Annotated in this window: 58 protein-coding genes (1 of these 58 running past the window's edge); 36 read left to right on the top strand and 22 right to left on the bottom strand. The window is 65.1% G+C overall.

Going from position 1 to position 54382, the window contains the following annotated elements; translation table 11 throughout:
• The 4 genes from CRO22_RS03685 to CRO22_RS03670 all read left to right on the top strand — a co-directional run.
• Positions 1-408, top strand: partial view of a CPBP family intramembrane glutamic endopeptidase gene (locus CRO22_RS03685; RefSeq protein ID WP_097068718.1) — the 3' end only. 471 nt of this gene lie to the left of the window's left edge; only the last 408 of its 879 coding nucleotides appear in the window; the start codon falls outside the window, past its left edge; its stop codon occupies positions 406-408.
• Positions 409-468: 60 nt separating this feature from the next.
• Positions 469-1419, top strand: a complete 951-nt coding sequence (gene accD / locus CRO22_RS03680) for an acetyl-CoA carboxylase, carboxyltransferase subunit beta (RefSeq protein WP_097068717.1) — start codon at positions 469-471, stop codon at positions 1417-1419.
• A gap of 73 nt (positions 1420-1492) precedes the next feature.
• A complete protein-coding gene (locus CRO22_RS03675; protein WP_097068716.1) occupies positions 1493-2767 on the top strand; it encodes a bifunctional folylpolyglutamate synthase/dihydrofolate synthase in 1275 nt (424 codons plus the stop codon).
• Positions 2768-2867: 100 nt separating this feature from the next.
• The gene (locus tag CRO22_RS03670; protein WP_097068715.1) at positions 2868-3887 is read left to right on the top strand and encodes an LLM class flavin-dependent oxidoreductase; all 1020 of its coding nucleotides are present in this window, start codon (positions 2868-2870) and stop codon (positions 3885-3887) included.
• On the opposite strand, the gene zapE is transcribed toward CRO22_RS03670, so the two are convergent.
• Positions 3884-4966 carry a cell division protein ZapE gene (gene zapE / locus CRO22_RS03665; RefSeq protein ID WP_097068714.1) on the bottom strand — a complete coding sequence of 361 codons (1083 nt, stop codon included), beginning with the start codon at positions 4964-4966 and terminating at the stop codon, positions 3884-3886. The genes CRO22_RS03670 and zapE overlap by 4 nt on opposite strands.
• 162 nt (positions 4967-5128) lie before the next feature.
• Between zapE and CRO22_RS03660 the strand changes: the two genes are divergently transcribed.
• The 3 genes from CRO22_RS03660 (at position 5129) to lpxK (ending at position 7605) form a co-directional block, all read left to right on the top strand.
• Positions 5129-5386, top strand: a complete 258-nt coding sequence (locus CRO22_RS03660; protein ID WP_097068713.1) for a DUF4170 domain-containing protein — start codon at positions 5129-5131, stop codon at positions 5384-5386.
• A 108-nt stretch (positions 5387-5494) separates the two neighbouring features.
• Positions 5495-6616 carry a 3-deoxy-D-manno-octulosonic acid transferase gene (locus CRO22_RS03655; RefSeq protein WP_097068712.1) on the top strand — a complete coding sequence of 374 codons (1122 nt, stop codon included), beginning with the start codon at positions 5495-5497 and terminating at the stop codon, positions 6614-6616.
• Positions 6616-7605: a tetraacyldisaccharide 4'-kinase gene (lpxK, locus tag CRO22_RS03650; RefSeq protein ID WP_097068711.1), complete on the top strand. Its 990-nt coding sequence runs from the start codon at positions 6616-6618 to the stop codon at positions 7603-7605. The genes CRO22_RS03655 and lpxK overlap by 1 nt, the downstream gene beginning before the upstream one ends.
• Positions 7606-7607: 2 nt before the next feature.
• Here the strand turns inward: lpxK and CRO22_RS03645 are convergent, their stop codons facing one another.
• The gene (locus CRO22_RS03645) at positions 7608-8270 is read right to left on the bottom strand and encodes a DsbA family protein (protein WP_097068710.1); all 663 of its coding nucleotides are present in this window, start codon (positions 8268-8270) and stop codon (positions 7608-7610) included.
• A gap of 3 nt (positions 8271-8273) precedes the next feature.
• Positions 8274-8861, bottom strand: a complete 588-nt coding sequence (locus CRO22_RS03640) for a DUF721 domain-containing protein (RefSeq protein ID WP_097068709.1) — start codon at positions 8859-8861, stop codon at positions 8274-8276.
• A 93-nt stretch (positions 8862-8954) separates the two neighbouring features.
• On the opposite strand from CRO22_RS03640, the gene mutY reads away from it, so the two are divergent.
• The 5 genes from mutY (at position 8955) to CRO22_RS03615 (ending at position 12705) form a co-directional block, all read left to right on the top strand.
• The gene (gene mutY / locus CRO22_RS03635) at positions 8955-9995 is read left to right on the top strand and encodes an A/G-specific adenine glycosylase (RefSeq protein WP_097068708.1); all 1041 of its coding nucleotides are present in this window, start codon (positions 8955-8957) and stop codon (positions 9993-9995) included.
• A gap of 58 nt (positions 9996-10053) precedes the next feature.
• Positions 10054-10842, top strand: a complete 789-nt coding sequence (locus CRO22_RS03630; RefSeq protein ID WP_097068707.1) for an exodeoxyribonuclease III — start codon at positions 10054-10056, stop codon at positions 10840-10842.
• A gap of 65 nt (positions 10843-10907) precedes the next feature.
• On the top strand, positions 10908-11819 hold the full coding sequence (locus CRO22_RS03625) for a tetratricopeptide repeat protein (RefSeq protein ID WP_097068706.1): 912 nt from the start codon (positions 10908-10910) through the stop codon (positions 11817-11819).
• Between the two features lie 26 nt (positions 11820-11845).
• Positions 11846-12484, top strand: a complete 639-nt coding sequence (locus CRO22_RS03620; RefSeq protein ID WP_097068884.1) for an LON peptidase substrate-binding domain-containing protein — start codon at positions 11846-11848, stop codon at positions 12482-12484.
• Positions 12481-12705, top strand: coding sequence for a Trm112 family protein (locus tag CRO22_RS03615; protein WP_097068705.1), 225 nt, complete (start codon positions 12481-12483; stop codon positions 12703-12705). The genes CRO22_RS03620 and CRO22_RS03615 overlap by 4 nt, the downstream gene beginning before the upstream one ends.
• A gap of 15 nt (positions 12706-12720) precedes the next feature.
• On the opposite strand, the gene CRO22_RS03610 is transcribed toward CRO22_RS03615, so the two are convergent.
• Positions 12721-13947: a UbiH/UbiF/VisC/COQ6 family ubiquinone biosynthesis hydroxylase gene (locus CRO22_RS03610; RefSeq protein WP_097068704.1), complete on the bottom strand. Its 1227-nt coding sequence runs from the start codon at positions 13945-13947 to the stop codon at positions 12721-12723.
• A 78-nt stretch (positions 13948-14025) separates the two neighbouring features.
• On the opposite strand from CRO22_RS03610, the gene CRO22_RS03605 reads away from it, so the two are divergent.
• From CRO22_RS03605 to CRO22_RS03590, 4 genes are all read left to right on the top strand, one after another.
• Positions 14026-15342: an amidase gene (locus CRO22_RS03605; protein ID WP_097068703.1), complete on the top strand. Its 1317-nt coding sequence runs from the start codon at positions 14026-14028 to the stop codon at positions 15340-15342.
• A 117-nt stretch (positions 15343-15459) separates the two neighbouring features.
• Positions 15460-16638, top strand: coding sequence for an aminotransferase class I/II-fold pyridoxal phosphate-dependent enzyme (locus CRO22_RS03600; protein ID WP_097068702.1), 1179 nt, complete (start codon positions 15460-15462; stop codon positions 16636-16638).
• An 11-nt stretch (positions 16639-16649) separates the two neighbouring features.
• Entirely contained in the window at positions 16650-19826 is a 3177-nt protein-coding gene (locus CRO22_RS03595; protein WP_097068701.1) for a DNA translocase FtsK, read from the top strand.
• An 88-nt stretch (positions 19827-19914) separates the two neighbouring features.
• On the top strand, positions 19915-20514 hold the full coding sequence (locus CRO22_RS03590; RefSeq protein WP_097068700.1) for a LolA family protein: 600 nt from the start codon (positions 19915-19917) through the stop codon (positions 20512-20514).
• Positions 20515-20550: 36 nt separating this feature from the next.
• Here the strand turns inward: CRO22_RS03590 and CRO22_RS03585 are convergent, their stop codons facing one another.
• Complete coding sequence (locus CRO22_RS03585; RefSeq protein ID WP_097068699.1) at positions 20551-21126, bottom strand: transglycosylase SLT domain-containing protein; 576 nt, start codon at positions 21124-21126, stop codon at positions 20551-20553.
• Positions 21127-21371: 245 nt separating this feature from the next.
• On the opposite strand from CRO22_RS03585, the gene hspQ reads away from it, so the two are divergent.
• Positions 21372-21698 (top strand): heat shock protein HspQ, encoded by a 327-nt coding sequence (hspQ, locus tag CRO22_RS03580; protein WP_097068698.1) that lies wholly within the window; start codon positions 21372-21374, stop codon positions 21696-21698.
• A gap of 8 nt (positions 21699-21706) precedes the next feature.
• On the opposite strand, the gene CRO22_RS03575 is transcribed toward hspQ, so the two are convergent.
• On the bottom strand, positions 21707-22204 hold the full coding sequence (locus tag CRO22_RS03575) for an ATP-binding protein (protein ID WP_176518527.1): 498 nt from the start codon (positions 22202-22204) through the stop codon (positions 21707-21709).
• Positions 22194-22541 carry an STAS domain-containing protein gene (locus CRO22_RS03570; RefSeq protein ID WP_097068696.1) on the bottom strand — a complete coding sequence of 116 codons (348 nt, stop codon included), beginning with the start codon at positions 22539-22541 and terminating at the stop codon, positions 22194-22196. Before CRO22_RS03570 ends, CRO22_RS03575 begins: the two co-directional genes overlap by 11 nt.
• Before the next feature lie 86 nt (positions 22542-22627).
• On the opposite strand from CRO22_RS03570, the gene CRO22_RS03565 reads away from it, so the two are divergent.
• The gene (locus CRO22_RS03565) at positions 22628-23083 is read left to right on the top strand and encodes a GAF domain-containing protein (protein WP_097068883.1); all 456 of its coding nucleotides are present in this window, start codon (positions 22628-22630) and stop codon (positions 23081-23083) included.
• 31 nt (positions 23084-23114) lie between these two features.
• Complete coding sequence (locus CRO22_RS03560; RefSeq protein ID WP_097068695.1) at positions 23115-23768, top strand: pseudouridine synthase; 654 nt, start codon at positions 23115-23117, stop codon at positions 23766-23768.
• Between the two features lie 83 nt (positions 23769-23851).
• On the opposite strand, the gene CRO22_RS03555 is transcribed toward CRO22_RS03560, so the two are convergent.
• Entirely contained in the window at positions 23852-24418 is a 567-nt protein-coding gene (locus CRO22_RS03555) for a LabA-like NYN domain-containing protein (RefSeq protein ID WP_097068694.1), read from the bottom strand.
• A 134-nt stretch (positions 24419-24552) separates the two neighbouring features.
• Here CRO22_RS03555 and folK point away from each other — a divergent pair, with 134 nt between their 5' ends.
• The 11 genes from folK to recO all read left to right on the top strand — a co-directional run bounded on the left by folK (position 24553) and on the right by recO (position 33365).
• Complete coding sequence (gene folK / locus CRO22_RS03550) at positions 24553-25170, top strand: 2-amino-4-hydroxy-6-hydroxymethyldihydropteridine diphosphokinase (protein ID WP_097068693.1); 618 nt, start codon at positions 24553-24555, stop codon at positions 25168-25170.
• Between the two features lie 35 nt (positions 25171-25205).
• Positions 25206-25559, top strand: coding sequence for a DNA-directed RNA polymerase subunit omega (gene rpoZ / locus CRO22_RS03545; protein ID WP_097068692.1), 354 nt, complete (start codon positions 25206-25208; stop codon positions 25557-25559).
• Positions 25560-25583: 24 nt separating this feature from the next.
• On the top strand, positions 25584-27701 hold the full coding sequence (locus CRO22_RS03540; RefSeq protein WP_097068691.1) for a RelA/SpoT family protein: 2118 nt from the start codon (positions 25584-25586) through the stop codon (positions 27699-27701).
• Positions 27702-27716: 15 nt separating this feature from the next.
• Entirely contained in the window at positions 27717-28469 is a 753-nt protein-coding gene (locus CRO22_RS03535; protein ID WP_097068690.1) for a DUF2062 domain-containing protein, read from the top strand.
• Between the two features lie 63 nt (positions 28470-28532).
• Positions 28533-29276, top strand: coding sequence for a pyridoxine 5'-phosphate synthase (locus tag CRO22_RS03530; RefSeq protein ID WP_097068689.1), 744 nt, complete (start codon positions 28533-28535; stop codon positions 29274-29276).
• Between the two features lie 10 nt (positions 29277-29286).
• Positions 29287-29688 (top strand): holo-ACP synthase, encoded by a 402-nt coding sequence (gene acpS / locus CRO22_RS03525; protein WP_097068688.1) that lies wholly within the window; start codon positions 29287-29289, stop codon positions 29686-29688.
• Between the two features lie 66 nt (positions 29689-29754).
• On the top strand, positions 29755-30552 hold the full coding sequence (gene lepB, locus CRO22_RS03520) for a signal peptidase I (protein ID WP_097068687.1): 798 nt from the start codon (positions 29755-29757) through the stop codon (positions 30550-30552).
• Positions 30549-31232: a ribonuclease III gene (gene rnc / locus CRO22_RS03515; RefSeq protein ID WP_097068686.1), complete on the top strand. Its 684-nt coding sequence runs from the start codon at positions 30549-30551 to the stop codon at positions 31230-31232. Before lepB ends, rnc begins: the two co-directional genes overlap by 4 nt.
• A 73-nt stretch (positions 31233-31305) precedes the next feature.
• On the top strand, positions 31306-32223 hold the full coding sequence (gene era / locus CRO22_RS03510; protein ID WP_097068685.1) for a GTPase Era: 918 nt from the start codon (positions 31306-31308) through the stop codon (positions 32221-32223).
• Positions 32220-32555 (top strand): DUF1491 family protein, encoded by a 336-nt coding sequence (locus CRO22_RS03505; protein ID WP_097068684.1) that lies wholly within the window; start codon positions 32220-32222, stop codon positions 32553-32555. The genes era and CRO22_RS03505 overlap by 4 nt, the downstream gene beginning before the upstream one ends.
• 87 nt (positions 32556-32642) lie before the next feature.
• Positions 32643-33365, top strand: a complete 723-nt coding sequence (gene recO, locus CRO22_RS03500; protein WP_097068683.1) for a DNA repair protein RecO — start codon at positions 32643-32645, stop codon at positions 33363-33365.
• On the opposite strand, the gene CRO22_RS03495 is transcribed toward recO, so the two are convergent.
• The gene (locus tag CRO22_RS03495) at positions 33356-33859 is read right to left on the bottom strand and encodes a GNAT family N-acetyltransferase (RefSeq protein ID WP_097068682.1); all 504 of its coding nucleotides are present in this window, start codon (positions 33857-33859) and stop codon (positions 33356-33358) included. The two genes, recO and CRO22_RS03495, sit on opposite strands and share 10 nt — an antisense overlap.
• 94 nt (positions 33860-33953) lie before the next feature.
• Complete coding sequence (locus CRO22_RS03490; protein ID WP_097068681.1) at positions 33954-35597, bottom strand: acyl-CoA dehydrogenase family protein; 1644 nt, start codon at positions 35595-35597, stop codon at positions 33954-33956.
• Between the two features lie 210 nt (positions 35598-35807).
• Here CRO22_RS03490 and dapE point away from each other — a divergent pair, with 210 nt between their 5' ends.
• Both dapE and CRO22_RS03480 read left to right on the top strand, forming a co-directional pair.
• Positions 35808-36947, top strand: a complete 1140-nt coding sequence (gene dapE / locus CRO22_RS03485; RefSeq protein ID WP_097068680.1) for a succinyl-diaminopimelate desuccinylase — start codon at positions 35808-35810, stop codon at positions 36945-36947.
• The gene (locus CRO22_RS03480) at positions 36944-37357 is read left to right on the top strand and encodes a GNAT family N-acetyltransferase (RefSeq protein ID WP_097068679.1); all 414 of its coding nucleotides are present in this window, start codon (positions 36944-36946) and stop codon (positions 37355-37357) included. The genes dapE and CRO22_RS03480 overlap by 4 nt, the downstream gene beginning before the upstream one ends.
• Here CRO22_RS03480 and CRO22_RS03475 read toward each other — a convergent pair.
• Genes CRO22_RS03475 through CRO22_RS03445 form a run of 7 tightly spaced genes read right to left on the bottom strand, consistent with a single transcriptional unit; the run spans position 37354 to position 42724 of the window.
• Positions 37354-38214 (bottom strand): lysophospholipid acyltransferase family protein, encoded by an 861-nt coding sequence (locus tag CRO22_RS03475; protein ID WP_097068882.1) that lies wholly within the window; start codon positions 38212-38214, stop codon positions 37354-37356. The two genes, CRO22_RS03480 and CRO22_RS03475, sit on opposite strands and share 4 nt — an antisense overlap.
• A gap of 23 nt (positions 38215-38237) precedes the next feature.
• Complete coding sequence (locus tag CRO22_RS03470) at positions 38238-38510, bottom strand: HPr family phosphocarrier protein (protein WP_176518526.1); 273 nt, start codon at positions 38508-38510, stop codon at positions 38238-38240.
• Positions 38507-38908, bottom strand: coding sequence for a PTS sugar transporter subunit IIA (locus CRO22_RS03465; protein WP_097068677.1), 402 nt, complete (start codon positions 38906-38908; stop codon positions 38507-38509). The genes CRO22_RS03470 and CRO22_RS03465 overlap by 4 nt, the downstream gene beginning before the upstream one ends.
• The gene (gene rapZ / locus CRO22_RS03460; protein ID WP_097068676.1) at positions 38905-39825 is read right to left on the bottom strand and encodes an RNase adapter RapZ; all 921 of its coding nucleotides are present in this window, start codon (positions 39823-39825) and stop codon (positions 38905-38907) included. Before rapZ ends, CRO22_RS03465 begins: the two co-directional genes overlap by 4 nt.
• Positions 39826-39854: 29 nt before the next feature.
• A complete protein-coding gene (locus CRO22_RS03455) occupies positions 39855-40277 on the bottom strand; it encodes an HPr kinase/phosphorylase (protein ID WP_097068675.1) in 423 nt (140 codons plus the stop codon).
• Positions 40278-40280: 3 nt separating this feature from the next.
• Positions 40281-42026 (bottom strand): stimulus-sensing domain-containing protein, encoded by a 1746-nt coding sequence (locus CRO22_RS03450; RefSeq protein ID WP_097068674.1) that lies wholly within the window; start codon positions 42024-42026, stop codon positions 40281-40283.
• Positions 42023-42724, bottom strand: coding sequence for a response regulator transcription factor (locus CRO22_RS03445; protein WP_097068673.1), 702 nt, complete (start codon positions 42722-42724; stop codon positions 42023-42025). Before CRO22_RS03445 ends, CRO22_RS03450 begins: the two co-directional genes overlap by 4 nt.
• Before the next feature lie 337 nt (positions 42725-43061).
• Here CRO22_RS03445 and CRO22_RS03440 point away from each other — a divergent pair, with 337 nt between their 5' ends.
• Positions 43062-44660 carry a phosphoenolpyruvate carboxykinase gene (locus tag CRO22_RS03440; RefSeq protein ID WP_097068672.1) on the top strand — a complete coding sequence of 533 codons (1599 nt, stop codon included), beginning with the start codon at positions 43062-43064 and terminating at the stop codon, positions 44658-44660.
• 59 nt (positions 44661-44719) lie between these two features.
• On the opposite strand, the gene rnr is transcribed toward CRO22_RS03440, so the two are convergent.
• Positions 44720-46969, bottom strand: a complete 2250-nt coding sequence (gene rnr, locus CRO22_RS03435; RefSeq protein ID WP_097068671.1) for a ribonuclease R — start codon at positions 46967-46969, stop codon at positions 44720-44722.
• 41 nt (positions 46970-47010) lie between these two features.
• Positions 47011-47886, bottom strand: a complete 876-nt coding sequence (locus CRO22_RS03430) for a 3-hydroxybutyryl-CoA dehydrogenase (protein WP_097068670.1) — start codon at positions 47884-47886, stop codon at positions 47011-47013.
• Between the two features lie 152 nt (positions 47887-48038).
• On the opposite strand from CRO22_RS03430, the gene CRO22_RS03425 reads away from it, so the two are divergent.
• Entirely contained in the window at positions 48039-48860 is an 822-nt protein-coding gene (locus tag CRO22_RS03425) for a DUF6473 family protein (RefSeq protein ID WP_097068669.1), read from the top strand.
• Positions 48861-48920: 60 nt separating this feature from the next.
• On the opposite strand, the gene CRO22_RS03420 is transcribed toward CRO22_RS03425, so the two are convergent.
• From CRO22_RS03420 to CRO22_RS03410, 3 genes are all read right to left on the bottom strand, one after another.
• Entirely contained in the window at positions 48921-49847 is a 927-nt protein-coding gene (locus tag CRO22_RS03420; RefSeq protein WP_097068668.1) for an electron transfer flavoprotein subunit alpha/FixB family protein, read from the bottom strand.
• The gene (locus CRO22_RS03415) at positions 49847-50605 is read right to left on the bottom strand and encodes an electron transfer flavoprotein subunit beta/FixA family protein (protein ID WP_097068667.1); all 759 of its coding nucleotides are present in this window, start codon (positions 50603-50605) and stop codon (positions 49847-49849) included. The genes CRO22_RS03420 and CRO22_RS03415 overlap by 1 nt, the downstream gene beginning before the upstream one ends.
• A gap of 176 nt (positions 50606-50781) precedes the next feature.
• Complete coding sequence (locus CRO22_RS03410; protein WP_097068666.1) at positions 50782-51621, bottom strand: SDR family NAD(P)-dependent oxidoreductase; 840 nt, start codon at positions 51619-51621, stop codon at positions 50782-50784.
• Between the two features lie 148 nt (positions 51622-51769).
• Here CRO22_RS03410 and parC point away from each other — a divergent pair, with 148 nt between their 5' ends.
• Positions 51770-54028, top strand: a complete 2259-nt coding sequence (parC, locus tag CRO22_RS03405) for a DNA topoisomerase IV subunit A (RefSeq protein WP_097068881.1) — start codon at positions 51770-51772, stop codon at positions 54026-54028.
• A 258-nt stretch (positions 54029-54286) separates the two neighbouring features.
• On the top strand, positions 54287-54382 hold a 96-nt coding region (locus tag CRO22_RS19410), incomplete at its 3' end, for a GTP-binding protein (RefSeq protein WP_141399411.1).

The following is a 54382-nucleotide window of genomic DNA, read 5'->3' as shown; positions in this document are numbered from 1 at the left end:
GAAGAGCTTTTGTTCCGCGGCTACCTGCTGCAACAGATCGCCGCACGCTGGCGCCATCCGCTGCTGTGGATGGGGCTGCCCGCCGCGGTTTTCGGAGCGCTCCATTATGAGCCCGGCGCAAACGGGCCGAATGCGATCTTCCTCGCGCTCTGGGCGACGGGTTTTGGCGTCCTCGCGGCCGATCTGACCGCGCGGGCGGGCAATCTTGGCCCCGCGCTTGCCTTTCATCTCGCCAACAACTTCTCGGCGATGTTCCTTGTCGGGCTTTATGGCCAGCTGGACGGCCTCTCGCTTTACACCCTAGTCGTCGACACCAGAGATCTTTCGCAGATGGTGCCCTATCTCGCGCTCGACAGCGCCTCGATGCTCGTCTTCTGGCTGCTCGCCCGGTTGAGACTTCGCCGCTGATTGCATTTGCGCGCGCGCGGGCTTATCTGGGCGACGTCGCGGAAACCAAGGGGCCCCCCGATGAACTGGATCTCGAACTACGTCCGACCGAAGATCAACTCGCTGTTCGCGCGCCGCGACATGCCCGAGAACCTTTGGACGAAATGCCCCGAATGCGGCACGATGCTGTTTCACCGCGAGGTGGCGGACAATCTCAATGTCTGCACCAGTTGCGACCATCACATGGCGATCACGCCGCGCGCGCGGTTCGAGGCGCTCTTTGACCTCGGCATCTTCACCGAGGTGAAAGTGCCCGAACCGATCGCCGATCCGCTCACCTTCAAGGATCAGAAGAAATACCCCGACCGGATGAAATCGGCGCAGAAATCGACCGGCGAGAAAGAGGCGATGCTCGTCGTCGAGGGCGAGGTGGGGCGCACCAAGATCGTTGCCGCCGGGCAGGACTTTTCCTTCATGGGCGGCTCGATGGGGATGTATGTGGGCAATGCGATCCTCGCCGCGGCCTTGCGCGCGGTCGAGCGCAAATGCCCGCTCGTGCTCTTTTCCGCCGCCGGGGGCGCGCGCATGCAGGAAGGCATCCTGAGCCTGATGCAGATGCCGCGCTCGACCGTGGCGGTGCAGATGCTCAAAGATGCAGGCCTGCCCTATATCGTCGTGTTGACCCACCCGACGACGGGGGGCGTGACGGCCTCTTACGCGATGCTGGGCGATGTGCAGATTGCCGAGCCCAATGCGCTCATCTGCTTTGCCGGACCGCGGGTGATCGAACAGACGATCCGCGAGAAACTGCCCGAGGGCTTCCAGCGCGCCGAATATCTGCTCGATCACGGCATGCTCGACCGGGTGACGCATCGCAAGAAGATGCGCGATGAACTCATTGTGCTGCTGCGGCTCCTGATGAGCCAGCCGCCGGCGATCTGGGGTGAGCTGCCGCCGCCCGGACAGATCACGGTGCCCGAAACCGAGCATCCGGCGGAAATGGCCCCCGAGGCGCCGCAACAGGCCGAGTAGCCTTTTCATCTTGCCCCAAATATCCCGGGGGTCCGGGGGCAGCGCCCCCGGCCTTCACACATGGGAGTTTCCGATGCCGCACCCTTCCGACGAAATCCTCGCGCGGCTGATGGGGCTGCACCCCAAAATCATCGACCTCACGCTGGACCGGGTACACCGGCTTCTGGCGGCGACCGGCCACCCCGAGGCGGTGCTGCCGCCGGTGATCCATATCGCGGGCACCAATGGCAAGGGCTCGACTCAGGCGATGATCCGCGCCGGGCTGGAGGCGGCGGGCCAGCGCGTGCACGCCTATACCTCGCCGCATCTGGCGCGGTTTCATGAGCGGATCCGGCTTGCGGGCGCGCTGATCTCCGAGCCCGCGCTGGCCGCGCTCCTCGATGAATGCGAGGCGGCGAATGGCGGGGCGCCGATCACCTTTTTCGAGATCACCACGGTTGCGGCCTTTCTCGCCTTTGCGCGCACGCCCGCGGATTACACGCTCCTTGAGGTTGGCCTTGGCGGGCGGCTCGATGCGACGAATGTGGTCGCAAAACCCGCACTGACGATCATCACCCCGGTCTCGATCGACCATCAGCAATATCTCGGCGAGACGCTCCCCGAGATTGCCGGCGAGAAGGCGGGGATCCTGAAGCGCGGCGTGCCCTGCGTGGTCGGGCCTCAGGCGCCCGAGGGGATGGAGGTGATCGAGGCAAAGGCCGCGCGGCTCGGCGCGCCGCTCTTTGCGCATGGCCAGCACTGGCACGCGTTCGAGGAACGCGGGCGGCTGATCTATCAAGACGAGACCGGTCTTCTCGATCTGCCGCTGCCGATCCTGCCCGGTCCGCATCAAATCGAAAATGCGGGCGCGGCGCTTGCGGCGCTGCGTTGCCTCGGCTTTGACGAAAGCGCCTGCGAGGCGGCCGTGAGCCGGGCCGAATGGCCCGCGCGGATGCAGCGGTTGCGGCAGGGCCCGCTGGCCGAGAGCGCGCCGGGGATCGAGCTTTGGCTCGATGGCGGGCACAATCCGGCGGGGGGCGCGGCGGTCGCGGCAACTCTGGCCCGCATGCCCGCACGGCCGACGCATCTTGTGTGCGGCATGCTGAACACCAAGGACATCGGCGGCTATCTGCGCCCGCTCGTCGCGCAGGCCCAAAGCCTCAGCGCCGTCTCGATCCCGGGCGAGCCGAACACGCTCCCCGCCATGCAAACCGCCGCCGCAGCGCGCGCGGCCGGCTTCGCATCGGTCTCGGAGGCCGGATCGGTGGCCGAGGCGCTCGCCGTGATCGCCGCCGAAGACCCGCAGGCGCGCGTGCTCATCTGCGGCTCGCTCTACCTCGCCGGGCAGGTGCTGCGCGCAAACGGCTGAGCCCTTCTCTGAGCGCAAACGCACGAAACCTGTGCAAATCCGTGCCTAGGCGCACAAGGCGGGCATGGCTATCTTTTCCGCAACAGGAAAGGAGCTCGCCATGACGCTCGAATTCGGTCTCGATACATTCGGCGATATCACCGCCGATGCCAACGGCCCCCGCTCCGGCGCCGCGGTGATCCGCGACACGCTGGCCGAAGCCATTCTCGCCGATCAGGTCGGCGTTAATTATTTCGGGCTGGGTGAACACCACCGCCCCGATTACGCGATCTCGGCCATGGAACCGCTGCTGGGCGCGATTCTCGCGAAGACGGAAAAGATCCACGCCGGCACTTCGGTCACCGTGCTCTCTTCCGATGATCCGATCCGGATCTTCGAGCGCTTCTCCACGCTCGATGCGCTGGCGCCGGGACGCGCCGAGATCACTATCGGCCGCGGCTCCTTTACCGAGAGCTTCCCGCTTTTCGGCTTCGATCTGCATGATTACGAGATGCTGTTTTCAGAAAAGGCGCAGCTCTTGCACAGCCTCCTGCAGGAGAAGAGGGTGAGCTTTCAGGGCCGCCACCGCAAACCCTTGCAGAATGTAACCGTATACCCCCGCCCCGAACGGGCCCTGCAGGTCTGGCGCGGCGTCGGCGGCAGCCCAGACTCGGTGCTTGAGGCGGCGGCGATGGACATGCCGCTTGTGCTCGCGATCATCGGCGGCAATGCCGCGCGCTTCGCGCCCCTGGCCGATCTCTACCGCGAGGCGCGCAGCCAGATGGGTGCGGCGGATCTGCCGCTTTCGGTCCATTCCCCGGGGCATGTCGGCCCCACGGACGACGAGGCAAAGGAACGATTCTTCCCGGCCTATGCGAAGATGCACGATCTGATCGGCGCCTCGCGCGGCTGGCCGAAATTCACCCGCGCCGCGTTTGAACACGAGATCGCCCATGGCTCGCTTTACGTCGGCAGCCCGGAGACGGTGGCGCAGAAAATCGCGACCACGGTGCGGGCGCTGGGGCTTTCGCGCTTCACGCTGAAATATTCCGCCGGGCCGCAGAACCCCGCGCATCTGCGCGATACCATCGCGCTTTACGGTACCGAGGTCGCGCCGCGGGTGCGGGCGCTGCTGGCTTAAGCGCGGTCGGCGGCCCAGTCGGCCGCCTGCATCTCGCGCAGCCGCGAGGCGGTGCGCTCGAATTCGAAACTGCCGGTGCCCTCGTTATAGAGCCGCTCCGGCACTTCGGCCGCCGAGCAGATCAGCCGCACCTTCGCCTCGTAAAGCGTGTCGATCAGCGTCACGAAGCGCTTCGCCTCGTTGAAGTTCGAGGCGGAAAGCTGCGGGATGTCGTCGAGCATCAGCACTTTCAGCGACGCCGCAATCGCGAGATAATCGCCCGGGCCCAGCATCGCGCCGCACAGATCCCAGAACCGCGCGCGGCCGACCCCGTTGTGATACTGCGGGATGACGACCTTGCGGCCCTTCACCTCCAGCACAAGCGCGCTCGCCGCATCGCGGCCGGTGAGTTCGTCCCAGAGCGCATCCATCGCCGCATGGGCGGCCTTTGAGGCGGGTGAAAAATAGACCTGCGCGCCGGTCAGCCGGTGCTGACGATAATCGGTTTCGGAAGCGATTTCGAGCACATGCATTCTCTCGCGCAGCATCGCGATGAAGGGCAGGAAAAGCTGGCGGTTGAGCCCGTTGAGGTACAGATCTTCGGGCGGGCGGTTTGACGTGGTCACCACCGTCACGCCGCGCTTGAACAGCTCGTCAAAAAGCCGACCCACGATCATCGCGTCCGCGATATCGGTGATCTGCATCTCGTCAAAGCACAAAAGCCGGACCGAGGCGGCGATTTCCTTGGCCGCCGGCATCAGCGCGTCTTCTTCCTTGGCGCGGCGGGCGATGTCGATCTTCGCCTGCACTTCCTGCATGAAGGCATGAAAATGCACGCGCCGCTTCGGCACGGCGACAGTCTCGTGAAAGAGATCCATCAGCATCGACTTGCCACGCCCGACGCCGCCCCAGAGATAAAGCCCCCGTACTGCTTCGGGCGGCTTCGCAAAAAGGCCGAAGAGGCCCGGTTTTTTCTGGGGCGCATCGAGGGCGGCGCGGATGTCTTCGAGCCGGGGCAGGAGCGCGCGCTGCGCCGCATCGGCGCGCAGGCGTCCCGCCGCAACACGGCCGTCGTAGATCTGGACAAGGCTGTTGGTCATGGCGCCTCTTAGACGCTCGCGCAGGCGTTGAAAAGATCGCCCGAGGGCGGTGGGGATCACGCCGCCGTGTCCTTGGCGGACGGCCTTCTACCGGCTGCGATGCGGCTTGAGAGAAAACCGGGCTTCGCTTAGTCTCGCGCCACTCTAGCCACAGGAAGGCCCATGTCGAAAACCAATCCCCAGCGCCTGCATCTCGTCTTCGGCGGCGAGCTCGTCTCGCCCGACCGGACCGAATTCAAGGATGTCTCGAAGATCCATGTCGTCGGCATCTATCCCAATTACGCCACCGCCTATGCTGCCTGGAAGGCCGAGGCGCAGCGCACTGTCGATGATGCCCATGCGCGCTATTTCATCGCCCACCTGCACCGGCTGCGCGACGAGGAAACGCCAGCCTCGCTGACCGAGGAACTGGGCAGCTGAACGGCCGACCGGGCGATGCTTCCCGCGGCGTTAAGGTGGTTGTGGGGGCGCCCCCCGCGACCTGAAGAAGAGGCCGGCACCGGGGCCCCACCGGCGCCGGCAATCTGTATGCGACTTGGGGCCGAAGAGGCCGCCGAGCGGGCCACAGCGACGGCGGTGGTGCTTGATCGGCTGTCCCGGTTGCGCCCCGAATTGCGCCTGCGTGTGGCGCTTCCCGAGACGGTCGAAATCGCGCTCCCCGAGGGCTCGGATCGCATTGCTCTGCCCGATGATGCGGAGGCGCGCGCGATGATGCGTTCCGCCCCGCCTGAGCTTCTGGTGTTGTTCGGCAACGAGCTCCCCAAGGCGCTGATCGAAGCGGCGGGACGGGCGCGGCGGCCGGTGATGATGGTGGATGCGAGTGCAGGTGCGGCGCCCGGCCATCGGCCCCCGTTTCGCCGGTTCGGTCAGCCCGCGCTGTTGCGCCGGCTCGAGCGCGTTTTGGTGCGTGAACAGGCCTCGATCGCGCCGCTTTTGCAGCTCGGGGTCGAACTCGAACGGCTCAAGCTGGGCGGTATGCTCGGGCAGCCGCCCGAACCGCTGCGCTGCTCGGAGGCGGAACGCGTCTCGCTCGCCGCGCTCACCCGCACCCGGCCTGTCTGGTTCGGCGCCTCGGTGCCGCCGGGCGAGATTGAGGCTCTGGTGGCGGCGCAGGAGCGGGCGCAGCGCCACGCCCATCGGATGCTGCTGATCCTCGCGCCCGAAATCCCCGAGACTGCGGCCGAGCTCGCGGCCGAGCTTTCGGAGCGCGGCCACGCCGTGGCCTGCCGCTCGGTCGAGGGCGAGCCGGGCGAAGAGACGGAGATTTTCCTCGCCGACGATCCGGGCGAATACGGGCTCTGGTACCGGATCGCGCCGGTGAGCTACATGGGGGGCACGCTGAACGGCGGAAGCGCCGCGCCGCGCGGGCCGTTCGAACCCGCGGCGCTGGGCTCGGCAATTCTGCACGGGCCGCAGACCGCCCCCCATGGCGCGGATTTTGCCCGGCTTGACGAAGCGCGTGCCGCCCGCGCCATCCATGATGCGATCTCGCTCGGCGAGGCGGTGGCGGATCTGATGTCGCCCGACCGGGCCGCAGTGCTTGCCCACAATGCCTGGGCGGTGATTTCTGATGGCGCTGCGGCGGCAGAGACGGTGGTGGCGGCCATCTTGCGCGAATATGATGCCGCCCGTCGCAGAAAGGACGCATGATGCAGGCCCCCGGCTACTGGTTCACCCCGCCCGAACGCCCCGCCGCCATGGCCCGGCTGCTTGCGCCGCTCGGCAGGCTTTATGGCGCAGCTACGGCGCACAGGCTGGCGCGGCCGGGGCTGCGGCTTCCGGTGCCGGTGATCTCGGTGGGCAACATCAATGCGGGCGGCACCGGAAAGACGCCCACCGTGATCGCGCTCGCGCAGCTTCTGGCCGCGCGCGGCCATACCGCCCATGTGGTGAGCCGCGGCCATGGTGGCCGGCTCGAAGGCCCGGTGCGGGTCGACGAGAGGCGCCATTCGGCGCAGGAGGTGGGAGACGAGCCGCTGTTGCTTTCCGCCTTCAGTCCCACCTGGGTCGCAAAGGACCGCGCGCTGGGAGCGCAAGCGGCGCTCGAGACGGGGGCGGAGGTGATCTTGCTTGACGACGGGCACCAGAACCCGGCGCTGGTCAAGGATCTGTCGCTCGTCGTCGTCGATGCGGTGAAGGGGTTTGGCAACGGGCTTTGCCTGCCCGCGGGGCCCTTGCGCGAGCCTGTCGCGGCGGGTCTGGCACGGGCCGATCTGCTCCTCTCAATCGGCCCGCCCGCGGCGCAGGAGGCGTTTTGCGCGGGTCTCGAAGGGGCAATCGAAGTGCCGCATCTGAAAGGCCATCTCGCCCCCCTGCAGACCGGAATGGACTGGGAGGGCCTGCCGGTTCTGGCCTTTGCCGGGATCGGCCATCCGGAAAAGTTCTTTGCCACGCTGCGCGGCCTTGGTGCGACAGTCCTTCGCGCGGAGGCGCTCGACGATCATCAGCCCTATACTCCGCGCCTGCTCGCACGGCTCGAAACCGAGGCGCGGCTGCGCGGTGCGCAACTTGTCACTACCGAAAAGGACGCCGCGCGCCTTCCCGCGCGCTTCCGTCCCAACGTGCTGGCGCTGCCGGTGCGGCTGATGTTCGAAGACGCCACAGCGCTCGAGACGGCGCTGCAGCGTCTCGGGCTCTAGGCTTAACCGCCGAGCAGCGGATCGAGGATCTTCTTCAGATCTGCATAGCTCATGTTGTCGTATTTCGTGCCATTGATCACCAGCGAGGGGGTGCCGGTGATCCCGTCATCGGTGAAATGCTTCTGATACGTCGCCACCATCGCCTGAGCACGGGCATTGTCGTTCAGGCAGGCCTCGATCTGATCCTTGGTCAAACCGGCGCGCAAGCCGATCTTGCGCAGGTTGGCGCCGATCGTCTCGGGTTGGCCATCGCCGATCCAGGCCTGCTGCTCGGCAAACATCATGTCGGCGATGGCGTAATACTTCAGATCGCCACCGCATTGCGCAATCTGCCCGGCCCAGAGGCCATAGCGGTCGAAATAGGCTTCACGCAGGATGAAGCGCACTTTGCCGGTATCGATGTAGTCGCGTTTGAGCGGCTTGAACACATCCTGCTGGAAATGCGCGCAATGCGGGCAGGTGAAGGAGGCATATTCGATCAGCGTGACCGGGGCTTTGGAGGAGCCCAGCGTCACATCGGGGAGGATCTGCGGCGATCCCCCGGCCTCGGCGGGGCTCGCCACCAGATCTTCGGTCGTGGCGCCCGGGCGCAAAAGCGTCCAGCCCCCGGCCGCCGCAAGCACGGCAGCACCGGAGAGGCCCAGCAAAAGGGAGCGTCGGTTCATGAATCAGCCTTTCTCAACTTGTCCCGCCGGGGTGAGGGGTCTGGGGGCGGGTTTCATCAGGATATTGCGCCCGAGTTCCTCCAGTGCCGCACGCAACGCCGCATCGGCGCAGCCTGCCGCCGCGTTCTGGGCGCGGGCCGCCACTTCGGGTGAGGGGGAGGAGGGGGCCGGTCTGGCGGGCGCGGGGGCGAAGGCGACCTGCCCCTCGGCAAAGCCGGTGGCGGCAGTCTGGGTGATATGGATGCGCGCAATCGCATTATAGCCATAGCAAGCATTGACGCGGGCGCGGATCTGCTCGCGTTTCATGTCGATCATCGGCGCCATCGGCCCTTCGACCAGAAGCGTGAGAGTGGCGCCAAAACCCTCGCGGCCGTAGCCAATCTTCACCGGGTGCGCCGAGGCGGCGATCTCGGGCCCCACCACTTCCGCCCAGTGGGTAACGAGACGCGCCACAGCAAAACCGCGCGATTCGCCTGCGGACCGGATGCGTTCCTTGACGAGCCCCGCTGCAGCCTCGAAACCGCGCAGCCTGCGGACGGCGCGGGGCGCCTCCGGGCGCTCGTCAAGGGTCTCGGGTGTCTTGCGGGTCATGGGGCTCCTGATCTCGCCTTCGCGGGACTTGGTGCTATTCTAGGCGGCTGGGGCAGGTTTGCCACAACAACTCTCGGGAAGGGATCATAAAGATTGCGTGACGGCGAAGAAACCGCGGCCGGGGCGGCGCTCATCGACTGGTATGACCGGTCCGCACGGGTGATGCCATGGCGGGTGGGGCCGGGCGCGGGCGCGCATCCCGCGCCTTATCATGTCTGGCTCTCCGAGGTGATGCTGCAGCAAACGACCGTTGCCGCCGTGCGCGACTACTTCCGCCGGTTCACGGCGCGCTGGCCGCGTGTGGAGGATCTTGCCGCCGCCGAAGACGCGGAGGTGATGGCCGAATGGGCGGGGCTTGGCTATTACGCCCGAGCCCGTAATCTCTTGAAATGCGCGCGTGTCGTGGCGTTCGAGCGGGGTGGGCGCTTCCCTCAGACGGCGGCGGAGCTGCAAAAGCTCCCCGGCATCGGGCCCTATACCGCTGCCGCGATCGCCGCGATTGCTTTTGAAGAGCCCGCGGTTGTTGTCGATGGCAATGTGGAGCGGGTGGTGGCGCGGCTCTGGGCGATCGAGACGCCGCTGCCTGCCGCGAAGCCTGCGCTGGTTGAAAAGGCCGGGCGGCTGACGCCGCAGCTTCGCCCGGGGGATCACGCACAGGCGATGATGGATCTGGGCGCGACAATCTGCACCCCGCGCGGGCCGGTCTGCGCGCTGTGCCCGGTGGCGGCCTTCTGTGCTGCGCGCCCGCTTGGCATTGCCGCAGAGCTGCCGCGCAAGGTGCCAAAGGCGGAAAAGCCGACCCGGTTCGGGTGCATCTATGTGGCGGTGGACGCTGCGGGCGCGGTGCTTTTGGAGCGCCGCCCGGAAAAGGGGCTCCTCGGCGGCATGCTCGGGTTTCCGGGCACGCCTTGGGCGGAAACCACGCCCGCGCCCGCGCCGCCGATTGCGGCGGATTGGGTCGCGCTCTCGCATGAGGTGCGCCACACCTTCACCCATTTTCATCTGCGCTTGCAGGTCTATGTGGCCTGTGCCGAGGGGAAGGGCTTCACGCCGCGTGCAGAGTTTGCGCCCGCCGCGCTGCCCACGGTGATGCGCAAGGTCTGGGATCTGGCCGAGGGTGCGCTTCCCGCATGAGCCCTGCTTGCCCTTTGCCCGCCAAGACGTCATTCTCGCGGCCCTAAAGGAGACGCCCATGACCTTCACCCTCGCCACATGGAACATCAACTCGGTCCGCCTGCGCGAGGCGCTCGTGTGCAAGCTGATGACCGAGGAAACGCCCGATGTGCTCTGCTTGCAGGAATGCAAGAGCCCGGTGGAGAAGATCCCCCTCGCCGCCTTCGAAGCGCTGGGCTACCGCTTCATGGTGGCGCGGGGGCAAAAAGGCTACAATGGCGTGGCGATCCTCTCGAAGCTGCCGATCACCGAGGTGGCGGCGGGCGATTATGCCGGGCTCGGGCATGCGCGCCACATTGCCGGGCGGCTTGAGACCGGCGTGACGATCCACAATTTCTATGTGCCTGCGGGCGGCGATATTCCCGATCGGGAAGTGAACGAGAAATTCGGCCAGAAGCTCGATTTCCTCACCCATATGCGCGACGATTTCCACGCCGCGACGCCGAAAAAGGCGATCCTCGTCGGCGATCTCAACATCGCGCCGCGCGAAGATGACGTGTGGAACCACAAGTCTCTCCTCAAGATCGTCTCGCATACTCCGATTGAGGTCGAGCATCTGGCGCAGGCGCAGGATGCGGGTTCTTGGGTCGATGTCACGCGCCAGGACATTCCCGAGGGGCGGCTTTATTCGTGGTGGTCCTACCGCTCGCCCGATTGGGACGCGGCCGACAAGGGCCGCCGGCTCGACCATATCTGGGCCACGCCCGACATTGCGGGGGCCGCGCATGGCAGCCGCGTGTTGCGCGCCGCCCGCGGCTGGGAGCAACCCTCCGACCACGCCCCGGTCTTTGCCACCTTCGATCTTTGAGACGCCCCCTTGGCGGGCGCCCGCGCGCACCGCATATAGGGGCAAAGCTCGCGAAAGAGGATTTCATGTTCGGAACCGAAACCAAACCCGCGCAACAACTGGTGAAGGACGTCACCGAGGCGACCTTCATGACCGAAGTGGTCGACGCCTCGATGTCCGTGCCGGTGATCGTCGATTTCTGGGCGCCCTGGTGCGGCCCCTGCAAGCAGCTCGGGCCTCAGCTCGAAGCGGCGGTGGAGGCCGCGAAGGGCAAGGTCGTGATGGCCAAGATCAACGTCGACGAGAACCAGCGTCTCGCCCAGGTGCTCGCGCAGCAGGGCTTGCCGTTGCAATCGATCCCGACCGTCGTGGCCTTCTTCGAGGGCCGCCCGGTCGACATGTTCCAGGGCGCGATCCCCGCCTCGCAGGTGAAGGCCTTTGTCGAGAAGCTGGCAGGCCTTGCGGGCGATGGCGGGCTGGGCGAGGCGCTTGCCGCGGCCGAAGAGATGCTGGCACAGGGCGCCGTGGTCGATGCGCTTGAGACCTTCGCCGCGATCCTGGGCGAGGAGCCCGAGAATGCCGAGGCTTACGGCGGGCTCATTCGCGCGCATATTGCTGCGGGCAATCTCGATCAGGCCGGGGCGTTCCTTGCCGCCGTGCCCGCAAAGATCGCGGCTGCCGCACCGGTGGAGGCCGCGCGCGCCCAGCTTGCGCTCGCCAGACAGGCCGCCGAGGCCGGCCCGCTCGATGATCTGAAGGCGAAAGTCGCGGCGAACCCGAACGACCATCAGGCGCGTTTCGATCTGGCTACGGCGCTCCATGCCGCGGGCCATGTGGAGGAAGCGGTCGAAGCGCTGCTCGAATTGTTCCGCCGCGACCGCGAGTGGAACGAAGGCGCGGCGAAAACCCAGCTTTTCACCATCTTTGACGCACTCAAACCCTCCGATCCGATCGTCGTGAAGGGCCGCCGCCGGCTCTCCTCGATGATATTTGCCTGAGCGCGGGGGCGGGCTATCTGATGCGTATGATCAAGTCCTGCGACCTGCCTGCCCAGATCCCGCTCTTTCCGCTGCCCGGGGCTTTGCTGCTGCCCCGGGGGCGGTTGCCGCTGCATATCTTCGAGCCGCGCTATCTGCAGATGATCGAGGATTGCCTGAAAACTCCGCAGCGGCTGATCGGTATGATCCAGCCTTGCCGCGGCCGCGACGGCTGCGAGAAACTCTCGGTGATCGGCTGCGCGGGCCGGCTGACTGGGTTTTCGGAAACCGAGGACGGGCGCTACATGATCACCCTTTCGGGGGTGTCGCGGTTTCGCCTGCAGCAGGAGCTTGAGGGCTTCTCCCCCTATCGCCGCGCCGAGGTTGCCTGGGGCGATTTCGAGCGCGATCTGGGGCTCGCGGAACACGATCCGGGCTTTGACCGCGACGCCTTTCTGGAAACGCTCGCACGCTATTTTCATGCCCAGGGGCTTGATACCGACTGGGAGGCTCTCAAGGATGCCGAGGATGAGTTTCTGATCAATTCGCTCTCGATGCTCCTGCCGCTCGAAGCCGAAGACAAGCAGGCGCTTCTGGAAGCCCCAAGCCTGGCCACCCGGCGCGAGACGCTGGTGACGCTGCTCGAATTCGTGCTGCGCGGTGGGCTGGAGGAGCGTCAGCAATGAGCGCGCAGGAGGCGCCCGGCCTGCCGGTCGTCGTAACGGAACCCGAGCGCGGCGGGTTCGATCGACGCATGCTGGAAGCACTGGTCTGCCCCTTCACCCACTCGGTGCTCTGTTATGATGCTACAAAGCAGGAACTGGTGTCGAAAGCCGCCGGGCTCGCTTTTCCGATCCGCGGCGGCATCCCGATCCTGATTGCCGATGAGGCGCGGCGACTGAAGTAAATCAGACGAAGGGGGTCAAACCGGGCGGCCCTGCATCAATTTGGGGAGCGGACCGGCGATGCCGGCGGCCTGCCGCATGAAGCCGCGCCGCAGGGGCCCGATCGCCTGCACAAGGCCCATGCCAAGGTCGCGGCCCGCGCGCAGCAGCGGATTGTCGTTCGAAAAGAGCATGTTGACCGCATCCATGCCAAGCGCCATCGAGACGGAATCGAACCGCCGCCAGCTCTGATAACGGTCGAGCACGAAGGTCGTGCCGTAATCCTCGCCGCGCCGCATCGCCTTGATCACCACTTCGGCCAAGGCCGCCACATCGCGCAGGCCAAGGTTCAGCCCTTGCCCGGCGATCGGATGCACCCCATGCGCGGCATCGCCGATCAGCGCCACGCGCGGCGCGACATAGGCCTTGGCGAGCGTCAGGTTGAGCGGATAGCTGAAGCGTGGCCCGGCGAGCCGGATCTCGCCCAGAAAATCCCCAAAGCGCGGGCGCACCAGCGCCATGAAATCTGCGTCATCAAGCGTTTCGACCGCTGCGGCGGCCTCGGATCGCTCGCTCCAGACGATCGAGGAGCGGTTGCCGGTGAGCGGCAGGATAGCAAGCGGCCCCGAAGTCATGAAAAGCTGATAGGCAATGCCCTCATGCGGCTTTTCATGTTCGATGGCGGCGACAAGCGCGGTCTGGCCATAATCCCAGCCCTCGCGGGGGATGCCGGCGCGTTCGGCCACGCCCGAACGCCGCCCGTCAGCTCCGACAAGGAGCCGGGCCTTGCGCGTCTGGCCATTCGAAAGCGTGACCTCGATCCCGCCCGGAATCTCGATTTGCGAAATGACGGAAGTTTCGGAAATCAGGGAAATATTATTATTGGCAGCCAATTGCGCCATCAGAGCGCGATAGAGGAAACGGTCTTCGAGCATATAGCCCACAGGCTTTTGCTCCAGTTCGCGGCTGTCGAAATGCAGAAAGAACGGCGCCACGCCCTCTCCGGGCCGCCCGTCGAAGGCCTTCACATCGTTGATCGGTTGCGCCTGATCGGCGACCGAGGGCCAGAGTGCGAGCGCATCGAGAAGCTTCTTCGAGCCGAGCGCGAGCGCATAGGCGCGCCCGTCGAAGGCATCCGCAGCGCGCCGCTCGCGCGGCGCGGCGTCGATCACGGTCACGCGGAGCCCCGCCTGTGCGAGGGCGAGCGCAAGAGCGGGGCCATTCAGGCCGCCACCGGCGATGAGAACATCCGAATCCTGTGTCATGCTCCCAATATGGCGTGGGCTGCGGGATTGTCCATTGCCCGCGGCGCGGCTAGCCTGTGCAAAACCAGGGAGGCGGGGATGCTGGAGAGGTTCTGGTCGGCGGCGGCACAGGGGCGGGCGATGGCCGAGGGGCGGCTCGACCCGGTGGATATGGCAGAGGCCTATCTGGAGGCCGCAGCCCCGCGCCCCGACATCTACGCCCGCCTCACCGCCGACCGCGCCCGGTTCGAGGCGATGGCGGCGCGCACGCGGCTTCTTGACGGGCTTGGCCGTGGCCCGCTCGATGGCGTGGCGTTGAGCTGGAAAGACCTGTTTGACACCGCAGGCACGGTGACCGAGGCGGGCTCGCTCCTGCTTGCGGGCCGCACACCCGAACACGATGCCGAGGTGCTGGAAAACGCCACGCTTGCGGGCACCGTCTGCCTTGGCAAGACGCATATGACGGAGCTTGCCTTTTCCGGCCTCGGGCTGAACCCCAATACCGCAACGCCCCCCAATGCAGTCACCCGTGGCCTTGCGCCGGGCGGCTCGAGTTCCGGCGCGGCAGTTTCGGTGAAGCTTGGCCTCGCCGCCGCCGCCGTGGGGTCGGACACCGGGGGCTCGGTGCGCATCCCCGCCGCCTGGAATGATGTCGTCGGGCTGAAAACGACGCATGGGCGTGTGCCTACCCGGGGCGTGGTGCCCTTGTGCAAGCGTTTCGACACCGTCGGGCCGCTTGCCCGTTCGGTCGAGGACTGCGCACTGGTGCTTGCTGCGCTCGAAGGGCGGGCCGCGCCCGACCTGCGCGGAGCGACCCTTGCGGGCGCGCGGCTTCTGGTGCTCGACGGGTTGCCTTTCGAGGCCATTCGCGACGCCCCCGCGGCGGGGTTTGCCGCGGCAGTGCAAAGGCTTTTGCGCGCGGGGGCACGGATCGAACATATGGATCTGCCGATGGTTGCCCCGGCGATGGCGCTTTCGGGGGTGCTCTTCGCGCCCGAGGCCTATGGGCTCTGGCAGGATGTGATCGAGGCGGCGCCTGAGAAGATGTATCCGCTTATCTTGCAACGCTTCCGCACTGGCGCGGGGGTGAGCGCGGCCGATTACGTCAAGGCCTGGGACGATCTGGAACGCTACCGCGCCGAGTTTCAGGCGGCCGTTGCGGGGTATGATGCGGTGTTGGTACCGACCGCGCCGATCCTGCCGCCCGATGCGCTGCGGCTGCTCACTGACCCGGTCTATTTCGAGACCGAGAACCTGCTTGCGCTGCGCAACACGCGTCTTGCCAATATTTTCGGCCTTTGCGCGCTGACCTTGCCCACCGGCGAACCAATGTGCGGGATCTCGCTGATGGGCAAGCCTTTGCGCGAGGAGGCGCTGCTGCGACTTGGGCTCGCGGCAGAGGCGGCCTTGGGCTGAAAAGCCACATTTCTCCGCTTCGGGCGGGGCAGATATCCGCTTTTTCTGGACGCGCCCCACAAGCTTAGGTAGTTTCGAGGCCAAACGGGGCGCAACGACCCCGAACATGAGGCACAGATGGATTTCCCCGAGCGGTTTGCGAACCTGCCCGAATATGCTTTTCCGCGTTTGCGGCGGCTGTTGGACGGCACCGAGCCCGGCGCCGCCCCGATTGCCATGTCGATCGGCGAGCCGCGCCATCCGATGCCCGCCTTCGTGGGCGACGTGCTCGCGGCGCATCTGGCGGAATTCGGCCAGTATCCGGCCAATGACGGGACGCCCGAACTGCTGGGCGCGATCTCTGGCTGGCTCGCGCGGCGCTACAGTGTCGACGTGGGCACAGATCGGATCATGGTGCTCAACGGCACGCGCGAAGGGCTTTTCAATGCCGCCGTCGCGCTTTGCCCGGAAACCAAGAATGGCAAGCGCCCTGTGGTGCTGATGCCGAACCCGTTCTATCAGGTCTATGCGATCGCCGCGGTCACTGTCGGGGCGGACCCGGTCTTTGTGCCCGCAACCGAGGAGACGGGCTTTTTGCCCGATTACGAGAGCTTGCCCGCCGAGGTGCTCGACCGCACCGCGATCGCCTATCTGTGCTCGCCCGGCAACCCGCAAGGCGCTGTGGCCTCGCGCGATTATCTCGCGCGGCTTCTGGCGCTCGCCGAGAAGCATGATTTCCGCATCTTTGCCGACGAATGCTATTCCGAGATCTGGCGGCTTGCGCCACCGCCGGGCCTGCTTGAGGTGGTGCGCGAGACCGGGGCCGACCCGGAACGTGCGGTCGTGTTCCACTCGCTCTCCAAGCGCTCGAACCTGCCCGGCCTGCGCTCGGGCTTTTGCGCCGCGGGGCCGCAGGCGATGAAGCAGATCCGGCAGTTACGCGCCTATGCCGGGGCGCCGCTGCCCCAACCCATTCAGCGCGTGTCCGAGCGCGCCTGGGCCGATGAGACCCATGTCGCGGAAAATCGCGCGCTTTACGCGCAGAAATATGCCGATGCCGCCGAGGTCTTCGACGGCGTGAACTCGTTCCGGCTGCCCGAGGGCGGGTTCTTCCTCTGGCTGCCGGTCGAGGACGGCGAGGCGGCCACGCTGAAGCTCTGGCGCGAAACCGGGGTGAAGGTGCTGCCCGGTGCCTATCTCGCGCGGGACGTGGCCGGCGAGAACCCCGGGCAGAAATACATTCGGGTGGCATTGGTCGCCCCAAGAGAAGAAACGCGGCGCGGCCTTGTTTTGCTGCGCGACTGCTTGCACAGGTGAGGACAGTTCGGATGGCATCATATCAGGCAAGGCAACGCGACCCGCTTCTCGATCAGGATACCCAGGCCGTTCTGGAACGGCGGGGAAGGGAGCTTCTGGGCGTCCTCTTCGTGGTTCTCGGCGTGCTGAGCGCGATGATGCTGATCTCCTACACTCCCGAGGATCCGAGCTGGATGGCGGTGTCCGATGCGCCGGTGCAGAACTGGCTGGGCCGGATCGGCGCTGCAATCGCTTCGCCCCTCGTGGTCATCTGTGGCCGTGGCGGCTGGCTCTTGCCGGTAGCGCTTGTGGTTTGGGGAGGGCGCCACATGCTCCACCGCGGCGCCGATCGCGCGATGGGGCGAATGGTGTTTTTGCCGATCGCGATCGCGGTCGCAGCCGTTTATGCTGCACTTCTCGTGCCCGGCGCGGGCTGGAAGCAGGCCTATGGGCTTGGCGGCAACTTTGGCGACATGATCGCGGGCTCGCTGCTGGGGGTGCTGCCGGTTTCGGGCGTGGTCGGGCTGAAGCTGATGACGGTGGTGATGGCGCTTGCGAGCCTTGCCGCGAGCCTGTTCGTGATGGGCTTCGACCGGGCGGAACTGCAGGCAATCGCGCGGTTCTTGCGGCTCGGGGCGATCACCCTTTATGCGGCGGCGATGAGCGCGGCGGGCCGGGGCGCCGCGCGCTCGGTCGCGTTGGCCCAAGAGGCCGCCGCGGCGCGTCGCGACCGCCGCGCCGCAGCCGCCGAACGCGCCGAGCAAGACGCCGCCTGGCAGGCGCAACAGGCTTGGGAGCTTGGTCGCAGGGCTGCCGCAGGGGCACCTGCCCTTGCGAGCGAGCCTGCACGCCCGCTCATGGCGTCGCGGGTACGCCGGGCGCATGAGCCGGTGAACCTTGGATATGACGAGGATTTCAGCCTCGAGCCGGAACTCGTTGAACCGATGCATGCGGCGGCTTTTTATGCTTCCGAAGCCCCCTCCGAAGATCGCATCAAGGCGCGTATCCAGGAGGCAGTGAAGACCCGCGCCGCGGCGCCGCCTCCGCCGCCGCCCGCAGCCCCCGCGCTGCCGCTGCGCGCCGAACCGGTGTTGAGCGCGCCTGCGCCGGTCGAGGACCGGGGCGCTCCGTCGCTGCCCGATCCTGCGCCTGCGCCTGCCGCTACGGTTCTTTCCGCTCCGGCCTCGGTTCTCGCCGCGGTTTCCGCGCGCCTTGCGCGCGGCCCGAAAGCCCCGCCCACGCCGCTCGTGCGCGCCGAGCCGCCGCTTCAGGCGCGCCCGCGCTTTATGCCCGGAGTGGCGGCGCCCGCCCTTGCCGGAGCGGGCTTCGCGGCGCCGCTCGCCGCTCCGGCCGCCGTCTCCGCGCCCGAGCTGGAGGCTTTCGCGCCGGTGGAGCCCGAGAGCATTGCCCCCGCTCACCGGACCGCCTTTGCGATGGAGATCGCGCCCGAGGAAGACTGGGAAGGCTTTGCCGACGTCGAGGCCGAGGAAGAGCGCAACGTCTTCGCCGACCTTGGCGATGACGACATTCCGCCGATGCCGCAGGGCGCGCCCGTGCTGCGCCCTGTGCTCAACCGCGCCGTCGTGCCTGCCGCGCCCGAGCGCCGCATCGTCGCCCCGCCGCGCAAGTCGCTTGCGCCCTCGAAACAGGCCCTTGCCGAGGCGCAGCCGGCGCTCCGGTTCGACGCGCCGCAGGTTCCTGCCTATGAGGTGCCGCCGCTGAGCCTGCTCACCAATCCGAGCACGATCCAGCGCCATACGTTGTCCGATGAGGCGCTTGAGGAAAACGCCCGCATGCTCGAAAGCGTGCTCGAAGATTACGGTGTGAAGGGCGAGATCGTCTCTGTCCGCCCCGGCCCCGTTGTCACCATGTATGAGCTGGAACCGGCGCCGGGTCTGAAGGCGTCGCGCGTGATCGGGCTTGCCGATGACATCGCCCGCTCGATGTCAGCGCTTTCGGCGCGCGTTTCCACCGTGCCGGGCCGCTCGGTGATCGGCATCGAACTGCCCAATGCGCACCGCGAAAAGGTGGTTCTGCGCGAGATCCTTTCGGCGCGCGACTTTGGTGACAGCAACATGCGCCTGCCGCTTGCGCTCGGCAAGGATATCGCCGGTGACGCGGTGGTGGCGAACCTCGCCAAGATGCCCCACCTGCTGATTGCCGGTACCACCGGTTCGGGCAAATCTGTCGCCATCAACACGATGATCCTCTCGCTCCTTTACAAGCTCTCTCCCGAGGAATGCCGGTTGATCATGATCGACCCGAAGATGCTGGAACTTTCCGTCTATGACGGCATTCCGCATCTGCTCTCGCCCGTCGTGACCGACCCGAAAAAGGCCGTCGTCGCGCTCAAATGGGTGGTGGGCGAGATGGAGGAGCGCTACCGGCGCATGTCGAAGATGGGCGTGCGCAACATCGAGGGTTACAACGGCCGCGTGCGCGAGGCGATGGACCGCGGCGAGATGTTCAAGCGTACCGTGCAGACGGGCTTTGACGAGGAATCGGGCGAACCCGTTTTCGAGACCGAGGAATTCCTGCCCCAGCCCTTCCCCTATATCGTCGTGATCGTCGACGAGATGGCGGACCTGATGATGGTGGCGGGCAAGGAGATCGAGGCCTGCATCCAGCGCCTTGCGCAGATGGCGCGGGCGAGCGGAATTCACCTGATCATGGCCACGCAGCGCCCCTCGGTCGATGTCATCACCGGCACGATCAAGGCGAACTTCCCGACCCGGATCTCGTTCCAGGTGACCTCGAAAATCGACAGCCGCACGATTTTGGGCGAGCAGGGGGCGGAGCAGCTTCTGGGCATGGGCGACATGCTCTACATGGGCGCGGGCTCGCGCATCACCCGGATTCACGGGCCGTTTGTCTCCGACGAGGAAGTGGAGGAAATCGTCAGCCATCTGAAAAGCTTCGGGCCGCCCGAATACATGTCGGGCGTGGTTGACGGGCCCGATGAGGAGAGCGCGTCCGATATTGACGCGGTGCTGGGCCTTGGCGGCAATACCGATGGCGAGGATGCGCTTTATGATCAGGCGGTGGCGATCGTGATCAAGGATCGCAAATGCTCGACCTCCTATATCCAGCGCAAGCTCGGCATCGGCTACAACAAGGCCGCCCGGCTCGTCGAGCAGATGGAGGAGCAGGGTGTGGTGACGCAGGCCAACCATGTGGGCAAGCGCGAGATTCTGGTGCCCGAGCAGTGAGCCTGCCCTGCGTGAATGTGATCGTGGCTGCGCGCAACGTGAGCGGCGCAGGGCTGTTTTCGGGCTCGCCCTGCGCTATTATCTCCGCATGATCCTTCGACGCCTCGCCCTCGCTCCCGTTCTGCTTCTCGTGCTTTCTGCCCCGGCGCTGGCCGAGAAGGCGCCGCTGGCCATGATTTCGGCCTATCTCAACGGGCTGAAAAGCGCTGAGGCAGGCTTCACCCAGATCAATGCCGATGGCAGTCGTTCGACCGGACATCTCTACCTGCAGCGACCCGGCAAGATGCGGTTCGAATATGATCACAACGAGGCTCTGGTGCTTGCCTCCGCTGGCACGGTGGCGATTTTTGACCCGAAATCGAACCAGATGGCCGAGCAATATCCGCTCAAACGCACGCCGCTGAATCTGATTCTCGCGCCGAAGATCGACCTGGCGCAGGCGCGGATGGTGGTGGGCCATGAGGAAGAGAACGGTGACACCGTGGTGGTGGTGCAAGATCCTGAGCACCCCGAATATGGCACGATCCGGCTGATCTTTTCGGCCAGCCCGCTGCAGCTCACGCAATGGGTGATCACCGACGAAAGCGGCGCGCGCACGGCAGTGATCCTGAACGGGCTCAAGCCCGGGGTCACGATCGGTGCTTCGAAATTCTCGATCACGCAGGAAACCCAGCGCCGCCGGCAATAATGCGGGGCCATCGGGCCGCCGCGGCGATCATCCGGTTCAACGCCGACAACTGCGCAATTGCTGGCGATACATCTCGGCGCGCGCGGCGACCTTGTCGGCCACGGCCAGCAGCCAGCCCTTCGCGTTGTAACTGCCATTCGCGTAGCCGGTGCGGCCCTCGTGATAGGCAAGATATTGCGCACGGGCATCCCATTTCGAGATCCCGAGCTTCTCGGTCGAACCGTCCATATACCAGCCCATGAAATCGGTCGCGTCCTGAATTTTCGTACGGCGGGCGCCATACCGGCGCGTGGCGCGTTGATAATCTTCCCAGGTGCCGTCGAGCGCCTGGCTGAAGCCGCGTGCCGAGCTCTGCCGCCCCAAAGGGATCACGCCAAGCGCATAGCGATGCGGGGTCTTGGCATTGGCAACAAAACGGGATTCCTGATGGATCGTGGCCATTTGCACGTGTACCGGCACGCCCCAGCGCGACTCGGCACGTTTCATCGCGGAATAATAGGCCGGTTTTTCGCGCGCCAGAAGGCAGGCATTGTCGAGGTTGCGGGGGGCTTGCGACCCGCCGCCGCAGGATCCGAGGACCAGAACGGCAGTCAGGATCAGAAAATTCTTCATCGCGCTCAGCCTGTGCGGTTTTTCATGGCCAGCGGCGCCGGCTGTGGACTGCTCTGGCCTTTTCGGCCCTGTTTCTTGCGATAGTCTACGGAATTTCGTTGCGGGACGAAAGCGAAACCATGCTCCCGGGGCGGTTCGGGCGGTCACTGTTGGGAGAGATTCGACAGTTTGTTTCCGCAGCCTTGCGGGCAATTTATGGACATCGCGCCCGGTAAGGATTACTAAACTATATTCGGAGGGCTGTGATGCAGACGACACGCGCAAAATATCATATTGGCCAGATCGTCCGGCACAGAAAACACCCGTTTCGCGGGGTTGTCTTCGATGTGGACGCGATGTTTTCCAATTCCGAGGCCTGGTATGAGGCAATCCCGGAAGACAGCCGTCCGAGCCGGGACCAGCCGTTCTACCATCTGCTTGCGGAAAACGATGACAGCTACTACGTCGCCTATGTTTCCGAGCAGAACCTGATGGCAGACCCTTCGGGCGAGCCGGTCGAGCATCCCGACCTCGGGGATCTTTTCGGCGATTTTACGGACGGGCGTTACCCGCTGCAGTTTCAGCTCAACTGACCTTTGGGTCAGGCGACAGGAGGGCAGGCGACCGGCATCCGAAACGCCAGAAGGTTGCGGCCATTGGCACGGTGATAGCCGAGATCCTCGACCAGATCGTGAATCAGAAACCAGCCGAAGCCACCCTCGGGCAAGGCCTGCGGTTCTGGGCGTTGGGTCTTGTCGATCGAGCGCGCGAGGCAGGCGGGCGGCAGTTCCACCCCGTCATCGCTGATCGAGCAGCTCAGGCCACGGTGGTCACGCACCAGCGACAGGGTGATCGTGCCATGCTCAGTCTCGCTGTAGCCATGTTCGACGATGTTGTTGAGCACCTCCGCCAGCACCAGTTCGAGCGTGCCCGCCTCGTCGGGGCTGAGCTGACGCAGGAACCGCGCGAGAGCGGTGCGCAACGCGGTGCGCACGGCAAAGGGCGTTGCGGCGAAGGAATGATGAAAGATCTTTGCCTCGGGTCGGGCCGGTGACGGCTCCGCCCCGCCGCGTAGCGGCTGCGATCCGTCAGCCAGCATGGCGCATCCCCTTGCGCAATGCGGCGTCCACATCCGGATGCAGGGTAAATACCGAATCCATCCGGGTGAGCCGGAACACACGCTCCACATTGGGCGTCAGCCCCACTAGTTCGAGCGAACGCTCGGGAGAGAGCGATTTCATCACGGCCACGACCGCACCAAGCCCCGAACTGTCGAGGAACCCGACCCGCGACAGGTCGAGCAGCACCCGTTGCGAAGGCTGCATTGTCACTTCGCGCATCCGGTCCTTGAACCGGATCGCGATCGCAGCATCGAGCCGCTCTTCGTCCACGGTAACGATAAGGGCGCCAGCCCTGGCTTCCGCGTAAAGATTCATCTTGCCTCTCCGGGGCCGAAACGTTTGGTTCAGCCTAGAAGCGAAAGCTTACCAATCGGTATCCAGCATAAAGAATGACGGCCCAGATGCCCGCAGATTACCAGACCCTCTCCCGGACCATCAAAGCCCTGACCGCAGGGGAAAGCGACGAGGTGGCGCTGATGGCCACGCTCGCCTGCGAAATCCATCACGCCGATGATCGGTTTGACTGGACCGGTTTTTACCGCGTCACCGAGCCCGGGGTGCTGAAGATCGGCCCCTATCAGGGCGGTCATGGCTGTTTGGTGATTCCCTTCTCCCGCGGTGTCTGCGGGGCGGCCGCGCGCGAGCGCCGCACCCAGCTTGTTGCCGATGTCGAGGCGTTTGCGGGCCATATCGCCTGTTCCTCTTCGACCCGATCGGAGCTGGTGATTCCCGTCTTCGGGGCGGGCGGGCGGCTCATCGGTGTGCTCGATATCGACAGCAACGCCCCCGCGGCCTTCACCGAAGAGGATGCTCGCGCGCTTGAGGCGATTCTCGCGGCAACGTTCAGCCTGGCTTGACGGCGCCCCGCACCCGCGCCATGCGGAGGGCATGAGCGATCACGCCTATTTCCCGCCCGCAGAGCCGCCCCGCATCCTGCATGCCGATCATGAGATCCTCGTGGTCGACAAGCAGTCGGGGTTGTTGTCCGTGCCGGGAAAGGGTGCGCACAAAGCCGATTGCCTGATCGAGCGGCTGAAGGGCGCGTTTCCGCAGGTGCTCCTCGTGCACCGGCTCGACGCAGATACCTCGGGGGTGATCGTCTTCGCCCTCACGCCGCATGCGCAGCGCCATCTTGGTCTGCAATTCGAGCACCGGCAGACTAAGAAGCACTATCTCGCCCGGCTCTGGGGGCATCTGGACCCGAAGGCGGGGCAGGTCGATCTGCCGCTCTGCGTCGACTGGCCGAACCGGCCGCGCCAGCATGTGAACCATGAGATCGGCAAGCCCGCACAAACCGACTGGCGCGTGTTGCGCCATGAGCCCGAGGGCACAACGCGGGTGCGGCTCACGCCCCTGACCGGGCGCAGCCATCAGTTGCGGGTTCACATGCTGTCGCTCGGCCATCCGATCCTGGGCGATCCGCTCTATGCCGATGGGCCGGCGCGCGATTTTCCGCGGCTGATGCTGCATGCCGAGAGCCTGCGCCTGCGCCATCCTGACGGCGGGCAATTCATGACCTTCACCGCGCCTTGTCCGTTCTGAGAGGAATAAACGCGCCGTTTCCAAAACAAAAGGCGACGGGAGTGAACCGCCGCCCTTGCGTTTTCCGCGTGTGGTGAAGGATCTCAGGCTTCCGAGGTTTCGGGCACCGGCTCGCGTGGTTCACGCGGCGGACGGCCGATCACATCGCGCAGCGCGTCGAGCTCGATGAAGTTGTCGGCCTGGCGGCGCAGCTCGTCGGCGATCATCGGCGGTTGCGAGCGAATCGTGGAGACCACGGAAACCCGCACCCCCATCCGTTGCAGCGCCTCGACGAGCGGACGGAAATCGCCGTCGCCCGAGAACAGCACCGCATGGTCGAGCCGCGGCGCGAGTTCCATCGCGTTCACCGCAAGCTCGATATCCATATTGCCCTTGACCTTCCGCCGACCCATCGAATCGGTGTATTCCTTGGCGGGCTTGGTGACCATCGCATAGCCGTTGTAGTGCAGCCAGTCGACGAGCGGCCGGATGGGCGAGTATTCCTCGTTTTCCAGAAGCGCCGTGTAGTAGAAGGCCCGCACCAGCTTGCCCCGACGTTCGAACTCCTGCCGAAGCAGCTTGTAGTCGATGTCGAATCCGAGTGCCTTCGCCGCAGCGTAAAGGTTTGACCCGTCTATAAAGAGGGCGAGGCGTTCATCCTTGTAAAACATCAATAAGTCCTTTCTATCGGTCCCGCGGCGACAGGTCGTGAGTGGTGGACGCGGAAAACGATTAACCAATACGCCAGAGAAACCGCCTGAGGTTCCTGCATAGCAACCGCCGAGTGGATAAGGTATCTGTCCTTATGTATAATAACACGATTCTCATCGGTTTAGGGTCAAATCTTCCGGGAGCGGGCGGAACGCCCGCGCAGACCCTGCTGAAAGCACTCGGGATTTTGGCCAAATCGAGCCTTGCGGTTCTGGCGGTGAGCCGGTTCTACCGCACGCCCGCCTTTCCCGCCGGCTCCGGTCCGGATTACGTCAACGCCTGCGCACGGCTTGCGGGGCCGGGCAGCCCGGAAGAGATCCTTGCGGCGCTTCACCGGGTCGAGGCCGCGCTGGGGCGGGTGCGGAGCACGCGCTGGGCGGCGCGCGGCATCGACCTTGATCTTCTTGGCGTGGGCGATGCGGTGCTGCCCGATGCGGCGACCGAGGCCGAATGGCGCCTGCTGCCGCTCGAACGGCAGATCCAGATTGCCCCTGAAGGGCTGATCTTGCCGCATCCACGCCTTGCAGACCGGGCCTTCGTGCTGGTTCCACTGGCGGAGATCGCGCCGAACTGGCGCCATCCTGTCACAGGCGCCAGCGTGGCGAGGATGCTCGCCGCCCTCGATCCGGGGGAAAAAGCCGCCCTCGAGCCGTTTTTGACGCCGGTCGACGGGATCGGCGGCTTGTCAAGCGCAGATCAACCGACTAAGTAGGCGGTTCACACCTCCCCGTTCTACTGGAGTTGCCCATGGCCCGCGTGACGGTTGAAGACTGCGTTGACAAGGTTCCGAACCGCTTCGAGCTGGTGATGCTCGCGGCGCATCGTGCCCGTGAAGTGGCTGCCGGCGCGCCGATCACGGTTGACCGCGACAACGACAAGAACCCGGTCGTCGCTCTGCGCGAGATCGCGGAAGAAACCCAGCTGGCCGACGATCTGCGCGAGCGCCTGATCGAGAGCAACCAGACCCAGATCGAGGTTGACGAGCCCGAAGAAGATTCGATGGCCGTGCTGATGTCGGGCGAGATCGACCGGCCGCGCGCCGACGACATGGACGAAGAGCGCATGCTGCGCGCGCTGATGGACGCGCAGGGCCGCGACTGAGGCGCAGGGGGGTAGCGAGCGCGGATGATCGACGTCGAAGACCTGATCGCGCTCGTTCGCAACTACAATCCGCGCTGCAATGACGACCTGATTCGTCGCGCCTATGCCTATGGCTTGAAGATGCACGAGGGGCAGTTTCGCCACTCGGGCGAACCCTATTTTACGCATCCCGTCGCGGTGGCCGCGATCCTGACCGAGCAGCGGCTCGACGATGCGACCATCGTCACCGCGCTTTTGCACGACACGATTGAAGATACCCGCTCGACCTTCACCGAGGTCGAGACGCTGTTTGGCACCGATATCGCCGAACTCGTCGATGGCGTGACCAAGCTGACCAACCTGCAACTGAGCTCGAACGCGACCAAGCAGGCGGAGAACTTCCGCAAGCTTTTCATGGCGATGTCGAAGGATCTGCGGGTGATTCTCGTCAAGCTCGCCGACCGGCTGCACAACATGCGCACGATCCGCTCCATGAAGCCGGAGAAGCAGGCGCAGAAGGCGCGCGAGACGATGGAGATCTATGCGCCGCTTGCGGGCCGGATGGGCATGCAATGGATGCGCGAGGAACTCGAAGACCTCGCCTTCAAGGTGCTCAACCACGAGGCGCGCACCTCGATCATCCGCCGCTTCGTATCGCTGCAAAAGGAATCGGGCGATGTGATCTCCAAGATCACCGCCGATATCCGCATTGAGCTGGAAAAGGCGGGCATCGAGGCCGATGTTTTCGGCCGAGCCAAGCGCCCCTATTCGATCTGGCGCAAGATGGAGGAAAAAAGCCTCACCTTCTCAAGGCTTTCCGACATCTACGGTTTCCGTGTCATCACCCGCAACGTGGCTGATTGTTATACGGTCCTTGGCCTGATCCATCAGCGCTGGCGCTCGGTGCCGGGCCGCTTCAAGGATTACATTTCCCAGCCGAAATCGAACGGCTACCGCTCGATCCACACCACCGTGTCCGGCCGCGACGGCAAGCGTGTCGAGGTGCAGATCCGCACGAGGCAGATGCACGAGGTGGCCGAGGCGGGGGTGGCGGCGCATTGGTCTTACCGCGACGGCGAGCGCGCGGTGAACCCCTTTGCCGTCGATCCGGCGAAATGGTTGAAATCCCTGAATGAGCGTTTTGGCGAGGGCGATCACGAGGAATTCCTCGAGAACGTCAAGCTCGAGATGTATTCCGATCAGGTGTTCTGCTTCACACCGAAGGGCGATGTGATCAAGCTGCCCAAGGGCGCGACCCCGATCGACTTTGCCTATGCGATCCACACGCGGATCGGCAATTCCTGCGTCGGCGCCAAGGTGGATGGCATCCGTGTGCCGCTCTGGACCCGGCTGAAGAACGGCCAGTCGGTCGAGGTGATCACCGCCGCCGGGCAACGCCCGCAGCCGACCTGGCTTGACATTGTGGCGACGGGCCGTGCCAAGGCCTCGATCCGCAAGAGCCTGCGGGAGGAAGATCGCACCCGCTTCGTCAAGCTGGGGGCGGAGCTTGCCCGCGTTGCCTTTGAGCATGTTGGCCGGAAGGTTTCCGACAAGGCCCTGCGCACCGCGGCGAAAACGATGGGCCTGCCGGACGAAACCGAGTTGCTCGCGCGTCTCGGCTCGGCCGAGATCATGGCGCGCGAAGTGGTGGAGACGCTTTACCCCGAGCTTGCCCATCGCGGCCCCGAGACGATCGAGCCAAGCCGCGCGGTGATTGGCCTCGGCGCGGACACGAGCTTCCGCCGCGCTGCCTGTTGCCAGCCGCTGCCGGGCGAGCGGATCGTGGGCATCACCTATCGTGGTCAGGGCGTGGTGATCCATGCCATCGACTGTCCCGCACTCGAGGAATTCGAGGCTCAGCCCGCGCGCTGGGTCGATCTGCACTGGCAGGAAGGGAGCCACCCGCCCGCCTATTCCGTCTCGCTCAAGATCACGATCTCCAACGATGCCGGGGTGCTCGGCCATATCTGCACGCTGATCGGCGCGCAAAGGGCGAATATTTCCGATCTGAATTTCATCGACCGCAAACCGGACTTTTACTCGCTTGTCGTAGAAGTCGAGTTACGCGACGCGGAACATCTGCACCGGCTGTTGACGGCGCTTGAGGCCGAGACGGATGTGGCGCAGGTGGAACGCTGGCGGGATCTCTCGCGCAAGCCCTGAGGACGGAAGGCAAACGTGGTTTTCAAACGGCGAGACAAGCGAAGCTTTGGCGCCACATTGCGCGATTCGCTCTGGCCGCGCGGGGGCTGGGCGCGGGCCTTCACCTATATCCGGCTGCGCCTGAACCGCCTGCCCGACCCGCCGCACAGGATCGCGCGCGGCGTCTTCGCCGGGATCTTCGTCTCCTTCACGCCGTTCTTCGGCGTGCATCTGGTGGCGGCGGCGCTGCTGGCCAAGCTGATGCGCGGCAATGTGCTCGCCTCGCTCTTTGCCACGCTCGTGGGCAACCCGCTGACTTTCCCGCTGATCGCGCTCACGTCGATCAAGCTTGGGCACTGGATGCTGGGCGAGCATTACGACGCGAGCCATTCCGACGGCCTGCTCGACATCTTTGCACAAGCCTTCGTCGACACGCGCCACAATCTGATTGCCGTCTTCACCGCCGAACCGACGCAATGGGGAGGCATGAAGGATTTCTTTCTCGACATCTTCCTGCCCTATCTGCTTGGCGGGCTGATCCCGGGGATCGTCGCGGGGCTGATCGGCTATTATATCGCGCTGCCGCTGGTGACCGCCTATCAGCATGCCCGCAAGTTGAAGCTGAAAGCACGCCTGGCCAAGCTCAAGGCGAAGCTGCCGCCGCGCAAGAGTGCAGGAGAAGAGCCGCTTGAAGGCGCGCCCGAGGGGGCATTGATGCCGCAGGGTGAGGTCGGGGGGGGCGCGATCAAAAATCGTGCCGGGCGCGATCACGAACCGGGCAGGGGCTGAGCGGAGATCTTCCCTCTGCCGCGGGCTTTGGGCATAGTGGCGCCAACCACCCCGGAGGCTTTCATGACCCGCTCGATCCGCCTTGGCGTCAACATCGATCACGTAGCCACGCTGCGCAATGCGCGCGGTACGGCCTATCCGAGCCCGCTGCGCGCGGCGCTTCTGGCGCAAGAGGCCGGGGCCGACGGAATCACGGCGCATCTGCGCGAAGACCGCCGCCACATTCGCGATACCGATATGACCGAGCTGAAGAAGGGTCTGAAGATCCCGCTCAATTTCGAGATGGCGGCCACCGAGGAGATGGGGCGCATCGCGCTCGCCACGAAGCCGCATGCCATCTGCCTCGTGCCCGAGAAGCGGCAGGAGCGCACCACCGAAGGCGGGCTCGATGTTGCGGGCGATCAGGCACGGCTCACCGCCTTCATCACGCCCTTGCGACAGGCCGGTGCGCGGGTCTCGATGTTCGTGGGGCATCAGCCCCGGCAGATCGAGGCCTCCGCGGCGATTGGCGCGGCGGTGGTGGAGCTGCACACGGGCCATTACTGCGATCTGCATTACGCGGGCAAAGTCGCCGAGCGCGATGCCGAGCTTGCCGCCTTGCAAAAAGCCGCGAAGCTCGCCGCGAGCCTCGGGCTGGAGGTGCATGCGGGCCATGGCCTCACCTTCGAGACGGTGGCGCCGATTGCCGCGATTCCCGAAATTGCCGAACTCAACATCGGCCATGCGCTGATTGCCGAGGCGGTGTTCATGGGGCTCGGCGCGGCGATTGACGAGATGCGGCGGCGGATGGACGCAGCCCGGGCGTGACGAGGCGCGGATGATCCTCGGGATCGGCACCGATCTGGCCAATATCGAGCGCATTGCCGCCACGCTGGAGCGATTCGGTGACCGGTTTCGCAATCGTGTTTTCACGCCGGTAGAAATCGCCAAAGCGGAACGGCGCGCCGATACGCCCGGCACCTATGCCAAGCGCTGGGCGGCAAAAGAGGCCTGTTCCAAAGCGCTTGGCACCGGTCTGCGCATGGGCATCGCCTGGAAGGACATGGCGGTCACGAACCTGCCCACCGGCCAGCCGGTGATGGCGCTTTCGGGCTGGGCCGCCGAGCGGCTCGCCGAGATGACGCCGCCGGGCCATGAAGCGATCGTCCATGTCACGCTCACCGACGATCATCCCTGGGCGCAGGCCTTTGTCGTGATCGAGGCGCGTCCGCTTCCCTGACGCCCCTTCCTTGACTTGCGCTCCGCGACGGGCCAAGGAAGGCGAGGTTTTTTCAAGAGGCAGAGCATGGCCAGCAAATCCGAAGGCGGCGTCGGCGAAACCATCCGGACCCTGTTCTGGGCGCTCCTGATCGCCGGGATCTTCCGCACCCTCTTCTTCCAGCCGTTCTGGATTCCCTCGGGCTCGATGAAGGACACGCTGCTGATTGGCGATTTCCTGTTCGTCAACAAGATGGCCTATGGCTATTCGCGCTATTCCTGCCCCTTCGCCTCGCCCGGCTTTTCGCCCTGCCCGATCGAGGGGCGGCTCTTTGCCTCTGAACCCGAACGCGGCGACGTGGTGGTGTTTCGCCACCCCACCAAGAACGTTGATTTCATCAAGCGGCTGATCGGCCTGCCGGGCGACCGGATCCAGATGATCAAGGGTGTGCTCCACATCAACGGCGAGCCCGTGAAGCTTGAGGATGGCGGCCAGTTTGCCGAGACCTACGCACCGCAGGGCCCGCAGGGCGGGCTGCCGCGCTGCGCCAATGCGCCGGTGGGCGAGGGGGCGGATTGCGTCAAGCCGCGCCAGATCGAGACGCTTCCCAATGGCGTGCGTCATCACATTCTCAACATCGTGAATGACGGCCCTGCCGACGATACGCCGGTCTTTGTCGTGCCCGAAGGCCAGTATTTCATGATGGGCGACAACCGCGACAATTCCGAGGACAGCCGCTTTCCGCAGAGCATTGGCGGCGTCGGCTTCGTGCCGGCGGCAAACCTGATCGGCCGCGCCGACAGGGTGATGTTCTCTTCCGCCGGCAAGTCGCTCTTCTACATCTGGACATGGCGGATGGACCGCTTCTTCAAGGCGATCGAATGAAGCTTTCGGCAGATATTTCTGCCTTCATGGACCGGCTCGGGCACCAGTTCGCGGCGCCCGAGATCCTTTTGCGCGCGCTCACCCATTCCTCGCTCGGCTCGCCCACCCGCCCCGACAACCAACGGCTCGAATTTCTGGGCGACCGGGTGCTCGGGCTTTCGATGGCGGAGGCGCTGTTCCGGGCGGATCGGGCCGCCTCCGAGGGCCAGCTCGCACCGCGCTTCAACGCGCTCGTGCGCAAGGAAACCTGCGCCGCGGTGGCGCGCGAGATCGACCTTGGCGCCGTGCTCAAGCTGGGGCGCTCCGAGATGATGTCGGGCGGGCGGCGCAAGGAAGCGCTCTTGGGCGATGCGATGGAAGCGGTGATTGCCGCGGTCTATCTCGATGCCGGGTTCGAGGTGGCGCGGGCGCTGGTGCTGCGGCTCTGGGGGGACCGGATCGATGCCGTCGAGCAGGATGCGCGCGACGCAAAGACCGCGCTGCAGGAATGGGCGCAGGCGCGCGGCATGAGCCCGCCGCGCTACGAGACGCTGGGCCGCGAGGGGCCCGACCATGCGCCGCAGTTCCGCATCGCGGTGGTGCTCGATTCGGGCGAGAGCGCGGAGGCAAAGGCTGGCTCCAAGCGTCAGGCCGAACAGGCGGCGGCAAAAGCGCTGCTCGCCCGGCTAGAAACGCTCTGAACTCGGCCCTTTCGCTTCAGGCTGGCCTCGCGGGGCGAAATCGACTATTGCGGCGCAAAGTTCAGGAGTCCAGATGACCGAAACCACCCGCGCGGGCTTCGTTGCCCTGATCGGCGAGCCGAATGCCGGCAAATCGACGCTGCTCAACACGATGGTCGGCGCCAAGGTCTCGATCGTCACCCACAAGGTGCAGACGACGCGCGCCCGCATTCGCGGTGTGTGCATGGCGGGGCAGAGCCAGATCGTGTTTGTCGATACGCCCGGCATTTTCCGGCCCCGCCGCCGGCTCGACCGCGCGATGGTGACGGCCGCCTGGGGCGGCGCCGCGGATGCCGATATCGTCGTGCTGCTGATCGAGGCGCATCGCGGCCTCACCGATGGCGTGCTGGCGATCCTCGAGGCACTGAAGGCGCGCGAGGGGGCGCAGCCCGTCGCGCTTGCGATCAACAAGATCGACAAGGTGAAGGCGGAGCGGCTTCTGGACCTCACCGAGAAGGCCAATGCCGAATACCCGTTCGTGAAGACCTTCATGATCTCGGCCGAGCGCGGCTACGGGGTCGATGACCTGCGCGACTGGCTCGCGGGCGAGCTGCCCGTCGGGCCCTGGTATTATCCGGAAGATCAGATCGCCGATCTGCCGATGCGGATGATCGCCGCCGAGGTCACGCGCGAAAAGCTGACACTGCGGTTGCATGAAGAGCTTCCCTATCAGCTCACCGTCGAGACCGAGCGTTGGGAAGACCGCCCCGACGGCTCGGCGCGCATCGACCAGATCATCTATGTCAGCCGCGACGGTCACAAGGGCATCGTGCTCGGCAAGGGCGGCGAGACGATCAAGGCGATCTCCACCGCCGCGCGCCACGATCTGGCCGAGTTCATGGGCCGCCCGGTGCATCTCTTCCTGCAGGTGAAAGTGCGCGAGAACTGGCAGGAAGAGGCCGAGCGCTATTCGGAAATGGGCCTCGACTTCAAGGACGGCAATTCCGCATGACCCCCCGTCTGCGCGCCGAGCTTTGGGTGCGGGCCTATCTCAAGCGGTTGGAACTGAACAATATCCCCGCCTATATCGCGGCGAGGGGGCAGCCCGACAGCGGCGAGGTCATGGTCAAATGCGCGACCATGGACGGGCAGGCAAAGCTCTACACCCGCCGCTTTGATCTGATGACCGACAGCGAAGCGTGGACGGTGCTCACCGAAGGCTCCGAGGCAGAGGTGGATGAGAGCATCCGCAAGCAGCGTCGCTTTGACCCCGACCTCTGGGTGATCGAACTCGAAGCCCGCCACGGCCGCACGCTGCTGGACGAAGACGGCCTGAAGGACTGACCTCCCTCCTTCCCCTTTCATCTTGCCTCAAATATCCTCGGGGGGTCCGGGGGGCAGACAGCCCCCCGGCCTTGGTTACGGGCACTCATGGACTGGCAAGACAGCGGCACCATCCTTTCGACCCGCCCGCAGGGCGAAAGCTCGGCCATAATCGAGGTGTTCACCGCCAGCCATGGGCGCCACCTTGGCGTGGTGCGGGGCGGGGGCTCGCGCAAGATGGCAGCGACGCTGATGCCCGGCGGCCATGTGGTGCTTGGCTGGCGGGCGCGGCTCGAAGATCAGCTCGGCACCTTTACTGTCGAGCCTGTCGCCTCGCGCGCGGGCGCGCTCTCGGACCGGCTCGCGCTGATGGGGCTCAATGCGGTCTGCGCGCTTTTGAGCGTTTGTCTGGCCGAGCGCGACCCGCATCCAAGGCTTTATGCGGCAACCGAGCCGCTTTTCGGCGTGATCGGAGAGGCCGCCGAGGGATGGGTCGTTGATTACCTGCATTGGGAAATGGCGCTCTTGGAAGAGCTGGGCTCGGGGCTTGATCTGAGCCGCTGCGCCGTCACCGGCACGCGTGACGACCTTGCCTTCGTCTCGCCCCGCTCGGGCCGTGCGGTGAGCCGGGCGGGCGCGGGAGACTGGGCGCCGCGGCTCTTGCCCCTGCCTTTGTGCCTTTTGGGGCAAGGCCCGGCAACTTGGGGCGAAATCGGGCAGGGGCTCGATCTCACCGGCCATTTTCTCGCTCGCTTCGCGGCGGATCATGGCCGCCGTCCGCTGCCCGAGGCGCGCCACCGGCTGATGGCCGCCATTGCCCGTCAGGGCTGAGGCCGGTCGTCCAGCACCAATTGCAAGAGCGCCAGATCGAGCCAGCGGCCGAATTTCTGGCCCACCTGCGCCATCACGCCCACCCGCGCAAAGCCGAGCTTTTCATGCAGCGCGATCGAAGGCGCATTGCCCGCCTCGATTGCCGCCACCATGACATGCCGCCCGGCCGTGCGGGCATGGTCGATCACCGCCGTCAAAAGTGCGCGACCCCGCCCGCCGCCGCGTTTATCCGCCCGAACATAGACCGAATGCTCGACCGTCGCGCGATAACCGTCAAAGGCGCGGAAAGGGCCATAACTCGCATAGCCGCAGATGCTGCCCTCTTCCTCCACCACCAACACCGGAAAGCCCTCCGCGGCGCGCGCGTTCATCCAGGCGACACGGTTCTCCGCATCGACCTCGACCTCGTTCCAGATCGCGGTCGTCTCGCGCACGGCGGCATTGTAGATCGCGGCAATGGCTGCGGCATCAAGGGGGGTGGCGTGTCTGATCATCGGGGGCTCCTTTGGCGCCAGATTGCCCGATGCCCCGCCCGGCGCAATGCAAAACGGGGCCGCAAACGGCCCCGCCTGACACCTTTCAGCCCGTTCAGCCGAGCAGGCGGCGCGCGATCACCTGCGCTTGAATCTCTGCCGCGCCCTCGAAGATATTGAGGATGCGCGCATCGCACAGAATGCGCGAGATCGTGTATTCCAGCGCAAAACCATTGCCGCCATGGATTTGCAGCGCATTGTCCGAGGCCGCCCAGGCGACGCGGGCGCCCAGAAGCTTCGCCATCCCCGCTTCGACGTCGCAGCGGTGGCCGTGATCCTTCTCCCAGGCGGAGAAATAGGTGAGCTGGCGCGCGATCATGATTTCCACCGCCATCATCGCCAGCTTACCGGAAACGCGGGGAAATTCGATCAGCGACTTGCCGAACTGCTTGCGGTCGATCGCATAGCGCATGCCGATCTCGCAGGCCGCCTGCGCCACACCGACGGCGCGCGCCGCGGTTTGAATGCGCGCGGATTCAAAGGTCTCCATCAACTGCTTGAAGCCCTTGCCGGTCTCGCCGCCAAGCAGGTTCTCGCCCTTCACCTGGAACCCGTCAAAGCCAAGCTCGTATTCCTTCATGCCGCGGTAGCCCAGAACCTCGATCTCGCCGCCGGTCATGCCCGGCGTCGGGAAGGGATTGTCGTCGGTGCCGGGGGTCTTTTCGGCCAAAAACATCGAGAGGCCGCGCCAGTCGGTCGTTTCGGGCTCGGTCCGGGCCAAAAGCGTCATCACATGGGTGCGCTGGGCATGGGTGATCCAGGTCTTGTTGCCGGTGATCACCCAATCCTCGCCGTCTTTCACCGCGCGGGTGCGCAGCGAGCCCAGATCCGAGCCGGTGTTCGGTTCGGTGAACACGGCGGTGGAGAGGATCTCGCCCGAAGCGAGCCCCGGCAGCCACTTTTGCTTTTGCTCTTCGGTGCCGCCGCAGATGATCAGCTCGGCGGCAATTTCGGAGCGCGTGCCAAGCGAGCCAACGCCGATATAGCCGCGCGACAGCTCTTCGGTCACAACGACCATCGAGGCTTTCGAGAGGCCGAGCCCGCCATATTCTTCCGGGATCGTCAGGCCAAAGACGCCAAGCTCGGCCAGCTCTTCGATGATCTCCATCGGAATGAGCTCGTCCTTCAGGTGCCATTCATGCGCATTCGGGATCACCCGTTCCTCGGCATAGCGGTGGAACTGGTCGCGGATCATCTCGAGCTCTTCCTCGAGCCCGGAGGCGCCAAAGAGGGCGCGGCCGTGGTTCTCCTGCATCAGCGCGACGAGCGCCTTGCGCGCGGCAGGCGTGTTGCCCTCGGCCATCAGCTGGCGTGCCGCTTCCGACGGGGCCCAGCTCACGCCGAGGTCGGAGAGGCGCGCGGTTTCGCCCTGGCTCATCGGGATGCCACCGGCGATCTGGTTGAGGTATTCGCCAAAGCCGATCTGCAGGATCAGCTTTTCCATCTCGCCGAACTGACCGGCCTCGGCCACCCGCGTGGCCCAGCCGTTGAGCTGAATGAGCGACTGGTTATAGGTCGCGAGCCAGGCAAGCGCATGGGCGGCAAACTGGTCTTCCTCGAGGGCGGCATTCGACACTTTGCCGCCACGGCTCACCTTTTCCCTGAGCCCGGCCGTCGCCTCGGCGGTGAGCGCGGCAATCTCGGGGAGCGCCGCGCCGGTGAGGGCAAGCAGGTCGGCAGAGAGGATCGTATCTTTCATGTCAGCCCCATGGCGCCCGGATTCGGCGCGGTTGTTGCGGTTGCAGTGTGCTTAGGCATTTTGCAGGTGCAGCGCAATAAAAATTCGCAAGAGGCAATAAATGTGTTCTAATGTGTCGCGCGCAAAAGTGTATGCCCCGTCCGCCGCCGTGCCGGTAGCGTTGCAAGCGCCCGCCTGCAGGGCTAAGCCTTGGCAAAAGAGGACTTGCCCATGACCACCGATGCCGTTGCCCTGAGCGCCGATCTGATCCGCTGCCCGTCTGTCACCCCCAAGGAGGGCGGTGCGCTTGTCTTGCTGGAAAGCGTGCTGAGCGCTGCAGGGTTCGCCTGCACCCGGGTCGACCGCGGCGGCGTGCCAAACCTGTTCGCGCGCTGGGGTGAGAAGGGAGGCAAGACCTTCGGCTTCAACGGCCATACCGATGTGGTGCCGGTGGGGGATGCGGCGGCCTGGACGCATGATCCTTTCGACGGCGAGATCATCGACGGCGTGCTTTGGGGCCGCGGCGCCACCGATATGAAAACGGGCGTGGCCGCCTTTGTCGCAGCGGCGGTGGATTTTGTCCGCGCAACCCCGCCCGAAGGGGCGATCGTGCTCGCCATCACCGGCGATGAGGAAGGGCTGGGCAAGGATGGCACCCGCGCGCTTCTGGACTGGATGGCGGCGGAAGGCGAGGCGATGTCGGTCTGCCTCGTGGGCGAGCCGACCTGCCCTGACCAGCTCGGCCAGATGATGAAGATCGGCCGACGCGGCTCGATGACCTTCTATATCGAGGCCGAGGGGGTGCAGGGTCATTCGGCCTATCCGCACCGGGCGCGCAATCCGCTCCATGCTCTGGTGGCGCTGCTCGGCCGGATGACGGCGCAGCCGCTCGATCGCGGCACCCAGCATTTCGAACCCTCGACGCTGCAGATCACCACCATCGATTGCGGCAACCCGGCCAATAACGTGATCCCGGCGAAGGCGCGGGCGACAGTGAACATCCGTTTCAACGACGCTCACAGCTCGGAAACGATCGAGAGTTGGGCGCGGGGGCTCATGACCGATCTGACAGGGCAGACAGGCGTTAGCTTCGCGCTGAAGACCGAGGTTTCCGGCGAGAGCTTCCTGACCCCGCCGGGTGAATTCGTCTCGCTGGTGAGCCGCGCCATCGTGAGCGAAACCGGGGTGGTGCCCGAGCTTTCCACCACCGGCGGCACCTCGGATGCCCGCTTCATCAAGGATCATTGCCCGGTTCTGGAATTCGGCCTTGTCGGCAAGACCATGCATCAGGTCGACGAGCGCGTCGAGGTGAGCCAGATTGAGGCGCTCAAGCGGATCTACACCCGCATCTTGCGCGACTATTTCGCATGATCATTGTCGAGACGACGGATCTGGCCGCGCCCCATGCGCTGCGTCGCGCGGTGTTCATCGAAGAACAGGGCGTGCCTGAGGCCGAGGAGTGGGATGACCTCGACGCCGAGGCGGTGCACCTGCTGGCGCTTGACGGCGAGACCCCGCTCGGCACGGCGCGGCTGTTCGTGCGGGGAGATTTGGGCAAGATCGGCCGGGTCTGCGTGGCAAAAAGCGCGCGCGGCACCGGGCTTGGCCGGGCGCTGATCCTTGAGGGCTGCGCGCGGCTCAAGGCGCGCGGCTGCACCCGCGTGCGCCTTGGCGCACAGGTGCAGGCGATGGGGTTTTACGAGGGGCTTGGCTTCGCGGCCATCGGCCCGGTCTATGACGATGCGGGGATCCCGCATTGCGACATGGAGCGGGCGCTTTAACCGCGCAGGTTCAGCGTTTCGGCGCGCAGATCGGCAAGGAACTGGCGCGGATGCTTGAGCGCTGCGGCAATCTCCTCGGCCGATTTTGCGGGGCCGATCACCGGGCTTTGCGGCTTGTTGAGCGCGCGCCGGATCTCGTAGAGCAGCAAGCCTTGCCGTATCGTGGCCGAAAGCTTGTTGGCAATCTGATAGGCCTGCGAATTGCGCCCCGGAAAATAGATCGGCAGCACCGAAGCGCCGGAACGCGCCAGCATTTTCGCCGTGAACGGGTTCCATTCGCCCTCGATCGGCGTGCCGAAGAAGGTTTCTGAATGGGCCACGGCCCCCGCCGGGAAGAGCACAATCACACCGCCCGCCTTCAGCGTGGCCATACATTCGGCGCGCATCTTCAGGCTGTCTTCCTGTGCATTGGGTTCATGAGGGAAGGGCACCGGCAGCATGAACTCGGCAATCTCGGGAATGCCGGTCAGGAGCGAGCGGGTGAGGATCTTGTAATCGGTCCGCACCTGCCCGATCAGATAGGCGAGCACCATGCCGTCTACGAGCCCGTGCGGGTGGTTCGCCACCACCACGAGCGGGCCGGTTTTCGGAATGCGCGCGATTTGCTCGGGGGGGGTGGTGACCTCGACCCCCATGATCTCAAGCGCCTGCGGCCAGAACGGCTGGCCGAAGGGCGCGCCGCGGCGCTCGAACTTGCGGATCAGCCGCAGGAGCTTCCACTTCGCAGTCAGCCATTCGATCGCGCGGATCGTGTTTGCCTTCCACGGATTGGTGAAAGTTCCTGCATAGGAAAGCCGCCCCTTGTCATAGGGTTTTGGCTCCTCTGCCTGCGCGATAGGGCGCCCCTCTACGTTCACTCCGAACCCCTTTGCCTTGCGGCTCACATCTCTTCGCCAAAGCGGTCCGCCACCAATGTGGCGAGGGCTTCGGCCAGCGCTTCGGCTTCTGTCCCGAACGTGGTCACCTCGATCGAGGTGCCGCGTGATGCTGCCAGCATCAGAAGACCCATGATCGAGTCGCCTGATACTTTCATGCCGTCCTTTTCCACCTCGGCGCGCGCGTCATGCGCCTCGACGACCTCGACGAACCGCGCCGAGGCCCGCGCATGCAGGCCCTTTTCGTTGACGATCTTCAAGACCCTGGAGACGCTCACTTCGCCGAAGCTCCGCCGGTGGAATAGCAGTTGATGTATTTGCGCCCCGCATCGAGCGAGGCCTCGACGGCAGCATGAACACCGAGGCTGCGCGATTTCGCAAGCTTGATCAGCAGCGGCAGATTGGCGCCATAAATGATCTCGCGCCCGCCCGCCTCGCAGGCCATCAGGCTCAGGTTGGAGGGCGATCCGCCGAACATGTCGGTCACCACGACCACGCCATCGCCCTTGTCGACCGCATCGGCGGCGGCCCGAATCTCGGCCTGTTTCGCAGCACGGTCATGGTCGTCCTCTATGGTGATCGCGCGGATGCCCTCCTGCGGGCCCACAACATGCTCGACCGCCGCGAGATATTCCCGCGCCAGACCACCATGTGCCACGATCACGATTCCGATCACGCGCCGTTTGCCTCTTGTGTTGCCGGCTGGGCCTGCGCCCGCCGCTCGAGTTCCCTGTGCCGTTTAGACACTTGCCAGCCCGCCTGCGCAAGGGTCTTGGCCACCGCTTCCGTCACGACGACCGAGCGGTGTTGCCCGCCGGTACAACCAAAGCCGACAGCGAGATGGGCCTTGCCTTCCTCAATATGGGCCGGAAGTTGAAAGAGCAGCAGGCCGCACACCTTTGAGAGGAATTCCTCATAGCGCGGATCGGTCGCAACATGAGCCGCCACCGCCGGATCGAGCCCGGTGAACGGGCGCAGCGCAGCGACCCAATGGGGATTCGTCAGGAACCGGCAATCAAACATCATGTCGAGCCCGCGCGGTGTGCCGCGCTTGTAGCTGAAGCTGTGCACCGAAACCGCAAGCCGGGCGATCTTGCCCATGTCGAACCAGCTTCCGACCTCGGCCCGGGCTTCGTGGGGGCTCATTGCCGAGGTGTCAATCAGCACATCGGCGCGCATCCGGATCGGCACCAGCAGGTCGATTTCCTGTTCGATCCCGGTCAGCGGTTGCGCTTCGGGCGAGAGCGGATGGCGGCGGCGGGTCTCCGAGTAGCGGCGGATCAGCGTTTCAGGGCTTGCGTCCATATAAAGCACTTCGAGCCGCAGCCCGGGCGTGCGCGTCAGCCGGTCGATCAGTTCGATCAGCGCGGCGGCGGAAAAGTCGCGGTTGCGCACGTCGATGCCGAGCGCCATCGGCCGGGGCAGGGGTGCCTCAAGGAGTCGCGGCACGAGGCTGAAGGGGAGGTTGTCGATCACCTCGTAGCCAAGGTCTTCAAGGGCGGTAATTGCGGTTGTGCGGCCCGCGCCCGAGGGCCCGGTGACAAGTACGAGCCGGGTTTCCGGCTCGGCAGACGCGGCGCCCTCGGGCAGCATTACGTGCGGCGGCTGCGGACCTGTCTCGGTCACATCGCTCTCCCGGCCTTGAGCCATTGCAGGATTGTCACCTCAAGATGACCATGTTGCAGTCGCAGCACAAGGGGCAGGCTGTATCCCAACAGCGTGAGGGAGCGTTCGGGCGGCAACCGCTCCGTTTCCTCCCGCCCCATGTCGACGGCGAGCACGATCCGCGCAGCGTCAAGGGGCTGTGCCCGCAGGAGGCCCGCCCCCCGAGCCTCGATCAATCCCCGGATCGGCTCCGGCGCACGCGCGACCAGAGTGCCGGACCCGGAGGAAAGCAGCACCCGGTCATCGGCAACGAGCGTGGCGCCAAAGGCCATCAGCCGCAAGGCAAGGCTCGATTTGCCAGACCCGGAAGGGCCGAGGATCAGCACGCCACGTTCGGGCGTCAGCGCAACCGCGGAGGCATGCAGCGTCTCGCCCGTCAAGGCTCAGACCGGCAGGCCGACCACGAACCGCGCACCAAGCGGCTCGGAAGTGATGTCGGCATCGGTGGGGCGGATGTTTTCGGCCCAGATCACCCCGCCATGTGCCTCGACGATCTGCTTCGAGATCGCGAGACCAAGGCCTGAATGGTCGCCGAACTGGCCCTCGGGGCGTTGCGAATAGAAGCGCTTGAACACTTTGGTCAGCGCCTCTTCGGGGATGCCGGGGCCGGTGTCTTCCACCACCACGAGCACGCGGTTCTCGCGTTTGCGGGCCCAGACGCGGACTGCGTCTCCATCTTCGCAGAAGCTGATCGCATTGGTGATGAGGTTCACGAAAACCTGTGCGAGGCGTTGCTCGAGACCGGTGATACGGATCGGCTCCGCCGGCAGGTCGGTGATGAAATCGACGCCATTTTCGGCCGCCTGCTCCCCGAGATACTGGCCAAGATTGCCGAGCATCTTGAGCAGATCGAAGCTTTCTTCTTCTTCTTCTTTCACGAGTTCGCTGTCGAGCCGCGATGCATTGGAAATGTCACTCACCAGCCGGTCCAGCCTCTTGACGTCATGATCGATCACCTCGAGCAATCTTGTGCGTTGGTCGTCACGTTTGACGACATGGAGCGAAGCCACCGCCGAGCGCAGGCTGGCGAGCGGGTTCTTGATTTCATGCGAGACATCGGCGGCGAATTGCTCGTTCGCATCGATGCGGTCGTAAAGCGCCGCCACCATGCCGCGCAGCGCGCCCGAAAGGCGGCCGATCTCGTCGGGGCGGGCGGTCAGGTCGGGAATGCGGATCCGCCCGGGGGCGAGCTTGTGCGAGTGCCGGTCGCGCCCGATCTCGGCCGCGGAAGCGAGGTCGGAGAGCGGGTTGGCGATAGTCGAGGCGAGCACGAGGCTCAGCCCGATCGAGACGATGATCGCCACCACGAACATCTGCAGCACCTGTTCGCGCTCGACCCGCACGAGCTTGTCGATCTCGCCCGCCGCCGAGGTCATTGCCACCGTGCCGACTCTGGTTCCGTTGTGATAAAGCCCGGTCGCAACCGAGAAGATCGTCGCCCCGGCCGGATTTCGGCTCGTGGTCATTACGGTCTTGCCCTTCTCGACCTGCGTCACCAGCCCCTCGGCGATGCGGCGAGTATCGAGCTGCGGCGAGCCGTCGCTCTCGCGGTGCAGCAGAGAAGCCGCCCATTCCCAGGCGCGATTGAGCAGATCGGTGATCATCGTCGAGCGTGCGTCGATTCCGAGCCCCTCGACGCGCTGGCGCGGGGCCGAGCCCACCGCGTCGGAATCGGCCAATAGATTGCCCGCCGCATCGAAGACAAAGATCGTCGCGCCCTCGGGCAGTTCGATGCCGCGCATCGCCTCGGCCACGTCGATGCCGTCTCCGGCGGCGAGATTGACCGGCGCCGCCGCGGGCATCCGCGCCTCGAAGACATCGGCGACAAGTTCCGCCTCGCTGACGATCGCGCTTTCCCGCTGGAACACGAGGCTGTCGCGGAACGGATTGAGATAGAGCACCCCCGCTACCATGACCACCATGGCAAGCAGGTTGAAAGTGATGATCTTGCGCGCCAGCGGCGAATGGTTGAGCGAGATGAAGCCGCGTTTTGCCCGCCCGCGCACGAGATCGGCATCGACGGCCCCCTGCGGGCTTTCCCAGTCCTCGCCGAGGACCACATCCGTCTCGGATTTCGCGGGCCGTCTCACGCGCGCACCACCAGCCTCCATATGCCCGGCAATGGTCATTCTTCGTTGTATCGGTAGCCGATGCCATACAGCGTCTCGATGGCGCTGAAATTATCGTCGACCGTGCGCATCTTCTTGCGCAGTCGCTTGATGTGGCTGTCGATCGTGCGGTCGTCGACATAGACCTGATCGTCATAGGCGACATCCATCAATTGATCGCGGCTCTTCACGAAACCGGGCCGCTGTGCGAGTGCCTGCAGGAGCAGGAACTCGGTCACCGTCAGCGTCACTTCCATGCCCTTCCAGGTCACCGAATGGCGCAGCGGATCCATCGTCAACGAGCCGCGCACGATCACCTTGGTCTCTTCGGTGGTCGCCACCTCGCCGGTGGAGATCACTTCCTGTCGACGCAGAAGCGCGCGGATGCGTTCCACCAGAAGCCGCTGACTGAAGGGCTTTTTCACATAATCGTCGGCGCCCATGCGCAGGCCGAGCACCTCGTCGATCTCGTCATCCTTGGAGGTCAGGAAAATCACCGGGATCGCGGTCTTCTGGCGGAGCCGTTGCAAAAGCTCCATGCCATCCATGCGCGGCATCTTGATGTCGAGCACCGCCATATCGGGCAGCCGCTTGTTGAAAGCTTCGAGCGCGGCCTGACCGTCGTTGTAGGTCTCCACCTCATACCCTTCCGCCTCGAGTGTCATCGACACGGAAGTCAAAATGTTGCGGTCGTCATCGACCAGTGCGATCCTCGACATGTCCTGCACCCTCACTTCGTCGCATTTGTTTTTTGATTAACGATCATTGTCTCTTTTCCCCGGCGCGGAATCAACTCCGATATGCGAATCGGCCCCTCGCCCGGAATCAGTTCGGGCCAAAAAAGCGAAGGTTTGACTAATTTGTCTCACCTCTTGGGCATGATGGCGCTAAAAGGCGGATGTTTGCGCTAGCTGCGACAAAGCCTGCTGTTCTTTTGCGAAGGACGCATGCTATAGCGCGGCCATCCGTAACATTCTTGCGCGGATCGGTATCCATCCGTAACGGATACCGGGAGGAACACTGCGCCGCATGATATTGCGGTAACGGGAGCTGAACATGAGCATCGGACGCGTGAACCCGGCCAAACGCCTCGAAGATCAGGGCATTACTGGTCTCGGCAACGTCTATTACAACCTGCTGGAACCCGCGCTGATCGAAGAAGCGCTCAAGCGCGGGGAGGGCACGCTCGGCAAGGGCGGTGCGTTCTACTGTTCCACCGGCGTGCATACCGGCCGGTCGCCGAAAGACAAGCATGTTGTGCGCACCCCCGATGTGGAAGACACGATCTGGTGGGAAAACAACAAGCCGATGGCGCCCGAGAAATTCGACGTGCTGCATGCCGACATGCTCGCGCATATGAAGGGCCGCGATTTCTTCGTCGAGGATCTGTTCGGCGGGGCCGATGCGGAAAACCGTCTCAATGTGCGGATGGTGACCGAACTCGCCTGGCACAGCCTGTTCATGCGCACAATGCTGCGCCGCCCGGCCCGGGAAGAGCTCGACACGTTCGAGCCGGACTGGACGATCGTCAACTGCCCGAGCTTCAAGGCTGATCCGGAGCGCCACGGCTGCCGCACCGAAACCGTGATCGCGCTGAACTTTGCCAAGAAGATCATCCTGATCGGCAATACCGCCTATGCGGGCGAGAACAAGAAGGGCGTGTTCACCCTTCTCAACTACATCCTGCCCGGCAAGGGCATCATGGCGATGCACTGCTCGGCCAACCACGCGATCGGCAACCCCGATGATGCGGCGGTGTTCTTTGGCCTTTCGGGCACTGGCAAGACCACGCTCTCGGCCGACCCGTCGCGCATCCTGATCGGCGACGACGAGCATGGCTGGTCCGACAACGGCATCTTCAACTTCGAGGGCGGCTGCTACGCCAAGACGATCAACCTCTCGAAGGAAGCCGAGCCCGACATCTACAACACCTGCTCGATGTTCGGCACCGTGGTCGAGAACATGGTCTATGACCCGGAGACGCTCGAACTCGACTTCTTCGACAACTCGCTCACCGACAACATGCGCTGTGCCTATCCGCTGCATTACATCAACAATGCCTCGGAAACCGCGCTGGGCGGCCAACCGAAGAACGTGATCATGCTCACCTGCGACGCTTACGGCGTGCTGCCGCCGATCGCGCGGCTGACGCCCGCGCAGGCGATGTATCACTTCCTCTCGGGCTTCACCTCGAAGACCCCGGGCACCGAAGTGGGCGTGACCGAGCCGCTGCCGACCTTCTCGACTTGCTTTGGCGCGCCCTTCATGCCGCGCCGCCCCGAGGTCTATGGCAAGCTTCTGGCCGAAAAGATCGCGAAAACCGGCGCCTCGTGCTGGCTTGTGAACACCGGCTGGACCGGCGGCGCCTACGGCGTGGGCAAGCGGATGCCGATCAAGGCGACCCGCGCGCTGCTCACTGGCGCGCTCGACGGCTCGCTCAACAACGCCACCTTCCGCAAGGATCCGAACTTCGGCTTTGAAGTGCCGGTGGCGGTGCATGACGTGGACACCACGCTCCTCGATCCGCGCGCGACCTGGGCCGACAAGGCGGCTTACGACGCGCAGGCGCAAAAGCTGGTGCACATGTTCGCCGAGAACTTCGCGCAATATGTGCCCTATGTGGACGAAGACGTGAAAGCCGTTGCGATCGGCTGATCGCCGCTTGATGGAATTGGAAAGGGCCGGGATTTCCCGGCCCTTTTCCTTTGGCGCGTCTATTTGCGGGTGCGTTTGACCTTGCGGGCGGTGGCGCGTTGCTTGGCCTTGAGCGCGGAGAACTTCCGCGCCAGCTTGAAGGGCTTGCGCCCGCCCTTGCCGCCGCCGGGCAGGCTTGCGCCCTCAAGTTCCAGCAGTTCAAGCTCGAGCCCACCAGTGACCGGAATGGCTTCCGCAAGCCGCACCAGAACGCGCTGGCCGATGCCGATCACAAGGCCGGTGTCGGCGCCGATCAGCTGCTGGGCGTCGCGGTCGTAATGGAAGAACTCGCGGCCCACCGCGCGGATCGGGATGAGCCCGTCCGCGCCGGTTTCATCCAGCTTCACGAAGGCGCCGAATTTTTGCACCCCGGAGATCCGCCCGGTGAATTCTGCTCCCACCCGGTCGCTGAGGTAAGCGGCCAAGTAGCGGTCGGTCGTGTCGCGCTCGGCCGCCATCGAGCGCCGCTCGGTCTCCGAGATATGCTGCGCGGTCTCTTCAAGCGTCTCGACATCCTCGCGTGAGAGCCCGTCTTTCCCCCAGCCATGCCCGGCGATCAGCGCGCGGTGCACGATCAGGTCGGAGTAGCGGCGAATGGGCGAGGTGAAATGCGCGTAAGACCGCAAGGCAAGGCCGAAGTGGCCAAGGTTTTGCGGCGCGTAATAGGCTTGGGTCATCGAGCGCAGGGTGGAGATGTTGATCAGTTCATCAAACTCGCTGCCCTCGGCTTGCGACAGAAGCCGGTTCAGATGTGCGGTCTTCAGGACCTGCCCCTTGGCAAGGGTGAAGCCGGAGGCCTGCGCCACTTCGCGCAACGACTCGATCTTGTCCGCACTCGGCTCCTCGTGCACGCGGTAAAGGAGCGGGCGGTGCAGCCGTTCCAGCTCCTCGGCGGCGGCGACATTGGCGAGCACCATGAATTCCTCGATCAGCCGATGTGCGTCGAGCCGGTCCTTGAACTTCACCGAGGCGACCTTGCCCGCCTCATTGATCACGATCTGCCGCTCGGGCAGGTCCAGATCGAGCGGCTGGCGTATCGCGCGGGCGCGGGCGAGCGCCGCGTAACAGGCGTAAATCGGCGCGATGATCTCTGCGACAAGCGGCGCGGTCTTGGCGTCGGGCTGGCCCTCATGCGCGGCCTGCACCTGCGCATATTCGAGCGAGGCAACCGAGCGGATCATGCCGCGGGTGAAGCGGTGCGCGATCTTGCGCCCGTCCTCGGAGATCTTCATCCGCACAGCAAGCACCGCGCGCGGCACATGTTCGTGCAAGCTGCACAGATCGCCCGAGAGCCGGTCGGGCAGCATCGGCACCACGCGGTCGGGGAAATAAGTGGAGTTGCCGCGGTTGCGCGCCTCGCGGTCGAGCGCCGAGCCGGGGCGGACGTAATGCGCCACATCGGCAATGGCGACCCAGAGAATATGCCCGCCCGCGTTTGCCGCGTCATCGTCGGGCTGGACGAAACAGGCGTCGTCGCGGTCGCGCGCATCGGCGGGGTCGATGGTGATGAAGGGGAGGTCGGTCAGATCCTCGCGGTCTCCGAGCCCTGCCGGGCGCTCCGCATCGGCCTCGGCGATGACCTCGTCAGGGAAATCATCGGGAATGCCGTGCTGGTGGATTGCGATAAGCGAGACCGCGCGCGGCGCGGCAGGGTCTCCCAGCCGCTCGATGATGCGCGCCCGCGGCAGGCCCATGCGGCCCTTCGGCCCGGATTGCTCGGCCTCGACCAGTTCGCCGTCCTTCGCCTCTGCCGTCGCACCCGCAGGGACGATCCATTCCTTCATGTCGCCCTTGTCGATCGGCGTGATCCGCCCGCCCTCGGCGCCCTTGCGGAAAATGCCGACGATGCGGTGACGCGCAACGCCGATCTTGCGGATGATCCGCGCCTCGTAGCCCTCTGTCACCTGGCTGAGCCGCGCCAGCACCCGGTCTCCCGCGCCAAGCGCCGGGTCTTCGCGCCGGGTGAGCACGGCGATTTGCGGCGCCTCGCCCTCCCATTCCACCGGGCGCGCCCAGAGATCGCCCTGCGCATCGGGCGCGAGGATTTCGAGCACCGTCACCGGGGGGAGGGCGCCGCTGTCATGGTAAGAGCGGCGGCGGCGCGCTACCGTCCCCTCGGCGGCCATTTCCTTGAGCAGGCGCTTCAGTTCGATCTTCGCCGTGCCCTTGAGGCCGAAAGCCTTGGCAATATCGCGCTTCGCCCCGGCCTCTGGATGATCGGAGAGCCAGGCGAGGATCTGTTCCTTGGTGGGGATCGGGTTCTGTGTCATGGCCCTGCCTAGCATGCGCGGGCAGGGCCGTTAAGCCACGATCAGCGCGTCGGCACCGGGGTCTCGCCGCGGTAATCGTAAAAGCCCCGGCCCGTCTTGCGGCCAAGCCAGCCCGCCTCGACATATTTGGTCAGCAGCGGGCAGGGGCGATACTTGGTATCGGCGAGCCCGTCATGGAGCACGTTCATGATCGCAAGGCAGGTGTCGAGGCCGATGAAATCGGCCAGTTCCAGCGGCCCCATCGGGTGATTGGCACCGAGCTTCATCGCCATGTCGATCGAGCGCACATTCCCAACGCCTTCATAGAGCGTGTAAACCGCCTCGTTGATCATCGGAATGAGGATGCGGTTCACGATGAAGGCCGGAAAGTCTTCGGCCGAGGCCGGGGTCTTGCCGAGCGTTTCGATCACGCCGATCAGCTCTTTGTAAGTTGCCTCGTCGGTGGCGATGCCGCGGATCAGTTCCACCAGTTGCATCACCGGCACCGGGTTCATGAAGTGCACGCCGATGAACTTTTCCGGCCGGTCGGTGCGCGAGGCAAGCCGGGTGATCGAGATCGAGGAGGTGTTGGTGGCGAGGATCGTTTCCGGTTTCAGATGCGGCAAGAGACTATCGAAGATCCCTTGCTTGACTGATTCGCGTTCGGTCGCGGCTTCGATCACAAGATCGGTCTGGCCGAGTTCGGAAATGTCGAGCGTGGTGCGGATGCGGCCGAGCGCCGCATCTTTCTGGGCGGCGGAGATCTTCTCGCGGCTCACCTGGCGGTCGAGGTTGCGGGTGATTGTCGTCATCGCCTTTTCAAGGCTTTCGGGCGCGACATCCGTGAGGATCACCCCAAAACCGGAGAGCGCAAAGACATGGGCAATGCCGTTGCCCATCTGCCCTGCGCCCACGACACCCACCGTCTCGATCGTCATTTTCGTTCCTTCCTTCGGGTTGGACAAAGCCTAAGCCCGATGCTGCACTGCGGCAAGTGGTATTCTAATTGTCTCAATTTTCCCTTTAGGCCTTTGGCAAGGCTTTCCGGCCACCCTGCCTGTGGGTGAGTCGAAAAACTAAGGTGGGATGTATGGCCTTCGAGTATTCGGGCAGTGGTGCCCTTGACTATTTTCCGTGCAGGTATGGCAAGTCCAAGTTATTGTTCCGGGGTCCGCGTCGCGATCTGACCCAACCGTTCGTGGGGGCGTTCGGCGGCACGGAGACCTATGGCAAGTTCATTGCAGACCCTTGGCCCGCGTTGCTGGAAGAGCGGCTGCGCTTTCCGGTGGTGAACTTCGGGTATGTCAATGCGGGGATCGATGTTTTCTACAGCGAGCCGCAACTCCCGGAGATCACCAAGGCCTCGAACCTGACGGTGATCCAGCTTTTGGGTGCGCCGAACATGTCGAACCGGTTCTATGCCGTGCATCCGCGCCGCAACGACCGGTTCCTGCGCGCGTCGAACATGATGCGGGCGATTTTCGACGATGTCGATTTCACCGAGTTCAATTTCACCCGCCACATGCTGACCACGTTGAAAGAGCGTGCGCCGGACCGGTTTGACACGGTGGTGGCCGAATTGCGCACCGCCTGGGTTGCGCGCATGCGCGGCCTGCTCGACCGGGTGGCGGGGCCGAAGATCCTGTTGTGGGTCACCGATTATCAGGCGCCGCTGCAAAGCGATCCGCTCGGGCCGGAGCCTCTGATGATCAGCAAGGAGATGGTGGCCGAGGTGGCACCGCTTGCCGATAGGCTGGTGAAGGTAGCGCCCTCGAGCATGGCGCGGTCTACCGGCACGGTGGGGATGCATTTCGCGCCGCTCGAAGAGCCCGCGGCGGCAACCGTGGCCGGGCCGATCGTGCATCAGGAGATCGCCGAGGCGCTTGAACCCGAAGTGAAGCGCTTCCTCTGATCCGGGTCAAAAAGCAAAAGCCCCGCCGGTTGGCGGGGCTTTCGTTTGTTCCGGGGCCGCTCAGAGCTTGTCGGTCAGTTCCGGCACGGCGGCAAAGAGGTCCGCGACGAGGCCGTAATCGGCCACTTGGAAGATCGGCGCCTCTTCGTCTTTGTTGATCGCGACGATGACTTTCGAGTCCTTCATCCCCGCAAGGTGCTGGATCGCGCCAGAGATGCCGACGGCGACATAAAGCTCGGGCGCGACGACCTTGCCGGTCTGGCCAACCTGCCAGTCGTTCGGGGCAAAGCCACTGTCGACCGCAGCGCGCGAGGCGCCCACGGCGGCGCCGAGCTTGTCGGCGAGCTTCTCAATCAGCGCGAAATCCGCTTCCGAGCCGACGCCGCGGCCGCCCGAAACAACGATTTTCGCCGAGGTGAGCTCGGGACGATCAGAGGCGGCGACCTTGTCTGCGACCCAGCTCGAGAGGCCCTTGTCACCGGCGGCCGCCACGGCCTCGACCGGGGCAGAGCCGCCCGCGCCGGTCGCCTCGAACGTCGCGGTGCGGATCGTGGCGATCTTCACCGGATCGGCGGATTTCACCGTCTGGATCGCGTTGCCGGCATAGATCGGGCGCTCGAACGTGTCGGCATCGACAACGCCGATGATGTCGGAGAGCACCATCACATCGAGCAGCGCCGCGATCCGCGGCAGCGCGTTCTTGGCGCAAGCGGTCGAGGGGGCCACGATATGCGTGTAGCTCGGGGCGAGCGAGACGACGAGATCGGCGAGCGGCTCAGCGAGCCCATGCGCATAGGCCGCGTCATCGGCGGTGAGCACCTTTTCCACGCCATCCAGCGCGGCCGCCGCGGCGGCGGCATCGGCCACACCGGCCCCGGCCACGAGGACCGTCACCGGGCCCATTTGCTTGGCCGCCGTCAGCGCCTTCGCGGTCGCATCGGTGGCAAGGCTCGCGCCATGAAGTTCGGCAATCAGCAGAACGGCCATCAGATCACCCCCGCATCTTTGAGTTTGCCGACGAGTTCGTCGACCGAAGCCACGCGCACGCCCGCCGAACGGCCGGCCGGCTCGGCGGTTTTCACCACCGTGAGCCGCGGCGTGACATCGACGCCGTAATCGGCGGCGGTCTTTTCGGCGAGCTCTTTTTTCTTCGCCTTCATGATGTTGGGAAGCGAGGCATAGCGCGGTTCGTTGAGACGCAGGTCCGCGGTGATGACGGCGGGCAGCTTGATAGTGATCGTTTGCAGACCGCCATCGACCTCGCGAGTGATCTTGGCGCTCTCGCCTTCGATCGCGAGTTCGGAGCAGAAGGTGCCTTGCGACCAGCCCAGCAGCGCCGAGAGCATCTGGCCGGTGGCGTTCATGTCATTGTCGATCGCCTGTTTGCCGGCGATGATCAGCCCGGGCTGTTCTTCCGCGGCCACCTTGGCGAGGATCTTCGCCACTGCGAGCGGCTCGATATCCTGATGCACGTCATCGGTGGCAATCACGAGGATCGCGCGGTCGGCCCCCATCGCGAGCGCGGTGCGCAGCGTTTCCTGCGCCTGCTTCACGCCGACGGACACGACGACGATCTCGGTCGCGACGCCCTTTTCCTTCAGACGGATCGCCTCTTCCACGGCAATCTCGTCGAACGGGTTCATCGACATTTTCACGTTCGCCAGATCGACCCCGCTGCCATCCGCTTTCACACGGACTTTCACGTTATAGTCGATCACGCGCTTCACAGGTACGAGGACCTTCATCGGCGGTGTCTCCCTAAGTTACCAGACTGCCCCCGGAGGGGGCGGATTCCCGTTTCGGCAATTTTGTTACAATGCGAGTGCAGCAAAAGACAGATGAAAAACGACGCAGTGCGCTGTCGCTACGTCACGTCGCGACACGGATCGGCGGAGATTCGCGTCTCTGTGCCCGGTGCGGCTCAGGCCTTGGTGAAGAGCCAGTCCTGTGCGGGCAGTGGCAGGATGCGGCGCGCGAGCGCGGCCAGCCAGGTCGCCTTGGTCACATAGTAATGCGAGCGCGGTTTCGGGTCGGTGAGCGCGCGCAAGAGCGCCTCGGTGACCGCCGAGGCGGGCAGTTCGAACCGGTCCGGCTTGCCCGAGGGGTGATAGAGGCGTTTGAGCAGGGAGCTTTCATATTGCGCGCGGCGCGCCGAGGCTTTCCAGTCTACCCAGCGCTCGAAATGCGGGATCGAATTGAGCCGGAACCGGGTCGGAATCGGGCCGGGGTTGATCGTCACGATATGGATGCCGGTGTCGCTCATCTCGCGGCGCGCGCAATCGGTAAGGCCTTCAAGCGCGAATTTCGTGGCCACATAGGCGCCGCGCCAGCGCACGCCGATCAGGCCCAGTACCGAGGAACACTGCACGATCCGGCCCTCGCCATTTTCGCCTTGCGCGCGCATCACGTGGATCGCGCGGATGGTGAGGTCGTGCAGCCCGAAAAGGTTCGTTTCGAAGATCTCGCGCAGCGCGCCCACGGGCAGGTCTTCCACCGCGCCGGGGCAGGCAAAGGCGGCATTGTTGAAGAGCGCATCGAGCCGCCCGCGCCCGCGCGCGAGCGCCTCGTTGAAGCCCGCGTCGATCGAGGCCGGGTCGCTCACATCGAGCGCGAAGGAGGTCAGCCCCTCGGCCCGCAGCCGTTCGCAATCCTCTTCCTTCCGGCAGGTGGCAAAGACCTTCCAGCCCGCCTTTTGCAGCCCATGCGCCGCGTCGTAGCCGATGCCCGACGAGCAGCCGGTGATGAGAATGGTCTTTGCCATGATACGCCCCCGCTGGCCCCCGATCTGCCTCAGGGGATAGGCGATGGCGGGCGCCGGGGCAACATTCTTGGGGCACCGGTGCGCCGCCGTGCGGCCCCTGCGGCGTTTCGTGCTGGACCGAAGCGCGGTCCCGTTTTACACGGCAAGGATGAAGAGCGACGACGATACTCCGCCCCCATCGACCCATTCCGAACCCCTGGTGCGCGCCATTGGCGAGCGCTATCTGACCTATGCGCTCTCGACGATCATGCACCGCGCGCTCCCCGATGCGCGCGACGGGCTCAAGCCCGTGCACCGGCGCATCCTCTTTGCGATGCGGGAGCTGCGGCTGGCCTCGACCGGGGGGTTCCGGAAATCGGCGAAGATCTCGGGCGATGTGATGGGGAACTATCACCCCCATGGGGATGCGGCGATCTATGATGCGATGGCCCGGCTCGCGCAGGATTTTGCCATGCGCTACCCGCTCGTGGACGGGCAGGGCAACTACGGCAACATCGACGGCGATGGCCCGGCGGCGAGCCGCTACACAGAGGCGCGGATGGCGCCGCCCGCCGAGGCCTTGCTCGAAGGGCTGGCCGAGGATGCGGTCGATTTTCGCCCGAACTACGACGGCACGCTGACCGAGCCGGTGGTTTTGCCCGCCGCCTTCCCGAACCTGCTGGCAAACGGCGCCTCGGGGATTGCGGTCGGCATGGCGACGAATATCCCGCCCCATAACCTCGATGAACTCGTCGAGGGCTGCCTTGCGCTGATCCGCGACCCGGAAACCACCGACGTGGCGCTGGTCGATCTGATCCCCGGGCCGGACTTCCCCACCGGCGGCGTGATCGTGGAGCCGAAAGCCAATATTCTTGAAGCCTACCGCACCGGGCGCGGCGCGTTTCGGCTGCGCGCGCGCTGGGCGGTGGAAGACCTTGGCCGCGGGCAATGGCAGATCGTCGTCACCGAGATCCCGTATCAGGTGCAAAAGGCAAAGCTGATTGAGCGGCTCGCGGAGCTGATCGAAACGAAAAAAGTGCCCGCGCTTGCCGATGTGCGCGATGAAAGCGCCGAGGATGTGCGGATCGTGCTTGAGCCGCGTGCCCGCACGGTGGAGCCGGCGCAACTGATGGGGATGCTGTTTCGCAACTCCGAGCTGGAGATCCGCTTTTCTCTCAACATGAACGTGCTGATCGACGGGCGCGTGCCGAAGGTCTGTTCGCTCAAGGAAGTGTTGCGCGCCTTCCTGGACCACCGCCGCGAAGTGCTGTGCCGCCGCTCGCGCCACCGGCTGGAAAAGATCGCCAACCGGCTTGAGGTGCTGGAGGGCTATATCATCGCCTTCCTCAATCTCGACCGGGTGATCCAGATCATCCGCACCGAGGATGACCCTAAGGCCGCGCTGATCGCCGAGAACTGGGCGACCGAGGCGGGCGTTGCGGTGCATCTGACCGAGGTGCAGGCCGAGGCGATCTTGAACATGCGGTTGCGCAGCCTGCGCCGGCTCGAGGAAATGGAGCTGCGCGCCGAACGCGACAGCCTGCTCAAGGAGCAGACCGGGCTTGAGGCGCTGCTTGGCTCTGAGAAGGCGCAGTGGAAGAAGATCACCTCGGAACTGGGCGAGGTGCGCAAGGCTTACGGCAAGGGCACGAAGCTCGGCGCGCGGCGCACCGATTTTGCCGAGGCGGGCGATGTGGCCGAGGTGCCGATCGAGGCGATGATCGAGCGCGAGCCGATCACCGTGATCTTGTCGCGCATGGGCTGGGTACGGGCTTTGAGGGGGCATCAGCCCTTGGATGCCGAGGTCAAGTTCAAGGATGGCGACGGACTCGCCTTCGCGCTCCATGCCGAGACCACCGACAGGATTGTGCTGATGGGCTCGAACGGGCGCGCCTGGACGCTTTTGGGGGCCAACCTCCCCGGTGGGCGCGGCATGGGCGAGCCGGTGCGGCTGCTGCTCGATCTGCCCAACGAGGTCGAGGTGACGCATGTGCTGGTGCCCAAACCCGGCGAGAAGTTCCTGCTCGCCTCGTCGGAGGGCGACGGGTTCTTGGTGCCGGGCGAGGAGATGATCGCCTCGACCCGGACCGGCAAGCAGGTGCTCAACATGGCCGAGGGGACGCGCACGAAGGTCTGCCGTCTGGTGACAGGCGATGCGGTGGCCTGTGTGGGCGAGAACCGCAAGCTTCTCGTTTTTGCGCTTGAGGAACTCCCCGAGATGGTGCGCGGCAAGGGCGTGCGGCTGCAGAAGTTCAAGGATGGGGGCTTGAGCGATGCGATCACGTTCCGGCGCGCCGAGGGGCTGAGCTGGAAGGATCCGGCCGGGCGGACGCGCACCGAGTTGGATCTGGGCGAATGGCAGGCCAAACGTGCCTCGGCCGGGCGCATGGCGCCGCGCGGCTTCCCGCGCGACAACCGCTTTACCTGATCTGCTGTCGGGCGCCTGCGCGCCCGACCCGGGCGGGGGGCTGCCGCCCCCCGCACCCCCCGCTTTTCGTGGGGGCGGTGCCCCCACACCCCCGCGCCGGGGGCGGCGCCGGAACCGGGCTTGCGCGGCGAAGCTTTCTGCCTTTCGTCGCAGCGGGTCTGCGCGAACCGGGCTTGATTTTTCTGCGTATCGGCAATAGGGAACGCGCCATATTCCACACTGGGCCGACGCCGGCCCCCGAACCAGAGGCGCCCGGAAATGGCAAAGGCAAAGTTTGAACGGAACAAACCGCACGTCAACATCGGCACGATCGGCCACGTTGACCACGGCAAGACGACGCTGACGGCTGCGATC

Origin of the sequence: Rhodobacter maris (assembly GCF_900217815.1) — a bacterium.
In the GTDB taxonomy this organism is placed as follows: domain Bacteria; phylum Pseudomonadota; class Alphaproteobacteria; order Rhodobacterales; family Rhodobacteraceae; genus Rhodobacter; species Rhodobacter maris.
Note: the sequence above shows the minus strand (reverse complement) of the source record. Positions and strands in the feature narration are given on the sequence as shown.

Excerpts from the sequence above, each read along its gene's own strand:
- CRO22_RS03655 (WP_097068712.1), top strand. The coding sequence starts at position 5,495 with ATGCGACTTGGGGCCGAAGAGGCCGCCGAGCGGGCCACAGCGACGGCG.
- parC (WP_097068881.1), top strand. The coding sequence starts at position 51,770 with ATGAAGAGCGACGACGATACTCCGCCCCCATCGACCCATTCCGAACCC.
- CRO22_RS03630 (WP_097068707.1), top strand. The coding sequence starts at position 10,054 with ATGACCTTCACCCTCGCCACATGGAACATCAACTCGGTCCGCCTGCGC.
- era (WP_097068685.1), top strand. The coding sequence starts at position 31,306 with ATGACCGAAACCACCCGCGCGGGCTTCGTTGCCCTGATCGGCGAGCCG.
- rnr (WP_097068671.1), bottom strand. The coding sequence starts at position 46,969 with ATGACACAGAACCCGATCCCCACCAAGGAACAGATCCTCGCCTGGCTC.
- CRO22_RS03415 (WP_097068667.1), bottom strand. The coding sequence starts at position 50,605 with ATGAAGGTCCTCGTACCTGTGAAGCGCGTGATCGACTATAACGTGAAA.
- CRO22_RS03600 (WP_097068702.1), top strand. The coding sequence starts at position 15,460 with ATGGATTTCCCCGAGCGGTTTGCGAACCTGCCCGAATATGCTTTTCCG.
- CRO22_RS03450 (WP_097068674.1), bottom strand. The coding sequence starts at position 42,026 with ATGACCATTGCCGGGCATATGGAGGCTGGTGGTGCGCGCGTGAGACGG.
- CRO22_RS03560 (WP_097068695.1), top strand. The coding sequence starts at position 23,115 with ATGAGCGATCACGCCTATTTCCCGCCCGCAGAGCCGCCCCGCATCCTG.
- hspQ (WP_097068698.1), top strand. The coding sequence starts at position 21,372 with ATGCAGACGACACGCGCAAAATATCATATTGGCCAGATCGTCCGGCAC.
- CRO22_RS03445 (WP_097068673.1), bottom strand. The coding sequence starts at position 42,724 with ATGTCGAGGATCGCACTGGTCGATGACGACCGCAACATTTTGACTTCC.
- CRO22_RS03430 (WP_097068670.1), bottom strand. The coding sequence starts at position 47,886 with ATGACGATCGAGACGGTGGGTGTCGTGGGCGCAGGGCAGATGGGCAAC.
- CRO22_RS03610 (WP_097068704.1), bottom strand. The coding sequence starts at position 13,947 with ATGACACAGGATTCGGATGTTCTCATCGCCGGTGGCGGCCTGAATGGC.
- CRO22_RS03505 (WP_097068684.1), top strand. The coding sequence starts at position 32,220 with ATGACCCCCCGTCTGCGCGCCGAGCTTTGGGTGCGGGCCTATCTCAAG.
- CRO22_RS03425 (WP_097068669.1), top strand. The coding sequence starts at position 48,039 with ATGGCCTTCGAGTATTCGGGCAGTGGTGCCCTTGACTATTTTCCGTGC.
- CRO22_RS03660 (WP_097068713.1), top strand. The coding sequence starts at position 5,129 with ATGTCGAAAACCAATCCCCAGCGCCTGCATCTCGTCTTCGGCGGCGAG.
- lpxK (WP_097068711.1), top strand. The coding sequence starts at position 6,616 with ATGCAGGCCCCCGGCTACTGGTTCACCCCGCCCGAACGCCCCGCCGCC.
- CRO22_RS03640 (WP_097068709.1), bottom strand. The coding sequence starts at position 8,861 with ATGACCCGCAAGACACCCGAGACCCTTGACGAGCGCCCGGAGGCGCCC.
- CRO22_RS03420 (WP_097068668.1), bottom strand. The coding sequence starts at position 49,847 with ATGGCCGTTCTGCTGATTGCCGAACTTCATGGCGCGAGCCTTGCCACC.
- folK (WP_097068693.1), top strand. The coding sequence starts at position 24,553 with ATGTATAATAACACGATTCTCATCGGTTTAGGGTCAAATCTTCCGGGA.
- CRO22_RS03575 (WP_176518527.1), bottom strand. The coding sequence starts at position 22,204 with ATGCTGGCTGACGGATCGCAGCCGCTACGCGGCGGGGCGGAGCCGTCA.
- CRO22_RS03675 (WP_097068716.1), top strand. The coding sequence starts at position 1,493 with ATGCCGCACCCTTCCGACGAAATCCTCGCGCGGCTGATGGGGCTGCAC.
- CRO22_RS03495 (WP_097068682.1), bottom strand. The coding sequence starts at position 33,859 with ATGATCAGACACGCCACCCCCCTTGATGCCGCAGCCATTGCCGCGATC.
- CRO22_RS03615 (WP_097068705.1), top strand. The coding sequence starts at position 12,481 with ATGAGCGCGCAGGAGGCGCCCGGCCTGCCGGTCGTCGTAACGGAACCC.
- recO (WP_097068683.1), top strand. The coding sequence starts at position 32,643 with ATGGACTGGCAAGACAGCGGCACCATCCTTTCGACCCGCCCGCAGGGC.
- CRO22_RS03440 (WP_097068672.1), top strand. The coding sequence starts at position 43,062 with ATGAGCATCGGACGCGTGAACCCGGCCAAACGCCTCGAAGATCAGGGC.
- CRO22_RS03590 (WP_097068700.1), top strand. The coding sequence starts at position 19,915 with ATGATCCTTCGACGCCTCGCCCTCGCTCCCGTTCTGCTTCTCGTGCTT.
- CRO22_RS03480 (WP_097068679.1), top strand. The coding sequence starts at position 36,944 with ATGATCATTGTCGAGACGACGGATCTGGCCGCGCCCCATGCGCTGCGT.
- CRO22_RS03645 (WP_097068710.1), bottom strand. The coding sequence starts at position 8,270 with ATGAACCGACGCTCCCTTTTGCTGGGCCTCTCCGGTGCTGCCGTGCTT.
- CRO22_RS03565 (WP_097068883.1), top strand. The coding sequence starts at position 22,628 with ATGCCCGCAGATTACCAGACCCTCTCCCGGACCATCAAAGCCCTGACC.
- CRO22_RS03625 (WP_097068706.1), top strand. The coding sequence starts at position 10,908 with ATGTTCGGAACCGAAACCAAACCCGCGCAACAACTGGTGAAGGACGTC.
- CRO22_RS03670 (WP_097068715.1), top strand. The coding sequence starts at position 2,868 with ATGACGCTCGAATTCGGTCTCGATACATTCGGCGATATCACCGCCGAT.
- CRO22_RS03540 (WP_097068691.1), top strand. The coding sequence starts at position 25,584 with ATGATCGACGTCGAAGACCTGATCGCGCTCGTTCGCAACTACAATCCG.
- CRO22_RS03555 (WP_097068694.1), bottom strand. The coding sequence starts at position 24,418 with ATGTTTTACAAGGATGAACGCCTCGCCCTCTTTATAGACGGGTCAAAC.
- CRO22_RS03490 (WP_097068681.1), bottom strand. The coding sequence starts at position 35,597 with ATGAAAGATACGATCCTCTCTGCCGACCTGCTTGCCCTCACCGGCGCG.
- CRO22_RS03410 (WP_097068666.1), bottom strand. The coding sequence starts at position 51,621 with ATGGCAAAGACCATTCTCATCACCGGCTGCTCGTCGGGCATCGGCTAC.
- rpoZ (WP_097068692.1), top strand. The coding sequence starts at position 25,206 with ATGGCCCGCGTGACGGTTGAAGACTGCGTTGACAAGGTTCCGAACCGC.
- CRO22_RS03570 (WP_097068696.1), bottom strand. The coding sequence starts at position 22,541 with ATGAATCTTTACGCGGAAGCCAGGGCTGGCGCCCTTATCGTTACCGTG.
- CRO22_RS03605 (WP_097068703.1), top strand. The coding sequence starts at position 14,026 with ATGCTGGAGAGGTTCTGGTCGGCGGCGGCACAGGGGCGGGCGATGGCC.
- zapE (WP_097068714.1), bottom strand. The coding sequence starts at position 4,966 with ATGACCAACAGCCTTGTCCAGATCTACGACGGCCGTGTTGCGGCGGGA.
- accD (WP_097068717.1), top strand. The coding sequence starts at position 469 with ATGAACTGGATCTCGAACTACGTCCGACCGAAGATCAACTCGCTGTTC.
- lepB (WP_097068687.1), top strand. The coding sequence starts at position 29,755 with ATGGCCAGCAAATCCGAAGGCGGCGTCGGCGAAACCATCCGGACCCTG.
- CRO22_RS03530 (WP_097068689.1), top strand. The coding sequence starts at position 28,533 with ATGACCCGCTCGATCCGCCTTGGCGTCAACATCGATCACGTAGCCACG.
- rapZ (WP_097068676.1), bottom strand. The coding sequence starts at position 39,825 with ATGCTGCCCGAGGGCGCCGCGTCTGCCGAGCCGGAAACCCGGCTCGTA.
- CRO22_RS03585 (WP_097068699.1), bottom strand. The coding sequence starts at position 21,126 with ATGAAGAATTTTCTGATCCTGACTGCCGTTCTGGTCCTCGGATCCTGC.
- acpS (WP_097068688.1), top strand. The coding sequence starts at position 29,287 with ATGATCCTCGGGATCGGCACCGATCTGGCCAATATCGAGCGCATTGCC.
- CRO22_RS03620 (WP_097068884.1), top strand. The coding sequence starts at position 11,846 with ATGATCAAGTCCTGCGACCTGCCTGCCCAGATCCCGCTCTTTCCGCTG.
- dapE (WP_097068680.1), top strand. The coding sequence starts at position 35,808 with ATGACCACCGATGCCGTTGCCCTGAGCGCCGATCTGATCCGCTGCCCG.
- rnc (WP_097068686.1), top strand. The coding sequence starts at position 30,549 with ATGAAGCTTTCGGCAGATATTTCTGCCTTCATGGACCGGCTCGGGCAC.
- CRO22_RS03595 (WP_097068701.1), top strand. The coding sequence starts at position 16,650 with ATGGCATCATATCAGGCAAGGCAACGCGACCCGCTTCTCGATCAGGAT.